Genomic DNA, 57,671 nt, shown 5'->3' with positions numbered 1-57,671 from the left:
CAGCCACGGTGTCAGCATCATGGAGAACAGCGAACCGATGTTGATCGACATGTAGAACATGGTGAATGCGCCGTCGATACGCGGGTCGTCTTTCTCGTAGCAGGTGGAGAGCAGGGAAGACGGGTTGGCTTTAAACAGGCCGCTACCCACCGCAATGGTGGCCATACCGACATACACCATGGTGGTGTCATGACCGGAGAAGGCGACAAAAGCATAACCCAGCGCCAGAACCATCACCCCGAGGACGATGACACGTTTGGTGCCCAGCACTTTATCACCCAGCCAGCCGCCAATGGCGACCAAACCGTAAACCAGCGCACTAAACGAGGTGAACAGGGTGATGGAATCTGCTTCCGACATCCCCAGCTGTTTCACCAGGTAAACCGCCATAATGGCTTGCAGGCCGTAGTAACCAAAACGTTCCCACAGTTCGATCGAGAAGATCAGGTAGAACGCTTTCGGTTGCTTGAACGCGTTGAGGCTGACTGCCTCATCAGTGTGTTTGTTTGCAGTTGACACGAGTACCTCAGTTTATACATAGCCTGTTTTTTGACAGGAATTAAGTCTGCGTCAGGCTGGGTAAATCCTGCGCAACATTGTTATTAGATAGGAAAAACGGCGCCTAATTTGGCTGAATCAGGCCAGCAGGGCAAGTACTTTTTACACGCTGAAATACCTGTGAAGGGTAGGGTTAAAGCAATAATAAAAAGTTGTTAATCAGTGTTAAATCCCGAGTGATGACATTATATCAGGATAATCGGTTGGTTTGCAGATCGTTAAGATCATTTTCATGAGATAAACTGCGATTATTCTTAATTTCAGGAGATATGTCTGCTGTATGAAACATAAACAAAAAATAAACCTGTTAATGGCGTAATGTTAAGCACGATAGGTTGATAATTAAACAAAAAAACCTGCGCAAAGATTCCAGCGCGCTAATTAGTTGATCCTGCGCACAAAAATACGATTTATTTTCGCATGCAAAAAAAGAAAACGTTTGCGTAGCCCTTTTCAGGCAGATAAAAAACGCCATTCAAGCCGGTATCAGGCATAAGCGACAGCTTTAAGGGCCTCAAAGCAAATTCCGCTAATAGCAGCGGGGAAGGATGAGAAGGTGTTTTTTATTGATTGAACGTTCAATATAAAATAACTACACTTTTTCACATTCCATATACACAACCGATGAACACCATGCCAAAAACAGGAATGAAAGCCATTCGGCAGGCGCAGTTGATTCAGGCGACCCTGACGGTGATTGACCGTGTGGGGCTGGCTGAGGCCAGCATCGCGCTGATAGCCAAACAAGCCGGGGTGTCGACCGGCATCGTCAGCCATTACTTTGGCGATAAAAACGGTCTGCTGGACGCTTGTATGCGGCAAATCCTCGCCGATCTTTATCTGGCGGTGGAGCGGCAGAGACGGCTGGCGGATGACACGCCGGAAGCGCAGATCCGCGCCATTATTGATGGCAATTTCGACCCGTCGCAGGTCGAAGGGCCGGTGCTCACTACCTGGCTGGTGTTCTGGACCAGCAGCCTGCATCACGACAACCTGCAACGTTTGCAGCGTATTAATGACAAACGCCTGTGGTCGAACATCACCGCGCAATATGCCCGCGTTTTGCCGCGTGAGCAGGCCCGCGCGGCCGGCAGCAGTCTGGCAGCGTTAATTGACGGACTGTGGCTACGGATGACATTAGCACCGCAGCCAATGGCACAGGGATTGGCGCAGGCGCGCCAGCTCTGTTATCAGAATCTTGCCCTGTGGCTGGCCGCCGCCGGGCCAACCCCATCCTGAGGAGAACATATGGCTGAGATCACGCGCCGCGGCTTATATATCAATGGTCAGGAGTGTCCGGGCAACGGACCGCTGTTTACCAGCGTCAACCCGGCTAACGGCCAGGTGCTGGCGGAGATCACCGCCGCCAGTCAGGAAGATGTCGATCGTGCAGTTTCCTCTGCGTGTGCAGGACAGCGCATCTGGCGAAGCTATACCCCGGTGGAGCGCAGCCGCGTGTTGCTGAAAGCCGTGGCTTTATTGCGCGAACGTAATCAGGCGCTGGCGGAACTGGAAACGGCGGATACCGGTAAGCCAATCAGCGAAACTGCCGCGGTTGATATCGTCACCGGAGCGGATGTGCTGGAGTATTACGCCGGTCTGGCTCCGGCATTGCAGGGCGAGCAGATCCCACTGCGTGACACAGCCCTGGTGTACACCCGGCGCGAACCACTGGGCGTCTGTGCCGGGATTGGTGCATGGAACTACCCAATCCAAATCGCGTTGTGGAAAAGCGCCCCGGCCCTCGCAGCGGGCAATGCCATGGTGTTTAAACCCAGCGAAGTGACGCCGCTGAGCGCCCTGGCGCTGGCAAAAATCTACAGCGAAGCCGGATTGCCGGATGGGGTATTTAACGTGGTGCAGGGCGCGGGTGAGGTGGGGCAGGCGCTGAGTCAACATCCGCGCATCGACAAAGTCTCCTTCACCGGCGAAGTGAATACCGGTAAACGGGTGATGGCGGATGCCGCGCTCGCCAATCTGAAGGAAGTCACCATGGAACTGGGGGGCAAATCGCCGCTGATTGTGTTTGCCGATGCCGACCTGGAACGTGCCGTCGATGGCGCGCTAATGGCGAATTTCTACAGCAGCGGCCAGGTATGTACCAATGGCACCCGGGTGTTTGTCCATCACAGTATTCAGGCCCGGTTCGAGCAGCGTCTGCTGGAGAAAATGCGGGGCATCCGTATGGGCGATCCACTGGATGCCTCGGTGAACTTCGGCCCACTGGTCAGCGAACAGCACTGCCGCAAAGTCGAAAGCTACCTGAAACTCGGCAAGGAGCAGGGCGCACGTCTGCTGGCAGGTGGTCATCGCATCATCGACGGCCCGTTGGCGCGGGGTTGTTATATCGAACCAACGGTGTTCAGCGATTGTCATGATGAGATGCGCATTGTGCGTGAGGAGATCTTTGGCCCGGTGATGAGCATCCTCAGGTTCGACAGCGAAGAAGAGGTGATTCGCCGGGCTAACGATACCGAACTGGGGTTGGCCGCCGGGATTTTCACCCGCGACCTGAATCGCGCCCACCGTGTTACCCATCAACTCGAAGCGGGGATCTGCTGGGTCAACAGTTGGGGCGAATCACCCGCACCGATGCCGGTGGGAGGATATAAGCAATCCGGGCTGGGGCGTGAAAACGGCATCGTAACGCTGCAAAACTATACGCGCACCAAATCGGTGTTGATTGAGCTGGGCGACTACCCGAGCGCATTTTGAGTTTTCATCCCCGGCGGCGTGCCGCCGGGGCGAACAGGAGGTTGAATGCAGAAATTTGATTACATCATTATTGGTGCAGGCTCCGCAGGCAATGTGCTGGCCACCCGTTTAACTGAGGATGCTGACGTATCGGTACTGTTACTGGAAGCGGGCGGTCGCGATCACCGCTGGGACTTCCGTACCCAAATGCCAGCCGCTTTGGCTTATCCGTTGCAGGGTAAGCGTTATAACTGGGCGTATGAAACCGAGCCGGAACCGCAGATGAATCAGCGCCGTATGGAGTGCGGGCGTGGTAAGGGGCTGGGCGGTTCATCGTTGATCAACGGCATGTGTTATATCCGTGGCAACGCGCTGGATTACGATAACTGGGCGAAGAAAACCGGGCTGGAGAACTGGGCCTATCGCAACTGCCTGCCCTATTTTCGCAAGGCAGAAAAACGTGATGCCGGTGCCAACGATTATCATGGCGCAGAAGGCTATCTCAGCGTGACCACGGCGAAAACCGGCAACAACCCGCTGTATCGCGCTTTTGTTGATGCCGCCAGACAGGCCGGACACGCAGAAACCGATGACCTCAACGGTTATCGTCAGGAGGGGTTTGGGCCGATGGATCGTACTGTGACGCCACAGGGCCGCCGCTCCAGTACCGCACGCGGCTACCTCGATGTGGCGAAGGCGCGCCCTAATCTCAGTATCATCACCCATGCGCAGACCGACCGGATTATCTTTGACGGCAAAACAGCTACCGGTGTGCGCTGGCTGGTCAAAGGTGAGCCGCAGCAGGCGCAGGCACGACGTGAGGTATTGTTATGTGCCGGGGCCATCGGTTCGCCACAAATTCTGCAACGTTCCGGGGTTGGCCCCGAGGAGTGGCTGCGTGAACTGGAGATCGAGGTGGTGCACGCGTTGCCCGGCGTTGGCCGCAATTTGCAGGATCATCTGGAGATTTACATGCAATATCGCTGCAAGCAGCCGGTGAGTCTCTATCCGGCATTGCAGTGGTGGAACCAACCGGCGATTGGTGCCGAATGGCTGCTGAAAGGGACGGGGGTGGGGGCCAGCAACCAGTTTGAGGCGGGCGGGTTTATCCGTAGCGATGACCGGCCAGACTGGCCGGATCTGCAATACCATTTCCTGCCGGTGGCGATTAATTACAACGGCAGCAGCCCGGTGAAGGAGCACGGTTTTCAGGCGCATGTCGGTCCGATGCGGTCCCTGAGCCGTGGGCGGGTGAAACTGACATCGCAAGATCCTTATACTGCCCCCTCGATCTTTTTCAATTACATGTCACAGGAACGTGACTGGCAGGAGTTTCGCGCCGCCGTGCGCCTGACGCGCGAAATCATGCGGCAACCGGCGCTGGCCGACTATTGCGGAGCCGAAATTCAGCCCGGCCCGGCGGTGCAGAGTGACGAGCAAATTGACGCCTTTATCCGTTCGCACGCCGAGACGGCCTATCATCCCTGTGGCAGCTGTGCTATGGGCTATGGCGAGATGGATGTGGTGGACAGCGTCGGGCGAGTGCACGGTGTGCAGCAACTGCGCGTTGTGGATGCCTCGATTATGCCGCAAATTACCACCGGCAATCTGAATGCGCCGACAGTGATGATCGCCGAGAAGATTGCCGATGCGATTCGTGGCCGGGCACCGCTGAGCGCTTCTACAGCGGATTATTACGTACAGGGTTAACATCCCGTAGCGGCACGATTTATTACGCGGTTCTTACTGGCAATGTGCACGGAATCGCGCGAAAAATCGCGCCGCTACATGACAGCCAAACCTCTTTGCTGTAACCTCCTTTTTTCCCCGAAAGGACGTTCCCATGACGCAGTCAGTTCGTGTCGCCCTTGTAGGCGATTACCGTGCCAGTGCCGTCGCGCACCAGGCCATTCCTCCCGCAGTTCAGCTTGCCGCTCAACATCTCAGCCTCAACGTTACCGCCGACTGGATTGCTACCCCCGAAATCCATATCCCCGCTTTTGCCGACTATGATGCCATCTGGGTCGTGCCAGGCAGCCCCTATCAAAACGATGCCGGGGTGTTCGCCACCATTCAATGGGCGCGTGAACACGGCAAACCGTTTCTTGGTTCCTGCGGTGGTTTTCAATACGCGGTGATTGAGTATGCGCGCAACGTGCTGGGCTGGGACGATGCCGCCCATGCAGAAACGGATAAAGAGGGGCGCTGGGTAATTGCACCGCTTAGCTGTTCGCTGGTGGAACAGCGGGGCGAAGTGACCTTTAAACCCGGCTCACGTATCGCGATAGCGTATGACGCACTGCAAAGTGATGAGGGTTATCACTGCAACTTTGGGGTCAATCCTGATTTCAGCGAGGCACTGGAGACGCGCAACCTGCACATCACCTCGTGGGATCTGGCAGGGGATGTGCGTGGTATTGAACTGACCGATCATCCGTTCTTTATTGCGACGCTGTTCCAGTCGGAGCGTGCTGCGCTGCAAAACCGTTTATCACCGCTGGTGGTGGCGTGGTTGCAGGCCGCCACGCGATAAATCTTGCGTCCATCGTAGCGGCGCGATTTATCGCGCGCTGTTGCCGGTTATGAAAGTTGCAGCAGCGGTTTCTGGCTGCGGCCGGACTGGTGATAAAAGTGAATTGCCTCGCGCCACTGATCAAACGGGTACACGGCAACTTCGCCGCAGTCGCTGCTCCGCAACAGCGGCCAGAGTTCAGCAAACAGCTGCTGCCATGCCGCAGGCGTCAGCGCATCCAGATAATGACGGACATGAAACCAGTGAAGGGCGGGGCGCGCGGCGTTAACGCGCACTGGCTGACCGGTCAGCACGCCATAGGCGATAAACTGCGCAGCAGTGGGTAGCGCTTGCCAGATGAGCTGGCTCACCGCGCCACCAGTGGCATCAAACACCAAATCGGCCCCGGCGGCGCGCTGGCGGATGTCTGCATGTTGATCCTGCTGCAACGCACCGATAGCAAGACGCTCTAACCGTTCCGCATGGCGGGGCGCACGATAGATAGCGGTTACGCTCTGCGCCCCCCACCGCAACGCCCATTGCGCCAGCAGCAGCGCACAGTCCGAGCCGCCAGCGGTGAGCAGCAGGTGTTTATTGCCGGGTGACCAGTTTTTCAACATCAACAGTGCCGCCAGCGGATTGATATACGCGCGGGCCGCCAGCGTGCTGTCGATATCGTCCGGCACCGGAATGGCGAGAGCGGCATCACAATCGACATAGCGTTGCCAGGTTCCCGTGCCGCGCAAAGGCAGCACCCGTTTACCCAGTAAGTGGCTGAAATCAGCCGGAGCGGCAACCACCGTACCCACGCCTTCATAACCCGCGACCCGTGGCGGGGTGACGCGGTGACGATAGGCACCGCTAATCGGAATCAAATCAGAGGCATTGACCGGCGCAAACCGCATCTGCACGCGCAGTTGCGCAGGGGCCAGCGGTGTAAGCGGAGTGTATTCGAGGGTCAGAACGTCAGAAGGGTTGCCAAACTGCCGGAAAATTAATGCTGCATTCTCAGCAGTGGTCATGGCATCCCTCGTTATTCGGTTTTGGCGTCAAACTCGCACAGGTCTTCAATTAAGCAGGAGCCGCAGCGGGGTTTGCGCGCCACGCAGGTATAGCGACCGTGCAGAATCAGCCAGTGGTGGCAATCAACCTTAAAGGCTTTCGGTACCACCTTCAGCAGCTTCTCTTCCACTTCTTCGACATTTTTACCGGGGGCAAAACGGGTGCGATTGCTGACGCGAAAGATATGGGTATCGACGGCAATGGTCGGCCAGCCAAAAGCGGTGTTGAGCACCACATTAGCGGTTTTGCGGCCTACACCGGGCAGGGCTTCCAGCGCGGCACGATCTTCCGGCACCTCGCCGCCATGCTGCTCCAGCAGGATTCGGCAGGTTTTGATGACGTTTTCCGCTTTGCTGTTAAACAGGCCGATGGTTTTGATGTACTCCTTCACACCCTCAACACCGAGCGCCAGGATACTGGCCGGGGTGTTGGCCACCGGATAAAGCTTTGCCGTGGCTTTATTGACGCTGACATCGGTGGCCTGCGCCGAGAGCAGTACCGCAATCAATAATTCAAACGGCGAGCTGAAGTTCAGCTCGGTGGTAGGGTGGGGATTCTCATCGCGCAGACGCGTGAGAATTTGTACGCGTTTATCCTGATTCACACCGCTTTCCCTGTCTGGCCCTGCGGATCTGCGGCGGGCGTCTCGGCACGATTGGCCGCACGTTGTTTCATCTTCTGGTCAATAAGGTATTTTGCCGCCAGCAGCATACCAAGGCCAATAAACGCTCCTGGCGGCAGCATCGCCAGCAGCATCGGAGAATCAAAATGCACCACTTCAATACGCAGCACTTTCGCCCACGGGCCGAGCAACTGGTCTGCGCCGTTAAACAGGGTGCCGCTACCGATAATTTCACGAATCGAACCGAGGGTCACCATCGCGCAGGTCGCTCCCATGCCGATGGCAAAGCCATCCAGCGCGGAGAGCGGGATACTGCTTTTTGACGCGACGGCTTCTGCACGACCCACCACGATGCAGTTGGTCACAATCAGCGGGATAAAAATGCCGAGTGACTGATATAAACCGTGGGCATAGGCGTTGATCAGCATCTGCACGCAGCTCACCACTGAGGCGATGATCATCACATAAATCGGGATACGAATATCCGCTGGCACCCAACGGCGAGAGGCGGAAATTGCGCTGTTGGTGATGGTCAGTACCAGGGTGGTCGCCAGACCAAGGCCGAGGGCGTTGGTGGCGGTGGAGGTAACCGCCAGCAGCGGGCAGAGTCCGAGCAACTGCACCAGCGCGGAGTTGTTTTTCCACAGGCCGCCGATCAGTAAGTTTTTCGCTTCACTCATTTTGCCTCTCCACATTCGGGCAGCGATGACAGTTTCGCTGGCAGGGTTTCAATCAGTAACGCGGCGCGTTTGGTGGCATTGACCACCGCGCGTGGGGTGATGGTCGCACCGGTAAACTGGTCAAATTCACCCCCATCTTTCTTCACTGCAAAATTTTTGTCATCGGCACCGTGCACCACTTTGCCGTTGAAACTGTTGATCCAGTCAGAGACGCGCAGCTCGATTTTATCACCAAGACCGGGGGTTTCATGATGTTCGATGACGCGCACGCCCAGCACTTTACCGTGGAAATCCGCGCCCACCAGCATTTCAATCGCTCCAGAATAGCCGTCTGGTGCGGTAGTCTCAAGCGCCACCGCCACCGGTGTATCGCCTTTGCGCGCCAGATAAAGATGGTGCGGTTTACCGTTGCCGAGGGCCGGATCGGTGACCAGATAACATTCCTGTTGAATGTGGTTATCGTATAAATCGGTCGGCACCACCTGATCCAGCAGGTTTTTCTGCTGCAGCGCGGTCTGATGATCAACCGTTGGCTTGGTCACAAAGTTAACGATTGCCGTCACGCCGGTGGTGATCACCGCGAAAATTGCCAGCGTCAGCGCATTTTTACGAATAGTCTCGAACATCGGTTAATCCTTGCGATGGCCGTACACGCGCGGCTGGGTGTAGTAATCAATCAACGGCACACAAATGTTAGCCAGCAGTACGGCAAAGGCCACGCCATCCGGGTAGCCGCCATAACTGCGAATCAACCACACCAGCAGACCAATCAACGCGCCATAAATCAGGCGACCGCGATTGGTGGTGGAAGCGGTCACCGGATCGGTGGCGATAAAAAATGCGCCCAGCATGGTCGCGCCAGAAAACAGGTGGATCAGCGGCGAGTTGAGCGACTCCGGTGAAAACAGCCAGCCGAGGGTGGCACAGAATGCCAGCGACAACAGAAAGCTCACCGGGATATGCCAGCGGATGGCGTTTTTCGCCAGCAACAGCATGCCGCCCAGCAGATAACCGACGTTCACCCACTGCCAGCCAAGACCGGCCAGCACGCCATGATAAATCGGCGCGGCCAGCAGTTGTTCGGCGCTGTGACCGGCGCGCAGCCCGGTTTTAAACGTATCAAGCGGGGTCGCCTGGCTCACGCCATCCACGCCAAGTTGCAGCTGCTGCATGGTTTCGCCCGCCAGCGTGTGATGGGTAAAGATCATGCTGAGGGAATCAAGCAGGCCGGGTTTGATCGACTGCAACGCGTCCGGCGGCATCCAACTGGTCATCTGCACCGGGAAGGAGATCAGCAGCACCACATAACCGACCATCGCAGGGTTAAACGGGTTCTGTCCCAGACCACCATACAGTTGTTTGGCGATCACAATGGCAAACACCGTGCCAATCACCACCAGCCACCAGGGGGCCAGCGGCGGCAGGCTGATGCCCAGCAGCAGTGCAGTCAGCAGGGCGGAGTTATCGGCCAGCGTGGGGACCACCGGGGTTTTGCGCAGACGCAGGATCACGCCTTCCGTTGCCCATGCGGTGGCAATCGCGAGTATCACCTGAATCAGAAAGCCAATACCAAAAAAATACCATTGCGCTGCCATGCCCGGCAGCGCCGCCAGTACCACCAGCAGCATAATATTGCCGGTGCTGCGGCGGTTATGGGTATAAGGGGAACTTGCGATACGAAAAGCCATTTAATCCTCAGACGTCGAAGGCTGCTGCTGCGCGGCTTTGCGCGCTTTGGCACGGGCGACCGCGGCGGCAATCGCTGCTTTACGCGGGTCGGCGGAGTCAGGAGACGCAGCGGCCTCCGGTTCATTTATATCGGCAGCGGCCGGTTGCGCGGCAGCCGCTTTCTTCGCTTTAGCGCGGGCAATGGCGGCTTCGACAGCGGCTTTGCGCGGATCAACCGTTTCAGCCGGTGCGCTTTCTACCGGTTCGGCGGCAGCCGCTTTCTTCGCTTTAGCGCGGGCAATGGCGGCTTCGACTGCCGCTTTGCGCGGATCAACCGTTTCAGCCGGTGTGCTTTCTACCGGTTCGGCGGCAGCCGCTTTCTTCGCTTTAGCGCGGGCAATGGCGGCTTCGACAGCGGCTTTGCGCGGATCAACCGTTTCAGCCGGTGCGCTTTCTACCGGTTCGGCGGCAGCCGCTTTCTTCGCTTTAGCGCGGGCAATGGCGGCTTCGACTGCCGCTTTGCGCGGATCAACCGTTTCAGCCGGTGCGCTTTCGACCGGTTCGACCGTTGCCGCTTTCTTCGCTTTGGCACGGGCAATGGCGGCTTCGACCGCCGCTTTGCGCGGGTCACCGGCCTGACGGCTCAGTGCCTGGGTTTCAGCCTGGGTTTCTGCCTGACGTGCCAGCGCCTGAGCATGGCGGGCTTCACTTTCAGCCGCTTCCTGTTCCGGGGTTTTGGCCTGACGCGCTTTCACCCGCGCTACCGCGGCATCCAGTTCACCCTGGTCGCTACGGGCCACGCGCTGTTTCGCCTGTTCATGACGTGCTTCGCGCGCCAGTTTTTCTCGCTCCAGCCGCGCCTGACGTGCCTCAAAGCGTGCTTTGGCTTCGGCAGTGCGTTTTGCTTCCAGGTCGATAGCACGCAGTTCGGCTTTCTCCTGGCGATAGTATTGCACCAGCGGGATGTTGCTCGGGCAGACATAAGCGCAGGCACCGCATTCGATGCAGTCATCAATATGATGGGCGCGCGCTTTATCGTGGTCGGCGCCCTGGCTGTACCAGTAGAGTTGTTGCGGCAACAGATTGGCCGGACAGGCATCAGCACAGGCACTGCAACGGATACAGGATTGCTCTTCCGGGTTGCTGCCCATCTCGCTGGCGGAGGGTGCCAGAATACAGTTGGTAATTTTTACCACCGGCACGTCCAGCGAAGGCAGGGTGAAGCCCATCAGTGGGCCGCCCATAATCACCATCTGGCGCGATGCTGGGGTAAAACCGGCATGGTGCAGCAGATGACTCACCGGGGTACCGAGACGGCCCCAGACGTTACGCGGTTGACTAATGGCTTCGCCGGTCAGTGTCACCACGCGCTCGGTGATTGGTTCGCCATCGACAATGGCACGCTTCACCGCCCAGGCAGTGCCGACGTTTTGCATCAGCACGCCGATATCGGTAGAACGCCCGCCATGTGGCACTTCCAGACCGGTCAGAATTTTGGTCAGCTGCTTGGCCCCACCGGAGGGGTATTTCGTGGGGATCACCCGCAGTTGCAGATCGCGTTCGCCAGCCAGCGCCTGTTTCAGCGCGGCAATCGCTTCCGGTTTGTTATCTTCGACGCCGATCAACACGCGCTCCGCCTGTAACACCCAGGCAAGAATACGGCAGCCTTCCAGCACTTCTGCGGCGCAATCCTGCATCAGGCGGTCATCGGCGGTGATATAAGGTTCACATTCGGCGGCATTGATAATCAGGGTTTTGACGCCGCGCAGGCCACCGCGCAATTTGGTGGCTGTGGGGAAGCCCGCGCCACCCAGCCCGGCGATCCCGGCATCATGGATGCGTTTAACCACGTCTTCACGCGTCAGGGCACGGTAATCAGGTTGCGGATCGAGCGCCGTCCAGCGGTCCTCACCGTCGGCGACAAGGAAAATGCACAGCTCAGACAACCCGGACGGGTGGGCGGTCATATGCGGCGCAATCGCTTCAATGGTGCCCGATGTGGGGGCGTGCACCGGCAGCATTCGGCCATTACCGAATGTCAGCGGCTGGCCGCGCAGCACATGTTCACCAGGCGCGACACAAATCTCGCCTTCATGACCAATATGTTGCTTTAGCGGGATGATAAAACGTTCCGGCAGCGGGAGTTGGCTGAGCGGTGTACCGTTCGACTGTGTTTTCATTTCCGGCGGATGAATGCCGCCCTGAAAATCCCACAGTTTCTCTTTGCGGAACAGGGTGTTGAGCAAATTAAGCATGGCTTTCTACCGGGATCACCCGTACAGGAATAGTTTCAAGATCCCACTTCCAGTTGGCCGTGGTGGTGGCAACCGGACGCATCTCGATGCAATCGGTCGGACAAGGCGCAACGCACAGATCGCAACCGGTGCAGACATCGCTCAGCACGGTGTGCATGGCGCGGGTGGCGCCGACAATCGCGTCGACCGGGCAGGCCTGGATACATTTGGTACAACCGATGCAGTTGGCTTCGTCGATCCACGCCACGGTGCGTACCGGTGCCAACACCTCTGCACCGCCATCCAGCGGTTGCGGCTCGACGTTCAGCAACGCCGCCAGTTTCAGCATGGTCTGCTCGCCACCGGGGGCGCATTTGTTGATCGCCTCACCGTTGTTCCCGACGGCATCGGCATAGGGACGGCAACCCGGATAGCCGCACTGACCGCATTGGCTTTGCGGCAGAATGGCATCAATCTGTTCAACAATCGGATCTTCTTCAACTTCAAAACGGCGCGCAGCGTAGCCGAGCAGGCCACCAAAAACCAGGCTCAGGGCGCTTAATACGGCAATAGCAATCCAAATCGCGGTCATCAGAATTTCACCAGACCACTAAAGCCCATAAACGCCAGCGCCATCAGGCCAGCGGTGATCAGGGCGATTGAATTGCCTTTAAATGGGGTCGGGACATTAGCCAGCACCAGGCGTTCGCGGATCCCGGCAAACAGCACCATCACCAGTGAGAAACCGAGCGAGGCACTAAAGCCATACAATGCAGCTTGCAGGAAGGTATGGTTAAGGTTGACGCTCAGCAGCGGCACGCCCAGCACCGCACAGTTGGTGGTGATCAGCGGCAGAAAGATGCCGAGCAGGCGATAGAGCGACGGGCTGGTTTTACGCACCACCATTTCGGTGAACTGCACCACGACGGCAATCACCAGGATATAGGCCATAGTACGCAGATAGACTAAGTCCAGCGGCACCAGGATCAAATGGTTGACCAGCCAGGCACAAATAGACGCCAGCGTAATCACGAAGGTGGTGGCAAGTCCCATGCCAATGGCCGTTTCCAGTTTTTTTGACACACCCATGAACGGGCAAAGTCCGAGGAACTTTACCAGAACGAAGTTGTTCACCAGCACGGTGCCAATAAAGAGCAGTAAATAATCGGTCATTATGAAACCTGGGAAGCCGAAAGGCGTCTATTATCCGGAATTGAGAGCTGTATCTCAACCCGAGCCGTGTTTGCAGCCCGGTTGAGAGCACTCAGAATTAAATTCCTGACGATTCTTGCGCCATTACGGCTGGATAAACGTCTGTTTTACGCGTTGGGAGCGTTTGAAATAGGGAACAAAAACCGCCGCTGCCAGCAATGACAGCAGTAACGTCTGGATTGCTTTGCTGTCAGAAACCGGGGTAAAAGCAAAGGTTTTCATCGCCAGCAACACCGTCATTAGCAGCCAGAGAATGTAATGGCGTGGCAGACGGCGTGATCGTTTACAGAAAATCCAGCATACCCAAATGCTATATACCCAGACCAGGCCCGCGGTCAGCAATGAAATCGACCATTGCGTCAGCAGCAGCCCGCCGTGCGAAAACAACGTGGTGCGCAGTTCAGGATTAAACAGCGGGCTGAGATACATGGCGACCACCAGGGCGCTGGTGAGCATGGTCATAATCAGCCAGGCGAGCGGCAGCAGCAGCCAGCCAGCAATGCGCGGGGGATTTACCTGTTCGGTCATCGAATAAGTCCAGTTACCAGGATAAGGTGTGGCAGAGCGTATCATGTCCAAACGGGGCACGCCCGACCTGGACAACGCAATATTATCGAGAAGCAGGAGGCCGGGGTGAGTTAAACCACGTAACGCCAGACTGATTTCGGCACACAACCGAGATCGAATAAACGACCACCAGAAGCGAGTTCAGCACGACGATGATCGGCAGCGCGATACATATTGATGATCTCATTATCATCTGTCAGTGAATAATTGAGATGGTCGTAGAGTTTTTCCAGACTCTCAAGATTATTCACTTTACGGAATTTCAGCAGGTAATCGAGCGCAGTCATGATTGCCATTAATAAATAAAGAACAGGGAAGCGCCAAGTATAGGGAGCACGCAGCGAGAGTCCATATGTCAACCGTAAAAAAATTCAAAAATCAGACAAAGTGAGCTAATTCGCTCATCAAAAGACACTTTTTCACCCTTTATTCCTTTTATTGTGCATCAGCATGATGAAACTAAGCCAAATCTCTGCCGGTTATTCAGGCAGTGGTGAGAAAAATTCACACCTCAGCTCATCAAATGAGCCAGCGTTATTTTCCCGGTTTTATAGCGCTATTTTCCCTCACGCGGCGATCAAAGTTCCCGGTTTATTCCCAACTGGCCTGAAATTTTTTGTACAGGCTATGAAACCTTACATTGCAATGTGTGCGTCCAGTCACAAATCGATCAATTCCTTTCATGAAAGCCTCATAACCATTCTTTACGCGGTGCCTGTAATCGTTTCCAGCGTTATGCGACATAAGCGATTCTCTTTATTACATTTATTTAACGGCAGAGGCGAAAAATATCAGGTGTTTTGTCCATAACTGTCATGGGCATTTTGTCAGCAAACTTATCGTAACCCCTTTAATTCATTCTGTTTTGTGAGGCATGTCGCTCTCAGGAAGCGGCTTTTGCGCCAGGCTTAAACCGCGTTTGTACCCCCTACAGCACACTCCCTTCAGAGGAATGAAATTATGTGGAAACGTTTACTCTTGTCCGTCATGGTGAGCGCGGCGATCAGCGCACCGGTCCTGGCGGCTGATATGACAGTTGGATTCTCGCAGGTTGGCTCGGAATCCGGCTGGCGTTCTGCGGAAACTAACGTGGCAAAAACCGAAGCGCAGAAGCGGGGCATCACGCTGAAAATTGCGGATGGTCAGCAGAAACAGGAGAACCAGATCAAGGCAGTGCGTTCATTCATCGCCCAGGGCGTGGATGCCATCTTTATCGCCCCGGTGGTGCAGACTGGCTGGGAGCCGGTGCTGGAAGAAGCTAAAGACGCCAAGATCCCGGTGTTCCTGCTCGACCGCGCGATCGTCGTGAATGACAAGTCACTGTATGAGTCGGTGGTGACAGCGGATAACGTGCTGGAAGGCAAGTTGATTGGTGACTGGTTGGTGAAAACCCTCGCGGGCAAGCAGTGTAACGTCGTGGAATTGCAGGGCACCGTGGGTGCCAGCGTGGCGATTGACCGTAAGAAAGGGTTTGCCGAAGCCATTGCCGGACACCCCAACATCAAAATTATCCGTTCTCAGTCCGGCGACTTTACCCGCAGTAAGGGTAAAGAGGTGATGGAGAGCTTTATCAAAGCGGAGAACAATGGCAAGAACATCTGCATGGTGTTCGCGCATAACGACGACATGGTGATTGGTGCGATTCAGGCCATTAAAGAAGCGGGCCTGAAACCGGGCAAAGATATCCTGACTGGCTCGATTGACGGTGTACCGGATATCTACAAAGCGATGCTGGCAGGCGAAGCCAATGCCAACGTCGAGCTGACACCGAATATGGCCGGTCCGGCGTTTGATGCGTTGGAAAAACTGAAAAAAGATGGCACGCAGCCGCCAAAAATCATCCGCACCCAGTCGAAACTCTTCCTGCCAGCGGATGCACAGACGGAACTCGATAAGAAAAAGAACATGGGTTACTGATCCCCGCACCGCCCTCCGGGGCGGTTTTTCATGACGTAAGGCGAGGCAGGTCCGTATGACTACACCACAAGAAGAGGCACTGCTGACCATCAGCGGCGTCAGCAAAGGTTTCCCCGGCGTGAAAGCGTTGGATAACGTGTCGTTCAGTATCCGCAAAGGCGAAATCATGGCGCTGCTGGGAGAGAACGGGGCTGGTAAATCGACGCTGATAAAAGTGCTGACCGGCGTGTACAGCCGTGATGCCGGGGTGATCACCCTGAATGGCAAAGCGATTACACCGCATAACACCGGCGATGCCCAATTAATGGGTATCGGCACCGTTTACCAGGAAGTAAACCTGCTGCCCAATATGTCGGTGGCGGATAATTTATATATCGGTCGCGAGCCGCGACGTTTTGGCATCATCGATCGCAAACGTATGGTGCGCGATGCCGATGCGCTGATGCGCAAATACGGTTTTGCCCTCGATGTGACGCGTCAGCTCGGCCATTATTCGGTGGCAATGCAGCAGATTATCGCCATCTGTCGCGCGGTGGATCTGTCGGCACAGGTGTTGATCCTCGATGAACCCACCGCCAGCCTCGACGCCAGTGAGGTCGAGATGTTGTTTACCCTGATGGCGCAGTTAAAAGCCAAAGGGATGAGCCTGATTTTTGTCACTCACTTCCTCGATCAGGTGTATCGCATCACCGACCGCATCACGGTGCTGCGTAATGGTCAGTTTATCGCCACCCGCGACACCGCATCGCTGCCGCGTATCGAGCTAATCAAGCTGATGCTGGGGCGTGAGCTGCTGGAGACGGCGTTACAACGTCAGGGCAGCACCCTGCGCAGCAATCAGCCGGTGGTGGCGTTTGAAGATTACGGTAAGAAGGGCACCATCGAGCCGTTCAGTTTGCAGGTGCGTCCGGGTGAAGTGGTGGGGCTGGCCGGGTTGTTGGGCTCGGGACGCACCGAAACCGCCGAAGTGTTGTTTGGCATCCGCCGAGCCGATCGCGGCACCGCTACCATTAAGGGTAAGGTGCAACAGATTCGTACCCCGGCTAAAGCCTCGAAGCTGGGGATGGGATTTTGCCCGGAGGACCGCAAAACCGACGGCATTATTGGTAAGGCGTCGGTGCGGGAAAACATTATCCTCGCGTTGCAGGCGCAGCGTGGCTGGCTGCGTCCGATCAAAAAACGCGAGCAACAGGCGATTGCCGAACGTTTTATTAAAAGTCTTGGCATTCGTACACCGCATGCCGATCAACCGGTTGAGTTATTGTCGGGCGGCAATCAGCAGAAAGTACTGCTGTCGCGTTGGCTGGTGACCAAACCGCAATTTCTCATTCTTGACGAACCCACGCGGGGTATCGATGTCGGTGCTCACGCGGAGATTATTCGTCTGATTGAATCCCTGTGCGCCGACGGACTGGCGCTGCTGGTTATCTCCTCTGAACTCGAAGAACTGGTGGGGTACGCCGATCGCGTGTTGATTATGCGCGATTTGAAGCAGGTGGCGGAGATCCCCCTTGAGCAGCTGTCGGTAGCGTCGATTGTCAACGCTATCGCCCACGGAGGAGAACAACATGCTTGAATCCGATATGACGTCTGAAAAAACCAATCGGCGTAAGCTGAAACTGCCGCCCGGTATGCCGCAAATTGCCGCGCTGGTGCTGGTGCTGCTGGTGGACAGCCTGGTGGCGAATAACTTTTTTGCCGTGCATTTACAGGATGGCCGCCTGTTTGGTAGCCCGATCGATATTCTCAACCGTGCCGCACCGGTAGCGCTGCTGGCGGTGGGGATGACGCTGGTGATTGCCACCGGGGGAATTGATTTGTCAGTAGGGGCGGTGATGGCGATTGCCGGGGCTACGGCGGCAACGCTCACCGTCGCCGGGCACAGTCTGCCGTTTATCATTCTCGCGACACTGGGCACCGGGCTGGCATGTGGTTTGTGGAATGGCGTGCTGGTGGCGTTGCTGCGAATTCAACCGTTCGTCGCCACCTTGATTTTGATGGTAGCCGGACGCGGTGTGGCGCAGCTCATCACCCAGGGGCAAATCGTGACTTTTGATAACGATAACCTGTCGTGGTTTGGTAGCGGCTCGTTGTGGCTGTTGCCGGTGCCGGTGTGGATTACGTTAGTGGTGGCGCTGGCGGTGTGGCTGGTAACACGCAAGACGGCGCTGGGGCTGTTTATTGAAGCGGTGGGGATTAACCTGCGTGCGGCGCGCAATGCAGGCGTTACCGGCTGGCTGGTCGTGATGTCAACCTACGCCATCAGTGGCGTATGTGCCGCAGTAGCCGGGTTAATTGTTGCCGCCGATATCCGTGGAGCGGATGCCAATAATGCCGGATTGTGGCTGGAGCTGGATGCGATTCTGGCGGTGGTAATTGGCGGTGCATCACTGATGGGCGGGCGTTTTAATCTGGTGCTGTCGCTGATTGGTGCGCTGATTATTCAGTCGATGAATACCGGGATTCTGCTGTCTGGTTTCCCACCCGAACTGAACCAGGTGGTGAAAGCGATAGTGGTGATGTGCGTGTTGCTGATTCAGTCACCGCGCTTTCTTGCCATGCTGAAACGGAGGCGTCCATCATGATTAAACGTCATCTGCCTTTGATGATTACTTTGCTGGTGTTTGTGGCCGGATATCTGTTCTGCCTCAGCCAGTTCCCCGGCTTTGCCTCCACCAGGGTAATTTGTAATATCCTCACCGATAACGCATTTCTTGGCATTATCGCCGTGGGAATGACGTTTGTGATCCTGTCGGGAGGGATTGATTTATCGGTCGGGGCGGTGATTGCTTTTACCGGCGTGTTCCTTGCCCGCTTAATTGGAGATTACCATGTGGACCCGTTGCTGGCCTTTGCGCTGATTCTGGCGTTAGGGGCAGCCTTTGGCGCCATGATGGGCTGGTTGATTGATGGGTTAAAAATCCCGGCGTTTATTATTACCCTCGCCGGGATGTTTTTCCTGCGTGGCTGTAGCTACCTGGTATCGGAAAACTCGATCCCGATTGACCATCCGTTGTATGCCACGCTGTCGAGTATGGCGTGGAAAATTCCCGGCGGTGGGCGGTTAAGCTTGCTGGCGGTGATTATGCTGGTGGTGGTGGTCGGTGGCATTTTGCTGGCGCACCGCACGCGTTTTGGTAATCAGGTGTATGCCATTGGCGGCAACCTCACGTCGGCGCAGTTGATGGGGATCTCCACGCGCGCCACCACCATTAAGATTTATATGTTGTCGACCACGCTGGCAACGCTGGCAGGGATTGTGTTTTCCATCTATACCTCAGCGGGTTATGCGTTGGCCGGACTGGGTGTGGAGCTGGATGCCATTGCCTCGGTGGTGATTGGCGGCACGCTGCTCTCCGGTGGCGTAGGAACGGTGCTCGGTACGCTGTTTGGCGTATTAATTCAGGGGCTGATTCAGACGTGGATTAATTTCGACGGCACCCTGAGCTCCTGGTGGACCAAAATCGCCATCGGCATTTTGTTGTTCGCGTTTATCGCGCTGCAACGTTTGCTGACGGTGATGTGGGATCGCCAGCAGAATGCGCCGGTTAAACGGCTAACGTCCTGATGGCGTTGGTGTAGCGGCGCGATTTATCGCGCGCTTTTGACCTTCGTGGTTAAAAAAACGCGATAAATCGCGCCGCTACCGATGTGTTCATTATGATTTATTCCTGAATCCATTCTGAATTCCTTATATCCCTCTGACATTTATCATCCTTATCTTTCAGTGAGATAGCGCCCATGTTAACGTCCGGCCACGTTGTTCATCCTGGCAGGGACGAGCTTAATGAGTGCAACCCCCACACCACACGATGCGCTATTCAAACGGTTTCTTAGCCATCAGGCTATCGCCAGACAGTTCCTGGAAATTCACTTGCCCAATGCTGTTCTATCACGGTAAAACCAGCCCCTATCCTTATGCGATGGACTGGCTATCCTCATTTCGCGACCGGGAGCTGGCGACGCAAATATTTTGCCAACCCTTTCCGCTGGTGGATGTCACGGTGCTCCCGGATGAGCAGATCATGACAATTGAACAACAGTGGCGGCTGGAGTCACGTCTGGAAGGACGGCAGGAAGGACGGCAGGAAGGACGGCAGGAAGGACTTCAGGAAGGTCGGCTGGAGATGGCACGACGCATGCTTTCGGAAAAATTAGACCTTAAAACCATTATCAAGGTAACCGGTTTAAGCGAAGGTGAGTTACGGGAGCTTTGCTCCTGAATTGATATTGCTACCGCGAAAGTCTTTTCAGTACCGCAAATAAAAGGGTCGCGATTAATCGCGACCCGATAGCCACCTGATAACGATTAACGCATTAAACGGTAGTACGCTTCATTCCAGCGCAGTGCATCTTTGAACGCCGGTAAGCGCGTTTCTTCATCAATGACCAACACCTCGATACCGTTCAGTTCGCCGTACAGATAAAGGTCATCCAGGTCCAGTGCCTGACTGAATACCGTATGGTGCGCGCCACCTGCCAGAATCCAGGCTTCTGACGCGGTCGCCAGTGACGGTTGTGCACGCCACAAGGCACGCGCGACCGGCAGTTTTGGCAACGGTTTTGGTTGCTCAATGGCATCCACGACGTTCACCAGCAGACGGAAGCGGTCACCCAAATCGATCACGCTGGCATTCACCGCGCGTCCAGCCGGAGTAGAGAAAATCAGGCGTGCCGGATCGGCTTTGCCGCCAATACCGAGGAATTGCACATCAATCAACGGTTTCTCTTCTTTGGCGATCGACGGACACACTTCCAGCATATGCGAGCCCAGCACCAGGTCATTGCCGGGTGAGAAGTGGTAGGTGTAATCCTCCATAAATGAGGTCCCGCCGGCACGATTACCCGCCTGCACCTTCAGGATGTGCAGTAACGCCGCCGTTTTCCAGTCACCTTCACCGGCAAACCCGTAGCCCTGGCCCATCAGACGTTGTACCGCCAGGCCAGGAAGCTGCTTCATACCGTGCAGCGTCTGGAAATTGGTGGTAAAGGCTTTGCAACCTTCGGCATCAAGGAAGCGTTTCAGCCCCAGTTCGATACGTGCTGCATCCAGAACGTTCTGACGTTTTTCACCGTTCACTGCCGCAACTTCGCTGAAGCGATAGTGACTTTCGTATTCATCGATCAACGCATTGACATCGCCATCACTGACGCTGTTCACCACCTCGACCAAATCGCCCACGCCCCAGCCATTCACCGCATAGCCAAACTGAATTTGCGCGGCCACTTTGTCACCCTCGGTGACGGCCACTTCACGCATATTGTCGCCGAAGCGGGCAACTTTAAGCTGCTGGCTGGCCTGACGCGCCTGAGCGGCACGGATCCAGCGACCAATGCGTTGCTGGCTCTCTTTATCCTGCCAGTGTCCGGTGACGACGCTGTGCTGGAGGCCCATACGCGCGCCGATAAAACCAAACTCGCGACCGCCGTGTGCGGTCTGGTTCAGGTTCATAAAATCCATATCCATGCTGTCCCACGGGATCTCGGCATTAAACTGGGTATGGAATTGCAGCAACGGCTTATTCAGGATGCTCAGGCCACCAATCCACATTTTGGCGGGTGAGAAGGTGTGCAGCCAGGTAATGATGCCGATACATTCATTGGCGTGATTCGCCTCGCGGCACAGCGCCAGCGCTTCATCCGGCGACTTCACCAACGGCTTCAACACCAGTTGCAGGGGCAGGGTGCCCGCCTGGTTAAGGCCGTCCATCACCTGACGAGCGTGTTGTTCCACCTGGCGTAACGTTTCCGCCCCGTAGAGGTGTTGCGTACCAATGACAAACCACACCTGTTGTGTGTTGTGCTGTTCCATAAAACCACTCCTTCACTTAGCGGAAACGGTGCGTGCGGCATACTGCGGTTCAGCGGCCTGGCACCAATGTTGATAGCGTTGATAAAGTTGCTGATAGCGCGCTACGCGCTGGCTGTCCGGTTGCAACGTGACGTCAATCGGGCTGGCCATCACCTGCTGAGCAGCCGGAACATCGGCATAGACTTGCGCAGCAACGGCGGCAAAAATGGCGGCCCCGAGGGCGCAACATTCATCGGAGGCGACAATATCCAGCGGTCGGTTCATCACATCGCAACAGGCTTGCATAATGGCTGGTGATTTGCGCGCGATGCCGCCGAGGGTCAGCACGTTCTCCACCGGGATTTGCTGTTGCTCGAAGCACTCCATAATGGCGCGTGCGCCGAAGGCGGTGGCGGCGATCAGCCCGCCGAACAACGCCGGGGCATCGGTGCCAAGATTGAGGTCGGTGATCACCCCTTTCAGACGCTGGTTCGCATCTGGCGTACGGCGTCCGTTAAACCAGTCCAGCACGACCGGCAGATGGTCGAGCTGCGGATCGGCAGCCCAGGCTTCCGTCAATTGACGGATCAGATCTTTTTGCAGGCTTTCCAGTTGGGGACGCAACTCAGGATGTTGTTGCGCTGCCTGTTGTAGCGGCCAGCCGAGCAGGCGGCTGAACCAGGCATAGATATCGCCGAAAGCGGATTGTCCAGCTTCACAGCCGATGGCACCCGGCACCACGCTGCCATCCACCTGGCCGCAGATGCCTTTAATCGCGCGATCACCCACTTTTTCACTGTCGGCAATCAGAATGTCGCAGGTCGAGGTGCCAATCACCTTCACCAGGGTATAAGGTTGCGCACCGGCGCCGACCGCCCCCATATGACAGTCAAAAGCACCGCCGGACAGCACCACCTGCCGGGACAGACCAAGACGTTGCGACCATTCGGCGCTTAACGTGCCGACCGGGATATCTGCCGTCCAGGTGTCGGTAAATAAGGGATAGTCGAGCTGTTCGGTTAACAGGGGATCAAGCGCATTGAGGAAATCAGCGGGCGGCAGGCCTTGCCAGTCCGGGTGCCAGAGGGATTTATGTCCGGCGGCGCAGCGACCACGACGCAGTTGCTGCGGCGCGGTGGTGCCACTCAGCAACGCCGGAACCCAGTCACACAGTTCTACCCAGGAGACAGCGGCATCACGCACCGCAGCATCTTCACGCGAAACATGCAAAATTTTGGCCCAGAACCACTCCGACGAATAAATGCCGCCGATATAACGGGTGTAATCGGTAAAACGACCGCTGTGGCACAGCTGATTGATCTCTTCGGCTTCTTCTATAGCGGTGTGATCTTTCCACAACACAAACATCGCATTGGGGTTGTCGGCAAACTCTGGACGTAACGCCAGTACCTTGCCCTCACGATCGATCGGTGCCGGGGTCGAACCGGTGCTGTCCACGCCAATGCCGACGACGGCTGCGCGCTGTTCAGGGCTGAGAGCCTGCACCACCGTGACCAGCGCCTGTTCCAGCGCATCAATATAATCCTGAGGATGATGGCGAAAGCGGTTGGCATGCGCATCGCAAAACAATCCTTTGGCCCAGCGCGGGTAGTTGACCACCGCTTTTTCCAGTTCTTTGCCACTGTGGCAGTCCACGGCCAGGGCTCGGACAGAATCGCTGCCAAAATCCAGCCCGATGGTGATAGCGCCAGCGCCCATTGAAATTCTCCTGTGTCAGTTATCTGTGGTTATCCTGGAATGGGTGGGCTGGAGCGGTTAGTCATCCCCGGCTGAGAATATGCACTTTTCTGCCATCAGCAGCCATTTCGTGATCCACTGCAAAAGTTAATGACCGGTTAATTTTGCTGAATATATGGATGATTTTGTCGTCGTTCCGGGATGTGATACCGCTCTACATTTTCTGCTGCTTTTCCCGCTACAACTAGCCCAGCGTTTGCACAGCATTTGTACAAACCTTGCTCTAACGCGCTGATTTTTCGCTGTACCCGCAAGAGAAATCAGAGTGGTAGCGCTTACACCGATTCGTTTATTGCACGCTAAAAACATCATTGTGCCGGAGAGCATCATGCATAAATTCACTAAAGCGCTGGTGGCAGTTGGTCTTGCCGCGGTTATGTCACATTCCGCTATCGCCGAGACGATGAAGCTCGGTTTTCTTGTTAAACAACCGGAGGAACCCTGGTTCCAGACAGAGTGGCGCTTCGCCGATAAAGCCGGCAAAGATCTCGGCTTTGAGGTGATCAAAATTGCGGTACCGGATGGCGAAAAAACCCTGAATGCCATCGATAGCCTGGCCGCCAGTGGCGCGAAAGGTTTCGTCATCTGTACCCCGGATCCGAAACTGGGTTCGGCCATCATGGCGAAAGCCCGCAGTTACGACCTGAAGGTGATTGCGGTTGACGATCAGTTCGTCAACGCCAAAGGCAAACCGATGGACACCGTGCCACTGGTGATGATGGCCGCGACCAAAATTGGCGAGCGTCAGGGCCAGGAACTGTACAAAGAGATGCAGAAACGCGGCTGGGATGTGAAAGAAACCGGCGTAATGGCGATCACCGCTAACGAGTTGGATACCGCCCGCCGCCGTACCTCTGGCTCGATGGACGCGCTGAAAGCAGCAGGTTTCCCGGCTGCGCAGATCTACCAGGTGCCGACCAAATCCAATGATATCCCGGGCGCATTTGACGCCGGTAACTCCCTGCTGGTGCAGCACCCGAAAGTGAAACACTGGCTGATCATCGGCATGAATGACAACACCGTGTTAGGCGGCGTGCGCGCCACTGAAGGTCAGGGCTTTAAAGCACCCGACGTGATCGGTATTGGTATCAACGGGGTGGATGCTGTCAGTGAACTGTCGAAAGGGGAGCCAACCGGCTTCTATGGTTCGCTGCTGCCCAGCCCGGACGTACACGGCTATAAAAGCAGCCAGATGCTGTATGACTGGGTAACCAAAGGGAAAGAACCGGCGAAGTTTACTGAAGTGACCGACGTGGTGCTGATCACCCGCGATAACTTCAAAACTGAGCTGGCGAAAAAAGGGCTGATGTAAGTCGCCAAACCACAAGTGCGCTTATCCCCAGGCGCTTGATGGCCTGAGTTACCTGGGATAAGCGCGCTGCTTATGCAGTTGCGCACGAAGTATGAAGGCATAGAGGAGTCTCCATGAACACTGATCCTGCTTTTCTGTCGTTTCATGGCATCAGCAAAACTTTCCCTGGCGTTAAAGCGTTACAGGACATCTCGTTCAGCTGCCATGCCGGTGAAGTGCATGCGCTGATGGGCGAAAATGGCGCGGGTAAATCCACGCTGTTGAAAATTCTTAGCGGCAGCTACCAGCCGACGGCCGGCGAAATCCACATCAAAGGCCAGCCGGTGCGGTTTAATCACACCACCGAAGCACTGGACGCGGGCGTGGCGATTATCTACCAGGAACTGCATCTGGTACCGGAAATGAGCGTGGCAGAGAATATTTACCTCGGTCAGATCCCGCATCGTCATGGTCTGGTGAACCGTAAGCTGCTGCGTTATGAAGCGGGCTTACAACTGCAAAATCTCGGCATGGATATCGATCCGGACATGCCGTTGAAGTACCTGTCGCTCGGACAGTGGCAGATGGTGGAAATTGCCAAAGCGCTGGCGCGCAATGCGCGCATTATCGCGTTTGATGAACCTACCAGCTCGCTGTCGGCACGCGAGATTGAGCATCTGTTCCGCGTCATCCGTCAGTTGCGTGAGCAGGGCCGGGTGGTGCTGTACGTATCGCATCGCATGGAGGAGATTTTTGCCCTGAGTGATGCCATCACGGTGTTTAAAGATGGTCGCTACGTACGTACTTTCACCGATATGAACAACACCCACCATGAAGACCTGGTTCAGGCGATGGTGGGCCGCAATCTGGGGGATATCTATGGTTACGCACCGCGTGATTTGGGCCCCGTGCGTTTGCAGTTGGACCAGGTGGAGGCGCAAGGTGTGCGTATGCCCATTTCGCTAGAGGTCCGGGCCGGTGAAATCGTCGGGTTGTTCGGTCTGGTCGGGGCCGGACGCAGTGAACTGATGAAGGGATTGTTTGGGGCAACCCGTCTGCGCGGCGGCAGCGTGTCGCTGGACGGTAAAAAACTCAATATCCGTCAACCGATTGATGCGATCCGTGCCGGAATTATGCTTTGCCCGGAAGACCGCAAAGCCGAAGGTATCATCCCGGTGCACTCGGTGCGTGACAACATCAACATCAGCGCGCGCCGCCATAATCTCACCGCCGGTTGTCTGATCAAACCCGGTTGGGAGGCGAAGAACGCTGACAGCCATATCCGCTCGCTCAATATCAAAACCCCGCATGCGCAACAGCTGATTATGAACCTGTCCGGCGGCAACCAGCAAAAGGCGATTCTGGGCCGCTGGCTGTCGGAGGAGATGAACGTGATCCTGCTGGATGAGCCAACGCGCGGTATTGATGTCGGGGCCAAGCACGAGATTTATAACCTGATTTATCAACTGGCAAACAAAGGTATTGCCGTGTTGTTTGCTTCCAGCGATTTGCCTGAAGTGATGGGCCTTGCCGACCGTATCGTGGTGATGCGCGAAGGTGAAATTGCCGGTGAACTGCCACACGACCGTGCCACGGAGCAGCTGACGCTGGGCCTGGCGATGCCGAAAACGACTCAAGCGGCCGCCGTGGCCTGATGTAAAGGAGAGCAATTATGGCTTCATCAACCACTTCTAATACGCCACCCGCGCAGCGCAGCGGCCTGCAACTGGGGCGTATCTGGGATAACTTCGGCATGCTGGTGGTGTTCGCGCTACTGTTTATTGCCTGTACTATTTTTGTCCCCAACTTCGGCTCTTTTATCAATATGAAAGGGCTGGGGCTGGCAATGTCGATGTCCGGAATGGTGGCGTGCGGCATGCTGTTCTGCCTCGCCTCCGGGGATTTTGACCTGTCGGTGGCTTCGGTTATCGCCTGTGCTGGCGTAGTGACCGCGGTGGTGATTAACCTGACCGAAAGTTTATGGATTGGTGTGGCGGCAGGGTTGTTGCTGGGCATGGCAACCGGGTTTGTTAACGGTTTCGTGATTGCGCGGCTAAAAATCAATGCGTTGATCACCACGCTGGCGACGATGCAGATTGTGCGCGGTCTGGCCTATATCTTCTCAGACGGTAAAGCGGTTGGGATTGAAGATGAGCGTTTCTTTACCCTCGGCTACGCCAACTGGTTCGGTTTACCGGCACCGATCTGGCTGACTATCGCTACCATGATCATCTTCGGTTTCCTGCTGAATAAAACCACCTTTGGCCGCAACACGCTGGCGATTGGCGGTAACGAGGAAGCCGCCCGTCTTGCCGGTGTGCCGGTGGTGCGTACCCGCATCATCATCTTTATCCTCTCCGGGCTGGTGTCAGCGGCGGCGGGGATCATTCTGGCTTCACGTATGACCAGCGGCCAGCCGATGACCTCGCTGGGATACGAGTTGATTGTCATCTCTGCCTGCGTGTTGGGTGGGGTGTCGCTGAAAGGTGGCATTGGCAAGATTTCCTACGTGGTTGCCGGGGTACTGATCCTTGGTACGGTTGAGAATGCGATGAATCTCTTGAATATTTCGCCCTTCTCACAGTATGTGGTGCGCGGTCTGATATTGTTAGCAGCGGTGATTTTTGACCGCTACAAACAGAAAAATAAAGCCGCCTGAGTGCAGCCATTCAGTAGCGGCGCGATTTATCGCGCGCCCTGGCAACCGCACGATAAATCGTGCCGCTACGGTAATCAATCACGCGAAAAGTGAGGGCATTATGTACCACCGTGAACCCCCTGTGGCACAACAAAACCCATTATTGCCGGGTTACCCCTTTAATGCCTGGCTGGTGGCCGGACTGACACCGATTACCGCCGATGGCCCGCTCGATTTTTTTATCGACCGGCCACTCGGTATGAAAGGCTATATCCTCAACCTGACCATCAAGGGTGAAGGTCGGGTATTTGATGGTGAGCAGTCATTCGACTGTCTGCCGGGTGATATGCTGCTGTTTCAACCGAAAACCCCGCATTACTATGGCCGTGCGCCGGACAGCCCATGCTGGTTCCATCGCTGGGTCTATTTCCGCCCGCGTGCCTACTGGACCGACTGGCTGCAATGGCAGGATGAAACCCAGGGGGTAGGACGGTTGCGTCTGCCGGAGGCGCAGCGTGCGGAGTTTGATCGCCTGTTCGCCAGTATCGAACAAACCCATAACTCCGGACGACGTTTCGCCGAGGAGCTGGCAATGAACCTGCTGGAACGTCTGCTGCTGCGTGCTGTGGAGGAAGATCCACGCAGCCATCAGCAAATCCGCGATCCGCGCGTGATTGAGGCCTGCCAGTACGTGACCAACCATCTCGCCAGTGAAGTGAAGATTGAGGAAGTGGCGCGTCATGTCTGTCTGTCACCCTCCCGTCTTGCCCATTTGTTCCGCGAGCAGATGGGGATCAATCTGCTGCGCTGGCGCGAGGATCAGCGCGTGATCCGTGCGAAATTGTTGTTGCAGACCACCCAGGAACCGATCGCCTCGGTGGGGCGTGAAGTCGGCTATGATGACCAACTCTATTTCTCGCGTGTGTTCCGCAAACGCGTCGGAGTCAGTCCGAGTGATTTTCGTCGTCGCAGCCAGGATGCACACGATGCGCTGGTGGCACAGGAGAGCTGGCAACCGGCACGGAGTGCGATATCCTGAGTTTTCGGCTGATTCCCGCTTGTCCGTACGCGCTGATTCGTCTTAAATCAGTCAGGTAACGAACAAGAGGAATGAGAATGAGCGATAAACTTCGTGTCGGCCTGATAGGCTACGGATTTGCCAGCAAAACCTTCCATGCACCGTTGATCGCCGGGACCCCGGATGTTGAACTGGCGGCGATCTCCAGCAGCGATGCAGCCAAAGTGCACGCTGACTGGCCATCGGTGCAGGTGGTGAGCGATCCCCAGACGCTGCTGGACGATCCGACATTGCATCTGATTGTAATTCCTACCCCAAACGATACCCACTTCCCTCTGGCGAAAGCGGCGCTGAACGCCGGTAAGCATGTGGTGGTCGATAAACCTTTTACGGTCACCCTGTCGCAGGCGCGCGAACTGGATGCGCTGGCGAAGGCCAAAGGGTTGCTGCTGTCGGTGTTCCATAATCGTCGCTGGGACAGTGACTTCCTGACGCTGAAATCGCTGCTGGCGGATGGCACGCTGGGCGAGATCCGTTATCTCGAATCGCACTTTGATCGCTTCCGCCCGGAAGTCCGTCAGCGCTGGCGCGAGATGAAAGGGCCGGGTAGCGGCATCTGGTTCGATCTCGGACCGCATGTACTTGACCAGGCGTTGCAGCTGTTTGGTACGCCAGTGGCAATCAATGTGGATATGGCGGAGTTGCGCACTGGCGCGCAAACCACCGACTATTTCCACGCCACGCTGACCTATCCACAACGCCGCGTGGTGCTGCATGCCAGCATGCTGGTGGCGGCGGAGTCAGCGCGTTTTATTGTGCACGGCACCCGTGGCAGCTACGTCAAATATGGCCTCGACCCGCAGGAAGATCGCCTGAAGGCGGGTGAACGCCCGCCCAAAGAGGAGTGGGGCTACGATATGCGTGATGGCGTGCTAACGCTGGCTGAAGGCGATGTGATGGTGGAAAAAGCACTGCTGACGCTGCCAGGTAACTATCCGGCCTATTATGCGGCAGTGCGTGACGCCATTGCCGGTACCGGTGCGAATCCGGTGACGGCAGAGGAAGCTATCCAGGTGATGGAGTTAATCGAGCTGGGTCTGCAATCGGCGGAAAAACGCCAGACATTGTCATTGAAGTAATTTTCGTAATGATCGTAACGGCGCGATTTATCGCGCCGTTACGGCATGTCAACGTTATCCTGCCACGCGCGCGCGCAACGCGGCTTTTTCGGCGTCACTCAGAAACGCAATGGTCACGCCATTTTCCTGCGCCTGACGTATCTCAGCCGCAGTCAGTCCTGCCTGTGGTGCCGCTACCTGATATTCATGCGTCAACTCAATGCCCTGTACGGCCGGGTCGTCGGTGTTGATGGTGGCGAGAATACCGTGGTTGAGGAACGCCTTCAGTGGATGGCTGGCAAATGAGGCGACGGTACTGGTCTGAATATTTGACGTCAGGCAGGATTCGATACCAATTTTCTGCTCGGCAAGGAAATCCATCAACGCACGATCTTCAATCGCTTTTACACCGTGGCCGATACGCTCAGCTCCCAACTCGCGAATGGCCTGCCAGATGCTTTCCGGGCCAGCGGCTTCACCGGCATGCACCGTAATACGGAAGCCGGCATCGCGAGCGCGATTGAAGTGGCTGAGGAATTCGCTACCCGGGAAACCGAGTTCGTCACCGGCCAGATCGACGGCAGTAATGCCATCGCGATGTGCCAGCAAACCCTCCAGTTCGCGCAGACAGGCTTCCTCACCAAAGGTGCGGCTCATAATGCCGATTAAACGAACATCGACACCGTACTGCTGGACACCCGCTCGCACGCCATCAATGACCGCTTCCACCACACCGGCAATCGGCAACTGGTGGGTCATCGCCATATAACCCGGCGAGAAGCGTAGTTCCGCGTAATGGATACCGGCACGCGCCGCATCCTCGACGTTTTCCAGCGCAATGCGACGGCAGGCATCGAGATCGCCCAACACCTTAACGCCCCAGTCAAGTTTTTGCAGAAAGCTCACCAGGTCTGGTTCGTTGGCGGTGACCTGCACATGCGGGCGCAGCATCTCAAGGGTGGTAGCGGGCAGGGCAAGATTAAACTGGCGACCTAAATCGAGGATGGTTTGGGCACGGATGTTGCCATCGAGGTGGCGGTGGATGTCGGTCAGAGGGATTTTTGCATCAATCATGTCGCACTCGCTGAGTTATCGTAAAGTGCAGAGCATTATAAAAATATCTTGCGCAACAACGCCAGCGATTTGCGCAAATGGCGCAGTGGATGCTGCATAAAGCAGCATCCACTCTGGTTCAACCGGATTGCAGGGCGGCGATTAAGCGATTGAGTCCCTCATCCAGTTTGGCACGCGGGCACCCGGCATTGAGACGCAGCCAACCCCGACTGGCCTCACCATAAGTGGAACCTGGCATCATGGCGACTTTTTGCTGGTGAATCAGGCGTTGCTGCAATTGCTGCTCGTCCATCCCCAGCGGATTGAGATCGATCCATGCCAGATAGGTGGCGGCGGCAGGATGCCAGTTGAGCAACGGAAAAGTGCTGTTCAGGCGTTGCGCCACATGCTGCATATTGGCGTGCAGATAATCGCGCAGCGCATCCAGCCAGGCTGCCCCTTCACGATAGGCGGCAATGGTGGCAGTGAGCGCCATTACCGCCGGGGAGGACAGACCATCCTGCTGTTTCAGCGCCCGGAACCATGCCTGGCGATCTGTGGCATCGCCAATGATTCCCCAGGCTCCGGTCAATGCCGGAATATTGAAACTTTTGGAGGCCGAGGTAAACAGCGCCCAACCCGATTGTGCTACTTCGCTCCAGGGTAAATGGCGTGCGTCGCTCAACACCATATCCATATGGATTTCATCGCTGATCACTTTTACGTCATAGCGGGCACATAACGTCGCCATCTGTTTTAACTCGTCTGGCCGCCACACTTTGCCGGTCGGATTGTGCGGGCTGCACAGCAGCATCACTTTGCAACGCGGGCGGGCCAGTCGTTGCTCCAGTTGTTGCATATCGCAATGCCACTGCTGGCCGTCCGGGCGCAACGGCAGGGCAACTACCCGCCGCTGGTTGCTTTCGATGGTGTGGTAAAACGCATCATAAGCCGGGGTGTGGATCAGCACTTCATCGCCGGGCTGTGTCCAGTGGCGCAGCAGTTGCGCCACCATATAGATCACCGAAGGACCATAAACGATGGATTCCTCAGCGACTGGGCAATTGAAGCGCGTCTGCATCCAGTGCTGAATGGCACTGAGAAAGGCGTCATGTTGCCAGCGGCTGTAGCCAAAGACACCGTGGTGTAGCCGCTGTTGCAGGGCGGCAATCACGCTGGGTGCCGTGGCAAAATCCATATCGGAGATAGTGAAGGGGAGCAGGTCAGGGACGCCAAAGCGGTCCGCAACAAAGTCCCACTGGGTACACCAGCTACCGTGGCGGTCGATCACCTGATCAAAGTTGAAACTCTGCATCGCTACACCGTCGCACTCATTAAATGGGCCATTTCATCTTTTACCGACTGCACCTGCGGGCCAATCACCACTTGCAGACTGGTCTGGTTGAGATGCACCACGCCAATTGCGCCGTTCGCTTTCAGCGCAGCATCATCGACTTTGCTCATATCCGCCACCGATAAACGCAGACGTGTCAGGCAATTATCGAGTGAGGTGATATTGTCTACTCCGCCCAGCGCGGCCAGAATCGCCGGGGTGTTGTAGCCTGATTTGCCGACACCAGCACGGCTGACCTGCTGCTCCACCTGGCTATTGTCGACCTCACGTCCCGGTGTTTTGATGTTGAAACGGGTGATGGCAAAGCGAAAGATGCAGTAGTAACCCGCAAACCACAGCGCGGCGATGACCGGTACCCAATACCACTTGGTTGACAGGCCGTGCAGGACGCCGAACACCAGAAAATCAATCACGTTGCCGTCGGTATTACCAATGGTCACGCCGAGAATGGCCATCACGGTAAAGCCCAGACCGGTCAACAGGGCGTGAATCAGATAGAGCACGGGTGCGACGAACAGGAACAGGAATTCGATCGGTTCTGTGGTGCCGCCAACTACGCAGGCCACCACGCCGGAAATCAGCAGGCCTTTAATTTTGTGACGATTTTCCGGGCGGGCGCAGTGATACATCGCCAACGCCGCACCAGGCAGACCGCCAAGGAAGGCCGGCATTTTACCTTGTGACAGGAAACGCGTGGCACTCTCGGCGAAACCTTGAGTGGACGGGCAGGCCAGTTGCGCCTGGAAGATGGTCAGCGCGCCGCTGACGGAATGCCCGCACACGTCAAGACTACCGCCTGCATCGGTAAAGCGAATAATCGCCACCAGGATATGTTGCAGACCAAACGGCAGCAGCAGGCGTTCACCGGTGCCAAACAACATTGGGCCGAAGTCGCCTGCGCTATTGATCATCCAGCCCAGACCGGTAATGGCGCGTGCGAACCACGGCCAAATCATCGGCACCACCAGACCCAACACACCCATCGCCAGCGTGGTGACAATGGGGACAAAACGGGTGCCGCCGAAGAAGGCCAACGCATCCGGCAGGCGGATGTTGTGAAAGCGTTCATGCAACCAGAACACGATGACACCGACAATCACCGCGCCAAGAATACCGGTATCGATCGAGGGGATACCGAGGATGGTTTGTATATTGTTCGCTTTCAGAACTGCAGCATCGGTGGTAGGCAGAATACCATTGATATTCAGCCAGAAATTGATGCTGAGATTGAGCACCGCATAGCCAACAAAACCGGCAAAGGCGGCAACCCCTTTATTTTCCCGCGCCATACCGAGCGGGATGGCAATGGCAAACATCACCGGAAGATAGCTGAAGGCAAATGAGCCGATTTTCGCCATCCAGATAAACAGGTACTGCAATAGCGGTTGGTCGAGCAGCGGAATCAGCTTCAGGACATCATGGCTGCTCAGTGAACTGCCGATGCCGAGCATAATGCCGCAGAACGACAGCAGCGCCACCGGCAACATAAACGTCTTACCCAAACTTTGAAAAAACTCCCACAGCGACATTTTAGATCGACTATTGGACATATCCCTCTCCTGGCAAACAAATCATCATCTACGTGAAATGCGCGCATGATAAAACGTTTTACCAAGAGATATTCCTGACAAAATCGAAAATTGTGACTGACGTTACGCTTTCTTTTTGTGTTAAACGGTGTAACGTTTTATCTCATTGTTTTCCCTTCTCTTCAGCCATGACGGATACCATGACGCAGCAGAAAATCACGATTCATGAAGTCGCTGAGGCCGCCGGTGTCTCCGTAACTACCGTATCCCTGGTGCTCTCCGGCAAGGGCCGTATTTCCAGCGCCACCAGTGCCAGGGTCAATCAGGCCATCGAACAACTCGGCTATATACGCAATCGCTCAGCTGCCGCGTTACGCGGTGCGGAAAGTGGCGTTATCGGTCTGATTGTGCGCGACCTCAGCCAACCCTTTTATGCCGCAATGACCGCCGGTTTGAGTGAGGTGCTGGAACAGCAGGGCAAAATGCTGGTGCTGACGCAAAGCGGTCACAACGAGCAACAGTTGGAACGTTGTTTTGCCGCTTTAGTGGCGCAGGGGGTCGATGGCGTAGTGCTGGGCGGTGCTCCCGCACAGGCTGAGAAGCTGGTATCGCAGGCGCAGGAGCAGGGAATTGCCTTGGTTTGTGCTGCGCGCGCCAGCAGTCTGGAACAGGTGGATTCACTCCATCCCGATAACAGCCAGGCGGCGCGTATCGCCACCGAATACCTGATTCGCAACGGACACCAACGCATTGCGTGGATTGGGGGTTCCGCTGCATCGCTGACGCGTGCCGAGCGTATCGGCGGTTATTGCGCCACGTTGTTGCAGTATGGCTTGCCCTTCCGGCCGGATTGGATCATTGAATGTGGCGACCGCCAGCCGGAGGTCGCAGCCGTGACGGCGCAGCTACTGCGCCAGCATCCCGGTATCACGGCGATTCTGGCACACAACGCCACGGTGACGCTGGGCTGCTATTTTGGTGCGCTACATAGCGGGCGCACGCTGACGGAGGGGGCGGTGGGCAGCTACTACAGCCAGCAACTGGCGTTGGTTGGTTTTAATGATGATCCACAGCGCGAGTTGTACGATCCGGCGCTGACCTTTGTCAGCAGTGGTGCGCGGGAAGTGGGACGCCGCGCCGGCCAGCGTCTGTTGCAGCGTCTGGCACAGCCGTCAGCCGAGGTGCAGACGTTGATTGTTCCGCCACAGCTACTTCCCGGACAGAAATAATCCGTAGCGGCGCGATTTATCGCGTGGGTTTTGGCCAGGGTATTAAGGCCAAAGGCGCGCGATAAATCGCGCCGCTACAAGGTGTTAAACAGTTACTCCGGCATACCTTCGCTGGTTTGGCTACCCAGCATATAACGCGACAGGAACTGCTCCAGCGACAGCTTGTCACCGTTCATGGTCACCTGACCGTTGGCGTATTGCAGGCTGGTGGTGATGTTGTCATCCTGCTGCTGCGTCAGACGGAACATCTGTCCCATCGCCGCCAGACCTTTTACCTGCTGATCGGCCATCTTTTGCGCATCATCGCTTTGATAACCTTCCGCCAGACCGACATGACGCATCACTTCGGTCGCCATCGGCATATTGATCACCAGCTTGCCATCAAGGGTTTTCAGCACGCGATCGACTGCGGCTCCCAGGGTTTGCGCTTCACCGGTCACACTCGCCGGATCGTTGAAACCGACATTCAGGTTAAAGGTACTTTCGCCTTTGTCGTTTTTCCAACTGAGCGGCGCAATGCTGAGCGTTGGTGAACCTTTCAACAGGGTCGGCAGGTTGTTCATCAGAATGGTATGCACACCCTCCTGATAGCGGATGGGATCATCCATCAGGCCCGGCTGGTTCAGCAGGTTTTGAATTTGCGTGTTGTAGGTATCGGAGAAGGCTTTGACTGCCTGGGCATCAAACTGCGCCAGTTTCATCGTGACTTTCGCCTCACCAAACGGCTGTTTTTGCAGGCTGATATTACCGACCTGGTAATCAATCTGGCCGCCAATTTTGCCGTCTTTGTTATCGAATGATGAGGTGCCGTTCATTTTTTCCAGCGTCAGACCTTCCTGGCCGTTGACGCTGGCGGTCAGCTTGTCCAGGGTGATCTGTTGATCGCCGACGCGCACCCCTTCCGGACTGAGATGGGTATCACCGCTCACCTTCAGACCGTTGAGCGTAAACAGCACCGGCTGGTTGACTTCGTTCTTGCTGGCAAACGCAATGCTGGAGAAATCCCCCTGCACACCCACGTTGTTGCCTTGCTGATCGGCGCTGACGTTCAGGGTGCCGCCGTTGGTCGCCAGGCGCACACCGTTGTTCACATCCTGATAGTCGGCTGGCAGCAGGGTCAAGGCGGTATCGGTCGCGCCGCTGTAACCAATGCGGGTATCGGCGTTGACCAGCGATTTGCCGTTGGTCAACTCAAACAATTTCTTCACCGCTTCGGTGTTTTCCAGCTCGCTATGTACCGAGGCCATGCTGGGGATCAGCACGCCGTGCTTCAGCTGAGAAAAAGGGAAGGGGCCGTGATCGATGACGGTGTCCAGCACAATGCTCTGACCCGGCTTCAGTAGCGGGTTGTCTTCGGTTTGCGAGCTGGCTTGCAGCACCAGTTTGGCCTTGCTGCTAAACAGGCCGCGCTGGTAATCCTGATAGCTGAGCGTCAGGCGGCTGTTGGGCGCATACGCATTGATTTGCGTATTGGCGTTTTGCACCATCTGATCAATATGGCTTTCCAGTTGCTTGCCGGTGAACCAGGCGGCGCCGGTCCAGATTACCCCGAGGGCTACAATCACACCTACGGCAACCTTGGTCTTTTTCATCGCTGAGTCGTCCTTATCCTTGCGTCCGCAGGCACCTGGTGTGTGCGGCGGGTGAAGAAAAACGCCCGCAGGCGTTTTAAATTAATAGTTTGAAAATGATAGCAGTTAACCGGACGGTCGTCAGCCGCTTATGGGAGGGTATTGAAGACGCGTGCCAGGCGACCATGACCTGCGGCCGTCACCGGTGACTCGCTGGCGGCAATAAAGCAGGATTCACCCGGTTGCAGCACCAACTGCTGACCTGATTTCTCAATCACCGCCTGACCTTCAATGCAGAACAACAACGCGGCGCTTTGTTGTGCCAACGCTTGTGGTTGGTCATGCAGGGTGTGAATGGCGAAGGCAAAATCGTCCACCGGAATCGGGAAGTTCAGCGTGTCGCCCTGTTGCTGTGGTTGTGTCAGCAAAGTCGCGGCGGGTTTGGCGTGGAATTTCAGGTTTGCCAGCAGTTCCGGGATATCAATAAACTTCGGCGTCAGACCGGCGCGCAGCACGTTATCCGAGTTGGCCATCACCTCCAGCGCCACCCCCTTCAGATAGGCATGCGGGGTTTCCGCAAACAAAAACATCGCTTCACCCGGTTGCAGGGTAATGACGTTCAACAGCAACGGCGAGAACAGGCCGTTGTCGTCGGGATAATCTGTCGCAATGCTTTTAATTGTCTGCCAGGGTTCGCCTTCGTGGGCGTTCAACGCCGCTTTTAACACGCCGAGCGCCCGTGATTTCGCCTCATCGGTCAGCGACAGCAGGGTGGTAAACAGGGTGACCAGATTGGCTTCATCGGCATGCTCAAGGAAGTGGGCGATCTGCGGATGTGCGCCCGCAACCGGCTCGAACAGCGAAACAATTTCATGCAGCTCACGAAAGCCATTCATCGCCTGAAAAGGGGTCAGCGCGTAGACCAGCTCCGGCTTGTGGTTAGCATCCTTGTAGTTGCGCTCGGCAGCGATCAGAGGGATCCCGGCCGCATTCTCGCGCGCAAAGCCTACTTCGGCGGCGCTTTTGCTTGGGTGGACCTGGATCGATAGCGCCTGATCGGCACACAGCACTTTAAACAGAAACGGCAGCTCACCAAAACGTTGCGCGACAGCGTCACCCAGCATGGCGGTTTTATCACTCTCAATCACATCACGCAGTGACCGCGTCTCTCCATTGATCTCGACGGTGGAAGGGCTTTTGGGATGTGCCCCCATCCAGAGTTCAGCCATCGGTAATCCTTGCGGGTTAGCGATGCCATACAGTTCGGTCAGCGCGGTTGTGCTGCCCCATGCGTAATTTTGCAGCGAATTGTTCAATTTTTGCATCATTCATCCCCGATAACGATAAGGCTATAAGCATTTTAAGGCATAAACAGCCATTGAAAATACATCAATAAGTGCAATAAATGCGAATGACTCTCATAATGTAAAATTCTGAAAAGTGACAATCTTGCCCGCTCAGTCGATCGCGCATGACGTGACGATGAGCCTAAACCTCAATATCTGAGTTAAGGAGACGTAGTCATGGCAGCCCATCGCATTGAAAAAGACTCAATGGGACCGATTGAAGTACCGGCAGATAAGTTGTGGGGCGCGCAAACGCAGCGTTCACTGGAACATTTCCGTATCTCGACAGAAAAAATGCCGGTTGCGTTGGTGCATGCGTTGGCGCTGACTAAACGTGCGGCGGCCCAGGTGAACCGCGATCTTGGTCTGTTACCGGCCGAACGCGCTGATGCGATTATGAAAGCGGCTGACGAAGTGCTGGCCGATAAGCACAGCGATGAGTTCCCGCTGGCCATCTGGCAGACCGGTTCCGGCACGCAGACCAACATGAACATGAATGAAGTGCTGGCAAACCGTGCCAGCGAGATTCTGGGTGGTGAGCGCGGCATGGCGCGTCTGGTCCATCCGAATGATGACGTGAATAAAAGCCAAAGCTCCAACGATGTGTTCCCTACCGCGATGCACGTTGCGGCGGTGATCGCCGTGCGCGAACAATTGATTCCGCAATTGCAGGTGCTGAAGAAGACGCTGAACGACAAAGCTGAAGCGTTTAAAGACATCGTCAAAATTGGCCGTACCCATTTGCAGGATGCGACACCGCTCACCCTGGGCCAGGAGATCTCCGGCTGGGTGGCGATGCTCGAACATAACCTCAAACATATCGAACACAGCATCCCGCATCTGGCCGAACTGGCGTTGGGCGGCACAGCGGTAGGCACCGGTCTGAACACCCACCCGGAGTATGCGGTACGGGTAGCTAAAGCGCTGGCGGAATTGACCAACCAGCCGTTTGTAACGGCACCGAATAAATTCGAAGCGCTGGCAACGGTTGATGCGCTGGTGCATGCGCACGGCGCGCTGAAAGGTCTGGCGGCGTCACTGATGAAAATCGCCAACGATGTGCGCTGGCTGGCATCCGGTCCACGTTGCGGCATTGGCGAACTCTCCATCCCGGAAAATGAGCCGGGTAGTTCGATCATGCCGGGCAAAGTGAACCCGACGCAGTGCGAAGCGCTGACGATGCTGAGCTGCCAGGTGCTGGGTAATGATGTGGCGGTCAACGTGGGGGGCGCATCCGGTAACTTCGAGCTGAACGTGTTCCGTCCGATGGTGATCCATAACTTCCTGCAATCGATTCGTCTGTTGGCTGATGGCATGGACAGTTTCAACCACCATTGTGCCGTCGGCATCGAACCGAACCGCGACCGTATCGAACAACTGCTGAACGAGTCGCTGATGTTGGTCACTGCGCTCAATACCCATATCGGCTATGACAAAGCGGCGGAAATCGCCAAAAAAGCCCATAAAGAAGGGCTTACCCTGAAAGGTTCGGCACTGAAGCTGGGCTATCTGACCGAAGAACAATTCGATGCCTGGGTCCGCCCGGAAGAGATGGTTGGCAGCATGAAGGCGTAAGCAAAATCCGTAGCGGCGCGATTTATCGCGCGATAAGTCTTGCCGCTGCGGCCATCATCAGGCCAGTCGATCGCACCACAGATGCAGGCGCGGAATAATCAGATGCAAGGGCTCAGCCTGTGGCTTATAACGATGCGCCACATTGTCTGCATCATAATCCAGCAGTTCACCCAGCACAGGCACCTGGCTGCGGTCGCGGCATAGCACCAGCAGTGGAGAAGGGCAGGCCAGTTGGGTTTGCTTCTTTTCATCGGTGCGCCAGACACGGGCCACCGGTTGAACTTTGACCGGACGCTTGATTTTCAGGCGGGCCGTGATCGGTAAATCGCGCACCGTTTCCAGTTCCTGCTGCACTTTCTCGGCCCACTGCTCACGGGTCCACGGGGCCTGAGCACGATTGGCTTTCAGGCTGCGCTCCAGCAACTCGATGATCTCATCGCGTTTAACGTTTTTAATGATGTTCTTATTCGCCCAACCGAAACGCAGGCTATCCGGGGAATCCAGCAGGGTGACATTGCGGTAGGCATTCAGGGTGATCAACCCGCGTAAATGTTGGTGAACAAACTCAAAGCGCGCTTCGCTGGGCAGGCCGGACTCCACGGTGATCAACTGCTCCAGCCGCTGTTTCAGCGTATTAATTTCCGCTACCTGCCGGGTAATGATGTCGCTGGCGTGCTCATCCGCCTCAATGCAGATTGCGCCGGGCAGTCGTACCGCGGCTTTGGTGCTGAGTTTTTCTGACTGGTGCTGCATAAACAGCCGACAATAATGGGTGAGGGCCATCTCACGGGCGGCGCTCCCCAGATGCTGGGTGACTTTGATGCGTGATATCTCGTCGTGTTCATGGCCTTTTTCGATATCCGGCAAACCAAAAACCCGCGCGATCAATAAAGGTTGCTGCTCCACTTGTTGACGCAACGCGCCCAGATGCTGCTCCAGCGCGTTTACGCAGGCATGCAGATCGGCGATCAAATCGTAACGAGCCATAGGACGTCTCCATAGTTACAACATACCAAATGTGGCAGGGGATCGGCGCGATAGCAAGCACGGTTTATAATTACAACATACTTTTGGCTTGCTGTTTTTTGCCGCAGGTTTGCCAGCCTCGTTGTAAGGATTGCGATAACCAGCGGGCATAAGCATTTTTCGTGATCGATGAACGTGTTATAACAAATGCTTCGCCTGCTATCGGAATATTCATGTGGAGCATTACGCAAAGCCCGGCGTTCCCGCCATTATCACTCTCGGGCTGGTTCAGATCCTCTCCTGGGGTGGTTCATTCTACCTGATGGCGGTAATGGCCAATCCCATCGTCGCAGAAACTGGCTGGTCGCAGCAGTGGGTTTACGGTGCGTTGTCGCTCGGCATTCTGGTTTCAGGATTACTGGCCCCGCTGAGCGGCAGGCTTATCGCGCGCGCGAGTGGGCGCGCATTGCTGGCCGGAAGCGGCGCAGTAATGGCGATTGGGCTGGTGGTGATGGGGTTGAGCCACAGTTTGCTGTTATTCCTGTCTGCCTGGGTCATTATCGGTATTGGCATGGCGATGGGTTTGTACGATGCCTTGTTTGCCACGCTCGGAACCCTGTATGGCGGGCAAGCGCGCGGGGCGATCACCGGCATCACGCTGATTTCCGGTTTTTGCACCACGCTGGTGTGGCCGGGTACGGCGTTGCTCATTCACTGGCTGGAGTGGCGTGGCGCCTGTTTTGCCATTGCGCTGCTGTTATGCGTGGCGGTGCTCCCCGCGTATTTCTATGCTTTGCCGCCGCCGACGGCAAAGAAGAAAGAGACAACGCCCGTCAGGGCTGCCACGACTAGCGATTTGGCTCCCGGTCTGTTCTGGTTGCTATGCAGCATCTTCACGCTGGCTTCGGTGATTATGACCGCCATTTCGGTGCAGTTGATCACGCTGTTGCAGGCCAGCGGCCATTCCCTGACGGCAGCACTGGCGATCAGCGCCATTCTTGGTCCCTGTCAGGTAGGTTCGCGTATCGTCGATATCGCGTTTAAACGGGGTCATCCTATCTGGACCACGTTTTTTTCGGTGGGTCTGGTTGCCGTGGGTTTGCTGTTGCTGGCCTGTTTTCCGCAGTTTGCGTTGCTGAGTATGGTGCTGTACGGTGCCGGAAATGGTTTGCGTGCCATTGTCCGGGGAACTTTACCGCTGGTGATGGTCAAACCAGAAGCCTATGCGGTAGTGGTGGGGCGGATGGCACGTCCGGCGCTGATTGGTCAGGCATTGACACCACTACTGGGCGGTTATGTTTTTCAACAGTTGGGGGCGAACGCCACGCTGTGGATGCTTTGCCTGTTGGCATTGATTAACGTGCTGTTGGTGATGGTGCTGAAGCAAAAATTGCCGCAGCCCAACCCGCAGTCAGAAAGGGGAGTGATAAACTAAGCAGCCTGTGCGCTTGTGTCTGAGGAAATGATGAATACGTGCCTTGATCACAGTCGCTCGCTTCTAAAAAGCAACAGTGTTTGTTATATTTATTGCTCAATGATTACTCACTGCCGCGGCATGAAAACAACAAGATAGACCGCAACTCAGGATTAAAGAAATGCTTGATTACCGCTTCCCGACAGCTTTGCAGATGGTTTTGAGCGTAGCGATGGCGGAGCAATTGGGTAAACGCTCGACCAGTGCCATTCTGGCTTATGGCCTGGAGGCGAACCCCAGTTTCATTCGGAAACTTATGGTTCCGCTGACACGCGATGGCATTATTGTCTCGACGCTTGGCCGTACCGGTTCGATTCATCTGGGCCGTCCTGCCAGCGAGATCACCCTGCGCGATATCTATACCTCGGTGATTGAAGACAAAAAACTTTGGGCCTCGCGCCCGGATGTCGCGCCGCGTTGTCTGGTGAGCGCCAACCTGTGCTGGTACTTCAAATCGATTGCTGATGAAGCCGAACAAGCCTCCCTGAAGGTGCTGGAAAAACGCACCGTGGCGGATGCGCTGGCTGAACTGAAAAAACGTGACACCAGCAATTGCGAACCCCTGCCAGACTTCGAAATCGAAGACTTCTGCAAGAAATCCCGCTGACATTCCCTGGAGCGCGTTGCTGCGCTCCCGCCCCCATTCGGTAGCGGCGCGATTTATCGCGCGAGTTTCAGGCATAAAAAATCCGGGCACTTGGCCCGGATTTTTACATCAACACAAACTACAAATCACACCGTCTGCACTTCACCTTCCGGCTGTTTCCGTGTCACCAGTTTACGCAGCGTCACATAAAACACCGGCGTCAGGAACAGGCCGAACAAAGTCACGCCCAGCATGCCGGAGAACACGGTAATCCCGGTAACGCCACGCACTTCGGCACCGGCACCTTCTCCGAGAATCAACGGGATGGTCCCGGCGATAAAGGCGATGGAGGTCATGACGATGGGGCGCAGACGCAGACGACAAGCTTCCAGCGCGGCCTCAACAATCCCTTTACCCTGCATCTCCAGCTCGCGGGCAAACTCGACAATAAGAATCGCGTTTTTACACGCCAGCCCCATCAGAACCACCAGCCCCACTTGCACAAACACGTTGTTATCACCGCCGGTCAGCCACACGCCAACCAACGCCGACAGCATGGTGACCGGCACAATCAGGATCACCGCCAGCGGTAACGTCCAGCTTTCGTACAATGCCGCCAGTACCAGGAAGGCCAGCAGTACCGACACCGGGAACACAATAAACGCAGCATTACCCTGGGTGGATTGCTGATAACTGAGATCGGTCCACTCAATGTTCATTCCATTCGGCAACACCTGATTGGCGAGCGCTTCCACTTTGGTCATGGCCTGCGCCGATGACAGCACGCGAGGGTCAGCGTCACCAATCAAATCCGCCGCCGGGTAGCCGTTATAACGGATCACCGGATCAGGGCCGTAGGTGGTGGTGATATTCACCATGCTGCCGATTGGCACCATCTCGCCGCGATCGTTACGGGTGCGCAGGTTAGCAATATCCTGCACGCTGTCGCGGAAATCGCCATCTGCTTGCGCCATCACACGCCAGGTACGACCAAACTTATTGAAGTCATTGACATAGGAGGAGCCGAGATACACCTGAAGGGTGCTGAACAAATCGGTCAGCGACACGCCCTGTGCTTTGGCTTTATCACGATCAACCTGCACATCCAACTGCGGAACGTTGGCTTGATAGGAGGAGATCGGGAACATCATGCCAGGCGTCTGCATCACCGCACCGGAGAGGGTGTTGATCGCCGTTTGCAGCTCGCCATAACCCAGGCCAGCACGATCCTGCACGTAAAGGGAATAACCTGAACCCTGGCCGAGGCCCAAAATCGGCGGTGGCATGATGGAGAAACCAAAGCCCGCCTGAATTTTACTGATTTTGGCATTCAGCTCAGCGTTGATTTCCGCCGCACTGCGTTTACGCTGGTCAAACGGCTTGAGGCCAAAGAACACCGTCCCGGTATTGGGGGTATTGGTAAACTGCAAGGCGTTCAGGCCGGGGAAGGCGACCGCATAATCCACGCCTTCGGTATTCATACCGATCTCGCTCATCTTACGGATCACTTCATCGGTGCGCGCCAGTGACGAGCCTTCCGGCATCTTCACGCCACCAATCAGGTACAGCTTATCCTGGGTTGGGATAAAGCCACCCGGTACGCTGTGGAACATCCAGCCCGCGCCTGCCAGCAGCAGCACATAGACGCCAAACACCGCACCGCGCCGCCGCAGGGTTTTACTGACCATCGATTGATAACCGTCAGCGCTGCGCTGGAAAAAGCGGTTGAATGGGCGGAACAACCAGCCCAGCAACCGGTCAATCAGGCGCGACGGCATATCTTTCGGCGCATGATGATCCTTCAGCAGTTTCGCCGCCAGAGCCGGAGAAAGCGTCAGCGAGTTAATCGCCGAAATCACCGTCGAAATGGCGATGGTAACCGCGAACTGTTTATAGAACTGACCGGTAACGCCGGACAGGAACGCCATCGGCACAAACACCGCACACAACACCAGCGCGATAGCGATAATCGGACCGGAGACTTCACGCATCGCCTGATGCGCTGCCGCGGTGGGCGATAACCCTTGCTCGATATTACGTTCGACGTTCTCTACCACCACAATGGCGTCATCCACCACGATACCGATGGCGAGCACCAGACCAAACAGGCTCAGGGTGTTAAGTGAGAAGCCGAGCAAATACAAGATGCTGAAGGTCCCCACCACTGAAACCGGCACCGCCAGCAACGGAATGATCGACGCACGCCAGGTTTGCAGGAACAGAATCACCACCAGCACCACCAGCACAATCGCTTCCATCAGCGTCTGTACCACGGCCTTGATCGAATCCCGCACGAACACCGTCGGGTCATAGGGCGCGGCCCACTGCACATCGTCCGGGAAGCGGGTCGCCAGTTCAGCCATTTTGGCGCGCACCGCGTTGGAGAGATCGATGGCGTTAGCCCCCGGTGCCTGGAAGATACCGATACCGACCGCATCTTTATTATTAAGCTGTGAACGCAGCGCATAGCTGCCAGAACCCATCTCAATACGGGCGACATCACGCAGACGCACCAACGAACCATCATCGGCGGTTTTCAGGATGATATTGCCGAACTGCTGCTCGCTCTCCAGTCGTCCCTGGGTGTTGATCGACAGCAGGAAATCGCTCTCTTTCTTCAACGGTTCTGCGCCGAGCTGCCCGGCAGAAACCTGCACGTTTTGCTCCTGCATCGCCGTCACCACATCCGAGGCGGTCAGGCCACGCGCTGCCACTTTATTGGGATCAAGCCAGACGCGCATCGCATACTCACCGGCCCCGAAGATCTGAATCTGTCCTACGCCCGGCAGGCGGGCCAGTTCGTCTTTGACCTTCAGGGTGGCGTAGTTACGCAGATAGAGCGAATCGTACTTACCCTGCGGCGAAAACAGATGTACCACCAGCGTCAGGGTCGGCGACTGCTTCTGTGTGGTCAGGCCCAGTTGGCGCACGGCCTCTGGCAGGCGCGCTTCCGCCTGTGCCACACGGTTCTGCACCTGAACCTGCGCCTGGTCAGGGTCAGTACCCGGACGGAAGGTGACGGTGGTCACCAGCACGCCATCGGAACCGGCCACTGATTTCATATACATCATGTTTTCCACCCCGTTGATCGCCTCTTCCAGTGGCGTCGCCACCGAGTCGGCAATCACTTTGGGGTTGGCGCCGGGGTATTCTGCGCGCACCTGCACGCTGGGGGGCACCACATCGGGATATTCACTGATCGGCAGCAACGGAATGGCGATCAGCCCGGTAACAAATATCAAAATCGACAGCACAGCCGCGAAAATTGGCCGGTCGATAAAAAAGCGGGAGAAATCCATAACAGGCAGTCTCGATAATTATTGGGCGGCGCGCATCGCGACCGTTTGCGCAGTGACCGGCATGCCGGGCATAAACACTTTCTGCAAACCGTTAACGATCACCTTGTCTCCGGGTTTCAGTCCGTTCTGCACCACGCGCAGGCCATTCGCCAACTCGCCTGGCTGGATGTCACGGCGCTGGGCCTTACCGCTGGCATCGACCACGTAGACATACTTACGGTCCTGATCGGTCAGCACCGCTTTATCGTCAATCAGCAACGCGGTGAAATCGGCGCTACCGGGCAGACGTACGCGGGCAAACAGACCTGGCGTGAACTGACGCTGCTGGTTATCCAGCGTGGCCCGCATGCGGATGGTGCCGGTGCTGGCGGTCAACTGGTTATCGAGAAAATCGACTTTGCCCGGATGCGGATAGCCTTGCTCGCCGGTCAGGCCGATTTCCACTGGCAGCGCACCCCGGTTTTGTCCCTCACGGGCCATCGCCTGATAACGCAGATAGGTGGCTTCATCGACGTCGAAATAGACGTAGACACGATCCTGCGACACCAGCGTGGTGAGGACGCTGGCGCTGTCACCGGCGGTCACCAGGTTACCGATAGTGATCATGGCGCGGCTGGCGCGACCATCAATCGGCGCGGTAACGCGGGTGAAATCGAGATTAAGTTGCGCCATATCTACCGCCGCCTGGGCCGACAGCACGGTAGCCTGTGCCTGGCTGGCCGCTGAACGACGCTGTTCTGCCTCTTCACGCGATACCGCCAGCGTGCCAATCAGCTTTTCGGTACGAGCCGACTCACTGCGTGCCAGCGCCGCCTGACTGCGGGCCTGCGCCAGTTCGGCCTGCGCCTGCTCCAGCGCCGCGCGATAGGTACGATCATCAATGGTGAATAGCACCTGGCCTTTTTTTACTTCATCGCCTTCGCGATAATTCACCTGATCGATATAGCCGGATACGCGCGGTCGCAGCTGCACGCTTTGCACCGCTTCGATACGACCATTAAAACTGTCCCACTGGCTGACTTTCTGCTGTACCACCTGCGCCACACTCACTTCAGGCGGTGGCGGTGGGGCGTTTTTCGCCACACCGCTATCACAGCCGGCCAGCAGGCTTCCCAGCAGCACCATTCCTGACAGGCTTACGCCCAGACGAACCCCATATGTCTGCAGATGCATTGTAGTTATTCCGCGTTAGTCAAAAAATTGAAAGGTCATGTACAAAAAATTTTGCAACTTTGACGGTTGCATTAAAACGGGATGAGTGTAGGCTTGTGCAAACTGCTTCTGCAAGAATATCTGATACACTTTAAGTGCGGTTTTGATCGCAACGGATCATGCAGGGTAATACCCCTACGCGAAGTGCGGCATTTAATGCAATAATAAAACTTGCACTAAATGGCATAGTCAGTCACCCTTAAAGTGTAACTGCAACAGATACTGATACTGATACTGATCGCCACGGCGACGGGAGAAAATGGGATGATGAGCGACGCATTTATTCACGATCTGATCGACTGGATTGATAACAACATTGAAGCACGCCTGGATCTGGACACCGTAGCAGGGCGCGCCGGTTACTCGAAATGGCACCTGCAACGCATGTTCAAAGAGCACACCGGTTATCCGCTGGGTGAGTACATTCGTGCCAAGAAACTGAAAAAATCGGCAGACCGGCTGACCACCACAAACGAGCCGATTCTGAACGTGGCGATTTCGCTGGGCTTTGACTCGCAGCAGTCATTCAACCGCAGCTTCAAACGTCAGTATGGTGTGGCACCGGGTGCATGGCGTCGTCATGCCGGGCACCAGCCGAGCGTTATGCAGTAAACTCCGCCAGGGCCAGCATCGCTGGCCCGCGTTTTTCCCGCCTGAAAAGCTGCTATTATCGGCCTCCTGAAACTCAGGAAGTCACTATGTCAAAGAAACTCTGGATTGGATTAATTATCGCGCTGGTCGCCTCATGGGCCGGGCTAAAACCGCATTTCTCCGCTGCACCCAAAACCAATATTGCGCAATTGACCGATGCCGAAACCGTCGCGCGCTGGCTGCAACAACATCATAAATTACCGGATCTCTACCTCACCAAAGGTGAAGCACGGCGTCAGGGCTGGAACCCCGGCAAAGGCAACCTGTGCGACGTGTTGCCCGGCAGGGCGATTGGCGGCGACCGTTTTGCTAACCGTGAACAGCGGCTGCCACAACAGGCGGGACGCCAATGGTATGAAGCCGACGTCAATTACGATTGCGGCCACCGCGATGCCGATCGTCTGCTTTACTCTTCAGATGGCCTGATTTTTCTCACCACCGATCACTATCGCAGCTTTAAGCCGGTGCCCTGATGATGCTGAACCTGACCTTTGATTTCCGGCAACTGCCCGACCGCGAGGCGTTTTATGCTGCGCTGGTGCGGCAGAGCCATTGCCCGTTCGCCTTTGGTAACAATCTTGACGCGTTGTGGGATTGGCTGACAGGCGGTATGGCGCTGCCAGCAACCCTGCATTTGCGCCATGTTGATGAGAGCAACGTGGAATTCGCGCCCGTGCTGGCGCTGCTGGAAGAGGCGGTGGCGCAGCTCGAGGGTGAACTGCGCCTGGTGCGTGATTAAGCGTGCAACGCCAGTAGCATCATCGCCAGTGTCTGGCGGGCGGCGGCAGGTAAATCGCCGCCGCCGGTATAGCCGTTGTTCTCCACAATCACGCTGTTCAGCCCCACCAGCCAGTCGTAGATATAGTAGGCCGTGTGGTTAGCCGGGGCGGCAGAGAGACGCGTCAGACGTTGGCCGGACGAGAAATTGACGCTCGGGGCGGGTGGACGGGCGAAGATCGTCTGGCCACGATTGACGCGGCTGGCCGGACGTTCGCTCTCCGGGCGCTGCAAAAAGCCCAGCCAGGCAACAAAATCCCCCAACACCGTCATCGCGCGGGACACCTGACGATCGGTGCGCGCCTCATGCGCGCTGGCCTGCGCCTCCGGCTCGTTCAGCGCCGTCTGCAAGGTGTTCAGCATGTTGTGACGGAAGCTGGCGGTAATTAACTCCTCCACCAACAACTCCAGCGTCGGTTTATCGACGTTGAGCAGCGCCAGCAGACTCCGGCTCTCCGGCAACTGACGCAGATGATCCAGCCACAGGGCGAAGACCAGGTGCGGAAATTGCTGATCGCGCTGACCGCCGTGATTGCGCGGTTCTGCCGCTGCCACCGGTTCATCTTTAAACAGATCAAATTCAAAACCGATGCCGAAATAGCTTTGCTCTGCGGCTGCGCTGGCGACTTTATGCTGCGTGCCGCTGTTGCTCTGGCTCAGCCACAATTGACGCACTGCCTCACGAGACGGCTGTAAACGCTCCAGCAATTCGCCGTGCAGGCCGGTGCGATGTTGCAGGCATTTCAGCAAGGTGTCGGCAATGCTTTGCTTACGCGCCGCTTGCTCTGGCGTAGCGCTGGCTTCGGTCCAGGGTTGCAGACGATCCACCAGGGTTTGTTGCAGCGCACTCAGTTGCGACGCCAGACGATCACGGCGCGCATCCGGCTGCATTTCATCCTGCAACCAACTGCCCATCCGATCCACTCCGGCGCGATCCAGCGCCAGCATCGACCCCCAGCTCTGACCCGGCTGACCAATCTGGCGTTGTACCGCTTCATCGACGTTGATCTGCTGATGACGTGCATCATAAGGGGTGATGGCCCAGATCAGCCGCGGCTTCTCTCCGCTGGCCGGTACCGGTTGATGCAGATGCCACTCGCGCAGCGCCTGGCTGGCGAGATCGGCGTCCTGACGCTGGCTGGCGGCGGTACAGATCAACAGCAGGTCGATATCCTGACGCGCAGCGTACCAACCCGGCAGCAAGGCGCGTTTCTGTTCCAGTAAGGTGGCGCGCAGCGCATCTCGCGTTTGCAGACGGTGGCGCTCCTCCTGCTGGCCGCGATCGGCTGGGGTACCCGGCGCGGGCAGCTCCAGCATATCGGCCTCATCATATAACGCCTGGCGTGGCGTCGAGCTAAGCGGAATGGTGATTTCCAGTGTCAGCAACGCCAGCAGACCCAGGGGCACCTGCTGCGCTTTACCCACCCGGTTCGCGACCACCGGGCACACCTCAATCATCTCCTGCAAGTCGGCATCGCTGCCAATCAACTTCTCGGCGGGCAGTGACGTGTCATCCACCAACAGGCTGAGTGGGGCCATGACCCGTGGGGCATGACGTAACTGATGGCGCAAATGCATCAGGCTGCGCAGGCTTTCGCTTAAGGAGTTTTGGCCCGGCCACAGCAAGGCGAACAACTGTACGCGGTCGTCGACATTCAGCCACGGGGCGAGGCCAATGGCCTGCGGCCAGAAGTGACGATCCAGCACCTCGGCGTGATGGTGATGGCGGCGACTCCACGCCCATAAAGTAACCAACGCATCGCTTTCCAGACCCGGCTGGATGTCACTTTGGCGATGCCGCTGTAGACGTTGCAGCGCGCTGTCGAGAGCCGTGGTATCCGGCTGTAATTCCGGGGTGGCGCAGGCCAACATCAGACGGATCAGCTCAACTTCGCTCAGCAATGTCATCTCCAGCGGCCAGGCGTTGGAGGCCGTTTCACGCTGGTGACTAAAACGTGTGGCGATGGCGAAATCGAGGTTGCCGGGATTGATATGCTGGAAATAGTTAAAGGTTTTGTCGCCAGGGGTGGTCATCAACTGTCCCTGGGCATCACCCACCATCTCGCTTAATAACCAGGCTTTGCCCGCCTGCGACTGACCAAACAACGCCAGCGTCACGGGGCGCGCGAGCTGGCGCGCCAGCGCGTGGCTCTCCACTCTGGCGCGGCGCAGTTGCAGGCTCAGGGTGTCGCCTTCCATGCTCAGACGCGTGGAGTGAGCCTGCTGGTTTTCAACCCAACTCAGAGCACCATCAAGGGTTTCCTGGAGCAGACTGAGACGTTTGGCCAGCGTGGCCTGTGGTTGTTTTTTTGCGGTTCTCATTTTTTGCAGACGCTCCCGCTGTCGATCCAGTATTGCGCATTCGCATTGCCCGTGGCGGAAAGCGTATTCAGTTTCAGGCTCAGTTGTTCCAGAGGCACGCGGCTGCCGTCGTCGAGACGCGCATCGCTCAGCACCAGACGTTCCGGTCCGGCGTTATCCGGGCCAGGTTGCACCGCCAGCTTGATGCGCAGCACGCTTTCCCCGGCGACTTTACGCGCCAGTTGTGGATCGATAATGCTCAGGCTGTAAAGGGGCGATGCGGGCCAGCGATCGTTCTCCAGTTGGCGGAAGCCAAGGCAGACGTTGCCGCGAATGCGGAAGCTGCTTTTGCGGTCCAGCGCAAAGCTGTGGCTGTCGAGATCGATCTCGCTGTAGCACAGGTTGTCATCGCTCAGCGCCTGCGTTTCATCCAGCACGCCGAGGTAGCGAATGGTGGAGTAAGGTTCAAAATCACCGGCGCGGAACCAGAAGCTGCTGAGACGCAGATCGAGCGCCAGCAGACACAGCATGGCACCGACGGCTGCGGTGGATTTCGGGTTATCAATGCGTCCCTGTTTGTTGAACGGATACCAGTCGCTGGTGTGATACCCCTCCAGCGAAAGAATGCGGCTGCCCGGTAACGGTTGCAGATGACGCACCAGCGCCTGAATGCCAGGGAAGCGTGACGGGCGACCGGTCAGCAGCAGCACGTCGCATTGATAGAGCGACACTACTTCGCACATGGCGCGCAACGCCGGGATGATCGCCATACGGTGTTGCAGGAACTCGCCATGCAATTGCGCAAGGCTGACTACCAGCGGCACCTCCAGCAGATCGAAACGGCTGTCGCCGCCGAGGGTGCGCTGGATTTCACCGTTGATAAATGCCAGCACGGCATTGCTGGGCTTTTGTGGTACCAGTTCGCCAAACAGCGCGTTGATCTCGCTGTGGCTGTCGAGCGGGTCCCAGTTTTCATAACGTTCCAGCACCGCCTGCGCCAGCGGGATAAACAGCTGCAACGTCACCTGCTGGCGCAGAGTGGCTTGTCCGTCCATGCGGCTGTCATGGCCGAACAGTTTATTCATCAGCGGTTCCGGCAAGGTCAGACCGGCTTTCTGCAAGCTTTGCTGCAACGCAGGCAGGACCCATAGCTGAATCACATCCAGCAGAATGTCGTCCCCGGCCACCTTGAAGCCTTCGCGGAACAACAGGCGTGGGGTGATTTTGACGTTATTACCCTGGCCGTCGTCGAGGCGATATTGGGTAATCGCGAGGTCGGTGGTGCCGCCGCCAATATCGATGGAGGCGATACGCAGGCTCTTACCCGGCAGTTCATCAGCGTCACGCGGGCGATCCGGGCGCGCCATGCTGGTGAAGAAATCTTCTGCGCGACCAGCAAAGTTGACCTGCGTTTCGTTGAACAACCACACCATCTGGCCGCAGGTGGCTTCGTCCCACTCCATCTGCACATCCGGCACCGGGCGCAGGCTCTTCGCCAGAGTTGCGGCGGTAAACGCGTCTTCGGCCGGATGCCAGCCTTCCGCTTTCCACACCAGCGCGATGGCTTCCTGCATACGACGACGGAAAATTTCCCGTTCCGGTTTTGGCATTGCCGAGGGCAGCGTAAGGATCACATGACGCAGTTGACGTGGGGCCTGGCTTTGCGGCATGCGCTGACGTTGAGCGACGCTGTTCATCTGCATCATCGCCTGTGCCAGCAGTTCGCACAGCATAAAGGTCATCAGCGAACTGCGGCTGTAGCTGGCGGAGAATACCGGCAGGCGTTCATCCTCAGCCAGCGCGTGCAGCGGCTGGCCTTCATCATTCAGCAGCAGGGTAAAGGGCAAGGCGGTCGCCTGGGTTTCATCACCGCTGCCGTTGGCATTGAAACGCCAGCCGGGCTGATAACGGGCTTCATCCCACAGATAACGACGCGGGCTGGAAAGGCCGGTGCTGCCTTCGGTACCAGCACGCAACAGCGCCAGACGGCTGGCCTCGCGGCCCACACGCGTCAGCGACGGCCACATAAAGGCATTTTCGCGACCACTCTCCAGCGAGAAATTGGCCTTGCCGAAGCGGGGTTCGGCAAATTCCAGGCGGCTGTCGAACAATTCGTTATACACCTGATGCGGTTCAGACAGGTCACGCAGTTGCAGCTCGTAAGTCTGGCGCAGGCCGTTGCTCTCCTCGGCGTGATCTTCCACCAGGATGCCGCAGGTGTGTGAGTTGCCAACATCGAGAATGATATCGACATTCACCGCCGGAGATTGCAGCGACGCGGCCTGAATGGCGATCTCCGCCAGATCAAGCTGTTCGCCCAGCAACTCCAGCACATTAAGGTAATGCGCCTGATACTCAAACTCGCGCAGCGCCTGCACCAACTCTTGCTCGCGGCGTGATTCCAGTGCGGTAACCTGCTGACTGAAGGTTTCACGCAGCCAGCCATCAACCCAGGTCAGGTCAAGAAATTCACCCAGTTCATAATTATGCCAGGCGAGGGCAAAGCTGACGCCGTTTTGCGCATCGGCCTGGCTCAGGCCAAGCTGCTCGCCACCGTCGTTCTCCGCCACCAGGCGGGTATCGAAGGCGAGGGTGATACGGTGGGTATTGCCCGCCGCATCGGGTTGGGACAGGGGAGCCAGACGCAGACGCGCCCAGTTTTCCGGTCCACCAATAAAGCGACGACCACTGGTGCAACGCAACACCGGTAGCGGTAACCATTGATTCGCCAGCAACGTCAGGGAGTCGGCCAGCGCGATATCCGATTCCGGGCGCACCACTTCCGGTGCGCCGCCATCTTCGGGGTAGAGCAGAAACTTGCCGCTGTTGCCGTCAATGTTAAGGCGCAGCAGCGGGCCGTTTGCCGTCTGGCGTACAAACTGACGGCGCGCCTGTAATGAAGGCAGACGCAGGCCGAAGTCGAGAAATTGCACACCGCTATCTTCAATCAGCGTGATTCTTTGTTTGTCATCGATGAGGGGCGCTAACATGGTTACTTACTCTCACGCTTAATCGTCAACGGGAAAACCTGATCCGCGCCATATTGCGCGTCACAGCTGGCGATACCATCGCCTTGTTTACACACCAGTTCCGGCATGCGGTAGCGTGATTTATCGCTACAGCTGGCGGTGTAGCGGCTGCGAACCACCATGGTGCCGGCGCTGGTCATGGCGGCGGTGACATCGGCCTTGCAGCGAATGCCATCGCCCTGGGTAATCAGCGCTGTGCCTTTGCCGTTTTTAATCTGATAACGCAGACTCGGCGGTTTACCGGTTGGCAGGTTGGTCTGACGCAGGGTGACGCGCCAGCGACCATCCAGGAAACGTACCGAACCGACGCGCACGTCTTCGGCGGTGATCACCAGATCATCGGCTTTGGCTGGCGCGGTAGGCACCGGCGCAGCAACCTCAACCACCGCAGGCGCGACGGGCGCTGCGGGCGGCGGCGCGGTCACGGTGGCGCTGGCCTGCGGCAGGGTGGTAGCCAGTTTTTCCGCCTGCGCAAACACCGGCGGTGGCGCGATCGGCTGGCTGACAACCGGAGCGGGCGCAGCGGCCACCACGGGAGCCGCGGCTTGCGGGGTGCTGTGCAACCACCAGGCGGTTCCTGCGGCGGCAGCCAGCGCCACCGGGAGCAGCAGCAACCACGGGCGCAGGGATTTGCTGGCGGCAGGGGGCTGGACGGCGGCGATTACCGGTTCGGGTTCGCTCTCTTCCGGCTCAGGCTCAATGATCGGCTCCTCCGGTTCGACTTCCGGTTCGGCCAGCACAATCGGTGTTTCCACCACCGGCGGCGGTTCCGGCAACAGCGACGGCAGTTGCTCGTCAAGGCTGTCACGCAGACAGGCCAGTGCGTCATCACGCGAGCGGGCCTGCGGATCGACAAAGCCCCAGAAGGTAATCACCGGTTTGCCATCCACCAGATAGACGTATTGCTGATCGGGGAATTGCAGGGTTTTACTCAGCAGCGCACCAAACAACCGCATCGCCGGGTTTTCTGCCTCACGCGCGCGCAGGCTCAGCGCCTGCAAATCCTGTTGATTGAGGGTGAGTTGTTCCAGCGCCTGACGACGTTCGTGATCGCTGGCCGCCAGCCATGAACGGACTTTGCCGCTAAAGGGGGCGTACCAGTCGAGGCGATCACCGCGTTCATTGGGTTGTGGAATGGCGAGACAGTTCGCCAGCGTGGATTGGCGGCGTAGCCGCAAGGTTTCGCGAATTTGCAGAGCAGAAGCCCAGACGGGCTGGCCGTTCTCACCCAGTGCCAGAACCGCGTCAAGATTGCCGCTGCGCAGAAAAGTTTTTGCCACTCGTTGGCCCTTATCGGTGAATGTCTGAGGCAGAAAAAATCGATTTTGGTGATCTTAAGCCAAATAAGGGCAAATCAAACGGCGGAAATAAGGGGGAAAACAGGGCGGTTTTCCCCGGCTGGAGGATGAGTTGTAGAAAATTTAACCGCGTGCGCGCGGCATCAGCACCAGATGCGTCAGCATCCCGCCGACCAGTCCCCAGAAGGCAGCGCCGATACCCAGCAGCGACACGCCGCTGGCGGTAATCAGAAACGCCACCACCGCGCTATCACGCAGTTGCGGTTCCGCCAGCGCGCGATGCAGGCTGCCGGACAGCGTTGCCAGCAGCGCCAGACCGGCCAGCGTGGCAATCAACACCTGCGGCAGCGCGCTGAACAGCACCGCAATCAGCGCGCCGGTGAGCCCGGTGAGCAGATAGAAGAAACCGGCCAGCGCTGAGGCCATCCAGCGTTGTTTGGGATCGGGATCGACCTCTTCACCCATACAGATGGCGGCGGTGATGGCGGCAATACAAACGGAAAAGCCACCAAAGGGCGACAGCACCAGTGCCAGCAGCCCGGTCCAACTGGTCAGTGCCGAAATCGGCGGCTGATAACCGTGCGCCTGCAAGGTGGCGATGCCGGGGGCATTTTGCGACGCCATCGTCACCAGAAAATAGGGCAGTCCGACGCCAATCAGGGCGGTCAGCGAGAAGTGGGGGGTAATCCACTGCGGCACGCTGAGGCTCAGTGACTGCGGCGGGAAATGAATGCTGTGTTGCCCAAGCGCCACCAGCACCCCGGTGACCAACGCGAGGATAATCGCATAACGCGGTAACCAGCGACGACTCAGCAACCACACCAGGCACATGCTGCCGCACAGCGCAAAATTACTTTGTAAACCGGTAAAGGTATTCAGGCCGAAGCGCAGCAGGATCCCCGCCAGCATCGCGGCGGCCAGCGACTGCGGAATGTGGTTCATCAGGCGCGCAAACAGGCCAGTGACGCCACTCAGCACAATCAAGGCGTTGGTAAAGACAAACACGCCAATCACTTCATTAAGGGTCAGGCCGTGCAGACTGGTCGCCAGCAGCGCTGCGCCGGGGGTCGACCAGGCGGCCAGAATAGGCATTCTGGTCCACAGCGATAACCCGAGCGAGGCAACGCCCATGCCAATACCCAGCATTGAGAGCCAGCCGCCAATTTGTGCCGGAGAGGCACCGGCAGCCTGCGCCGCCTGAAAAATAATCGCAGCTGAACTGCTGTAACCCACCAGCACGGCAATAAACCCTGAAATCAGTATGGGGAGTGAAAAGGTGCTGCGCGGGGCGGTGGTGATCATAGCGGGTGTTCCGGTTGTGCGTTATAGCGCACATTGTGGCATGGGACGCTATAGCGCACAAGTGATACACTGCGCGCGAGCTTGTCTGGAGATCCTATGGAAAATTTGCATCAACATCTGAGCCTGGCGCTGAAACAGTTGCGTCAGGCCAATGGCTGGAGTCTGACGCTGGCGGCGGAACGCACCGGCGTCAGCAAGGCGATGCTTGGCCAAATCGAACGCGGCGAGTCCAGCCCGACCGTGGCGACCCTGTGGAAAATTGCCACTGGCTTCAACGTGCCGTTTTCGTTCTTTATTCAGGGGAGCGAGCAGCCACCCGGCGCCGCTGCCACCTTTAGCCAGAGCAATGCCCAAATGCTGGCAAAATCGCTGCTGCCCTACGACGCGCAGCTGCGATTTGACCTGCTGGAAGTGACGCTGGCCCCCGGCGCGCAAAGTGATTCTTCACCGCACGAAACAGGGGTGATTGAGCAGGTGGTGGTGCTGGAGGGCGAGTTGTTACTGGGCGTTGAGGGCACCTGGCGTCGTCTGCAACCCGGACAAGCCAGCCAGTTTGCCGGTGATAAACCGCACAGCTACCGTAATCCTCTCAGCACGCCGCTGCGTTTTCATAGCCTGATCCACTATCCGCATCGGGCGTAAGGCTTACAAATTGATACGAAGGTAAACTACACAGTTTGCCTTCGTATTTATATACTCGCTTTTCATTGTAAGGGAGACGTCGCCATGAGCGATCTGAACAGCGCCGCCGCGTTGCTGCGTAGCGTCAACGGCAAACTGGGACGCCGTTTGCGCGAATCGGCCCCGCCGGGTGACCTCACCTGGTCGCAAGTTGCGGTACTCGGTTATCTGGTGCGCGATGGTGCCATGACGATAACCGAACTGGCGGCGGCAGAAGGGGTGCGAACCCAGTCGATGGGCGCAACCGTTGCCAGCCTGGTCACGGCCGGGATGGTGCTGGGCGAAGCTGACCCGCATGATGGTCGCAAAACGCGCTACCATCCTACGAAAGCCTGCCGCGCGCTGGTGGCGGCCAATCGCGCCCAGCGTGATGACTGGCTGGTACGCAGCATGGCGACGCTCAACCCGCAGGAACAGCAGACGCTGCTGGCGGCCATTCCCTTACTGCAACGACTTGCCGACCAATAATCCTGAGAGGACCCGAGATGGCTGTAACAACTTTAGATGCAAAAACCGCCCTGATTGTGATTGACCTGCAACATGGGATCGTGGCGCTGCCTGTGGTGCATGACCCGAAAGTGGTGATTGAGCGTTGTCAGCGTCTTACTGATGCCTTCCGTGCGCACGATCTGCCGGTGGTGCTGGTGAATGTGGCGGGTGGTGCGCCGGGCCGTAACGAGCAGGCGCGTCATAGCGGTGAACTGCCGGCTGACTGGGCGGTACTGGTGCCGGAAATGACGCCACAACCGGGCGACATTAGCGTGACCAAGAAAACCTGGGGTGCCTTCCACAACACCGGTCTGCATGAGCAGCTGCAACAACGCGGTGTCACTCAGGTGGTGGTGTGCGGTATCGCGACCAGCATCGGTGTGGAGTCTACCGCGCGTCAGGCATATGAGCTCGGTTACAACGTCACGCTGGCGACAGACGCCATGACCTGCCTGAATGCGGATACCCATCAGAACAGCGTGGAGCGTATTTTCCCGCGCCTGGGCGAAACCGGTTCAACCGAGGATGTGCTGGCGCTGTTGGGCTAGTAAACATCGCGCGATTTATCGCGCATATACGATTTACCGCACCCGCTTGTAGCGGCGCGAT

The 57,671-nt window shown here is 56.9% G+C and carries 49 protein-coding genes and 1 pseudogene (1 of these 50 running past the window's edge); 25 read left to right on the top strand and 25 right to left on the bottom strand.

All coding sequences use genetic code 11. The annotated features are described in order from the left end of the window. Positions 1-519, bottom strand: the beginning of a protein-coding gene (gene dtpA / locus L579_RS15825; RefSeq protein ID WP_021185202.1) for a dipeptide/tripeptide permease DtpA. The gene continues 987 nt to the left of window position 1, outside the view; 519 of the gene's 1,506 nt are visible here — the first part of the coding sequence; the start codon lies at positions 517-519; the stop codon falls past the left edge of the window. A gap of 672 nt (positions 520-1,191) precedes the next feature. Between dtpA and betI the strand changes: the two genes are divergently transcribed. From betI to L579_RS15805, 4 genes are all read left to right on the top strand, one after another. After that, complete coding sequence (betI, locus tag L579_RS15820; RefSeq protein WP_036626912.1) at positions 1,192-1,797, top strand: transcriptional regulator BetI; 606 nt, start codon at positions 1,192-1,194, stop codon at positions 1,795-1,797. 9 nt (positions 1,798-1,806) lie between these two features. Next, entirely contained in the window at positions 1,807-3,273 is a 1,467-nt protein-coding gene (betB, locus tag L579_RS15815) for a betaine-aldehyde dehydrogenase (protein ID WP_021185200.1), read from the top strand. Between the two features lie 45 nt (positions 3,274-3,318). After that, positions 3,319-4,962 (top strand): choline dehydrogenase, encoded by a 1,644-nt coding sequence (gene betA, locus L579_RS15810; protein WP_021185199.1) that lies wholly within the window; start codon positions 3,319-3,321, stop codon positions 4,960-4,962. Positions 4,963-5,095: 133 nt separating this feature from the next. Then, positions 5,096-5,785 carry a CTP synthase C-terminal region-related (seleno)protein gene (locus tag L579_RS15805; RefSeq protein WP_021185198.1) on the top strand — a complete coding sequence of 230 codons (690 nt, stop codon included), beginning with the start codon at positions 5,096-5,098 and terminating at the stop codon, positions 5,783-5,785. A 47-nt stretch (positions 5,786-5,832) separates the two neighbouring features. On the opposite strand, the gene L579_RS15800 is transcribed toward L579_RS15805, so the two are convergent. The 10 genes from L579_RS15800 to ydgT form a co-directional block, all read right to left on the bottom strand. Next, positions 5,833-6,786, bottom strand: a complete 954-nt coding sequence (locus L579_RS15800) for a zinc-dependent alcohol dehydrogenase family protein (RefSeq protein ID WP_021185197.1) — start codon at positions 6,784-6,786, stop codon at positions 5,833-5,835. 11 nt (positions 6,787-6,797) lie between these two features. Beyond that, positions 6,798-7,430, bottom strand: a complete 633-nt coding sequence (nth, locus tag L579_RS15795; protein WP_021185196.1) for an endonuclease III — start codon at positions 7,428-7,430, stop codon at positions 6,798-6,800. Then, positions 7,427-8,128 (bottom strand): electron transport complex subunit E, encoded by a 702-nt coding sequence (locus L579_RS15790; protein ID WP_021185195.1) that lies wholly within the window; start codon positions 8,126-8,128, stop codon positions 7,427-7,429. The genes nth and L579_RS15790 overlap by 4 nt, the downstream gene beginning before the upstream one ends. Then, the gene (gene rsxG / locus L579_RS15785; protein WP_021185194.1) at positions 8,125-8,754 is read right to left on the bottom strand and encodes an electron transport complex subunit RsxG; all 630 of its coding nucleotides are present in this window, start codon (positions 8,752-8,754) and stop codon (positions 8,125-8,127) included. The genes L579_RS15790 and rsxG overlap by 4 nt, the downstream gene beginning before the upstream one ends. A gap of 3 nt (positions 8,755-8,757) precedes the next feature. Continuing rightward, on the bottom strand, positions 8,758-9,816 hold the full coding sequence (gene rsxD / locus L579_RS15780) for an electron transport complex subunit RsxD (RefSeq protein ID WP_021185193.1): 1,059 nt from the start codon (positions 9,814-9,816) through the stop codon (positions 8,758-8,760). Further along, entirely contained in the window at positions 9,817-12,051 is a 2,235-nt protein-coding gene (gene rsxC, locus L579_RS15775) for an electron transport complex subunit RsxC (RefSeq protein WP_021185192.1), read from the bottom strand. It lies immediately after the preceding gene. After that, complete coding sequence (gene rsxB, locus L579_RS15770; RefSeq protein ID WP_021185191.1) at positions 12,044-12,622, bottom strand: electron transport complex subunit RsxB; 579 nt, start codon at positions 12,620-12,622, stop codon at positions 12,044-12,046. The genes rsxC and rsxB overlap by 8 nt, the downstream gene beginning before the upstream one ends. After that, the gene (rsxA, locus tag L579_RS15765) at positions 12,622-13,203 is read right to left on the bottom strand and encodes an electron transport complex subunit RsxA (RefSeq protein WP_021185190.1); all 582 of its coding nucleotides are present in this window, start codon (positions 13,201-13,203) and stop codon (positions 12,622-12,624) included. The genes rsxB and rsxA overlap by 1 nt, the downstream gene beginning before the upstream one ends. 123 nt (positions 13,204-13,326) lie before the next feature. Next, positions 13,327-13,770 carry a DUF2569 domain-containing protein gene (locus L579_RS15760; RefSeq protein WP_021185189.1) on the bottom strand — a complete coding sequence of 148 codons (444 nt, stop codon included), beginning with the start codon at positions 13,768-13,770 and terminating at the stop codon, positions 13,327-13,329. Between the two features lie 110 nt (positions 13,771-13,880). Beyond that, positions 13,881-14,096, bottom strand: a complete 216-nt coding sequence (gene ydgT, locus L579_RS15755; RefSeq protein WP_021185188.1) for a transcription modulator YdgT — start codon at positions 14,094-14,096, stop codon at positions 13,881-13,883. A 163-nt stretch (positions 14,097-14,259) separates the two neighbouring features. On the opposite strand from ydgT, the gene L579_RS23820 reads away from it, so the two are divergent. From L579_RS23820 to L579_RS15730, 6 genes and pseudogenes are all read left to right on the top strand, one after another. After that, on the top strand, positions 14,260-14,619 hold the full coding sequence (locus L579_RS23820) for a hypothetical protein (protein ID WP_152521893.1): 360 nt from the start codon (positions 14,260-14,262) through the stop codon (positions 14,617-14,619). 150 nt (positions 14,620-14,769) lie between these two features. Further along, a complete protein-coding gene (gene ytfQ, locus L579_RS15750; protein ID WP_021185186.1) occupies positions 14,770-15,726 on the top strand; it encodes a galactofuranose ABC transporter, galactofuranose-binding protein YtfQ in 957 nt (318 codons plus the stop codon). A 55-nt stretch (positions 15,727-15,781) separates the two neighbouring features. Next, a complete protein-coding gene (locus tag L579_RS15745) occupies positions 15,782-17,302 on the top strand; it encodes a sugar ABC transporter ATP-binding protein (RefSeq protein ID WP_021185185.1) in 1,521 nt (506 codons plus the stop codon). Beyond that, positions 17,295-18,311 carry a galactofuranose ABC transporter, ATP-binding protein YtfT gene (ytfT, locus tag L579_RS15740; RefSeq protein ID WP_021185184.1) on the top strand — a complete coding sequence of 339 codons (1,017 nt, stop codon included), beginning with the start codon at positions 17,295-17,297 and terminating at the stop codon, positions 18,309-18,311. The genes L579_RS15745 and ytfT overlap by 8 nt, the downstream gene beginning before the upstream one ends. Continuing rightward, on the top strand, positions 18,308-19,294 hold the full coding sequence (gene yjfF / locus L579_RS15735; RefSeq protein WP_021185183.1) for a galactofuranose ABC transporter, permease protein YjfF: 987 nt from the start codon (positions 18,308-18,310) through the stop codon (positions 19,292-19,294). Before ytfT ends, yjfF begins: the two co-directional genes overlap by 4 nt. A 219-nt stretch (positions 19,295-19,513) precedes the next feature. Next, positions 19,514-19,949, top strand: a pseudogene (locus L579_RS15730) (Rpn family recombination-promoting nuclease/putative transposase). Between the two features lie 86 nt (positions 19,950-20,035). On the opposite strand, the gene araA reads toward L579_RS15730, so the two are convergent. Beyond that, positions 20,036-21,538, bottom strand: a complete 1,503-nt coding sequence (gene araA / locus L579_RS15725) for an L-arabinose isomerase (protein ID WP_036626909.1) — start codon at positions 21,536-21,538, stop codon at positions 20,036-20,038. Positions 21,539-21,550: 12 nt separating this feature from the next. Next, a complete protein-coding gene (locus tag L579_RS15720; protein WP_036626906.1) occupies positions 21,551-23,236 on the bottom strand; it encodes a ribulokinase in 1,686 nt (561 codons plus the stop codon). A gap of 367 nt (positions 23,237-23,603) precedes the next feature. Here L579_RS15720 and L579_RS15715 point away from each other — a divergent pair, with 367 nt between their 5' ends. The 5 genes from L579_RS15715 (at position 23,604) to L579_RS15695 (ending at position 29,361) form a co-directional block, all read left to right on the top strand. After that, positions 23,604-24,587 (top strand): arabinose ABC transporter substrate-binding protein, encoded by a 984-nt coding sequence (locus tag L579_RS15715; protein WP_036626903.1) that lies wholly within the window; start codon positions 23,604-23,606, stop codon positions 24,585-24,587. A 113-nt stretch (positions 24,588-24,700) separates the two neighbouring features. Then, positions 24,701-26,221 carry an L-arabinose ABC transporter ATP-binding protein AraG gene (gene araG / locus L579_RS15710; RefSeq protein ID WP_021185180.1) on the top strand — a complete coding sequence of 507 codons (1,521 nt, stop codon included), beginning with the start codon at positions 24,701-24,703 and terminating at the stop codon, positions 26,219-26,221. A 17-nt stretch (positions 26,222-26,238) separates the two neighbouring features. Further along, positions 26,239-27,225 (top strand): L-arabinose ABC transporter permease AraH, encoded by a 987-nt coding sequence (gene araH / locus L579_RS15705; RefSeq protein WP_021185179.1) that lies wholly within the window; start codon positions 26,239-26,241, stop codon positions 27,223-27,225. A gap of 100 nt (positions 27,226-27,325) precedes the next feature. Beyond that, positions 27,326-28,243, top strand: coding sequence for an arabinose operon transcriptional regulator AraC (araC, locus tag L579_RS15700; protein ID WP_013508925.1), 918 nt, complete (start codon positions 27,326-27,328; stop codon positions 28,241-28,243). Positions 28,244-28,320: 77 nt separating this feature from the next. Beyond that, positions 28,321-29,361, top strand: coding sequence for an oxidoreductase (locus tag L579_RS15695; RefSeq protein WP_021185178.1), 1,041 nt, complete (start codon positions 28,321-28,323; stop codon positions 29,359-29,361). Between the two features lie 54 nt (positions 29,362-29,415). Here the strand turns inward: L579_RS15695 and add are convergent, their stop codons facing one another. From add to malX, 3 genes are all read right to left on the bottom strand, one after another. After that, positions 29,416-30,414, bottom strand: a complete 999-nt coding sequence (add, locus tag L579_RS15690; RefSeq protein ID WP_021185177.1) for an adenosine deaminase — start codon at positions 30,412-30,414, stop codon at positions 29,416-29,418. Positions 30,415-30,532: 118 nt separating this feature from the next. Further along, on the bottom strand, positions 30,533-31,708 hold the full coding sequence (locus tag L579_RS15685; protein WP_021185176.1) for a MalY/PatB family protein: 1,176 nt from the start codon (positions 31,706-31,708) through the stop codon (positions 30,533-30,535). Between the two features lie 2 nt (positions 31,709-31,710). Continuing rightward, positions 31,711-33,297: a maltose/glucose-specific PTS transporter subunit IIBC gene (malX, locus tag L579_RS15680; protein WP_021185175.1), complete on the bottom strand. Its 1,587-nt coding sequence runs from the start codon at positions 33,295-33,297 to the stop codon at positions 31,711-31,713. Positions 33,298-33,476: 179 nt separating this feature from the next. Between malX and malI the strand changes: the two genes are divergently transcribed. Next, on the top strand, positions 33,477-34,505 hold the full coding sequence (gene malI / locus L579_RS15675; protein ID WP_036626898.1) for a Mal regulon transcriptional regulator MalI: 1,029 nt from the start codon (positions 33,477-33,479) through the stop codon (positions 34,503-34,505). A gap of 92 nt (positions 34,506-34,597) precedes the next feature. Here malI and L579_RS15670 read toward each other — a convergent pair whose 3' ends face one another. After that, positions 34,598-36,097 (bottom strand): YdgA family protein, encoded by a 1,500-nt coding sequence (locus tag L579_RS15670; protein WP_021185173.1) that lies wholly within the window; start codon positions 36,095-36,097, stop codon positions 34,598-34,600. Positions 36,098-36,225: 128 nt separating this feature from the next. Continuing rightward, a complete protein-coding gene (gene manA, locus L579_RS15665; RefSeq protein ID WP_021185172.1) occupies positions 36,226-37,401 on the bottom strand; it encodes a mannose-6-phosphate isomerase in 1,176 nt (391 codons plus the stop codon). A gap of 198 nt (positions 37,402-37,599) precedes the next feature. Between manA and fumC the strand changes: the two genes are divergently transcribed. After that, complete coding sequence (gene fumC, locus L579_RS15660; protein WP_021185171.1) at positions 37,600-38,997, top strand: class II fumarate hydratase; 1,398 nt, start codon at positions 37,600-37,602, stop codon at positions 38,995-38,997. 57 nt (positions 38,998-39,054) lie between these two features. On the opposite strand, the gene tus is transcribed toward fumC, so the two are convergent. Beyond that, the gene (gene tus / locus L579_RS15655) at positions 39,055-39,984 is read right to left on the bottom strand and encodes a DNA replication terminus site-binding protein (RefSeq protein ID WP_021185170.1); all 930 of its coding nucleotides are present in this window, start codon (positions 39,982-39,984) and stop codon (positions 39,055-39,057) included. 214 nt (positions 39,985-40,198) lie between these two features. On the opposite strand from tus, the gene L579_RS15650 reads away from it, so the two are divergent. Continuing rightward, positions 40,199-41,398 (top strand): MFS transporter, encoded by a 1,200-nt coding sequence (locus L579_RS15650; protein ID WP_021185168.1) that lies wholly within the window; start codon positions 40,199-40,201, stop codon positions 41,396-41,398. Positions 41,399-41,558: 160 nt separating this feature from the next. After that, entirely contained in the window at positions 41,559-42,044 is a 486-nt protein-coding gene (locus L579_RS15645) for an RrF2 family transcriptional regulator (RefSeq protein ID WP_021185167.1), read from the top strand. Positions 42,045-42,169: 125 nt separating this feature from the next. Here the strand turns inward: L579_RS15645 and oqxB are convergent, their stop codons facing one another. Together oqxB and L579_RS15635 are read right to left on the bottom strand one after the other, a co-directional pair. Further along, positions 42,170-45,322 (bottom strand): multidrug efflux RND transporter permease subunit OqxB, encoded by a 3,153-nt coding sequence (gene oqxB / locus L579_RS15640; RefSeq protein WP_021185166.1) that lies wholly within the window; start codon positions 45,320-45,322, stop codon positions 42,170-42,172. Between the two features lie 18 nt (positions 45,323-45,340). Next, the gene (locus L579_RS15635; RefSeq protein ID WP_021185165.1) at positions 45,341-46,495 is read right to left on the bottom strand and encodes an efflux RND transporter periplasmic adaptor subunit; all 1,155 of its coding nucleotides are present in this window, start codon (positions 46,493-46,495) and stop codon (positions 45,341-45,343) included. A gap of 303 nt (positions 46,496-46,798) precedes the next feature. On the opposite strand from L579_RS15635, the gene L579_RS15630 reads away from it, so the two are divergent. The 3 genes from L579_RS15630 (at position 46,799) to L579_RS15620 (ending at position 47,924) form a co-directional block, all read left to right on the top strand. Further along, the gene (locus L579_RS15630) at positions 46,799-47,146 is read left to right on the top strand and encodes a helix-turn-helix domain-containing protein (RefSeq protein ID WP_013508941.1); all 348 of its coding nucleotides are present in this window, start codon (positions 46,799-46,801) and stop codon (positions 47,144-47,146) included. 86 nt (positions 47,147-47,232) lie between these two features. After that, positions 47,233-47,658, top strand: a complete 426-nt coding sequence (locus L579_RS15625; RefSeq protein ID WP_021185164.1) for a ribonuclease domain-containing protein — start codon at positions 47,233-47,235, stop codon at positions 47,656-47,658. A gap of 2 nt (positions 47,659-47,660) precedes the next feature. Beyond that, positions 47,661-47,924 carry a barstar family protein gene (locus tag L579_RS15620; protein ID WP_036626964.1) on the top strand — a complete coding sequence of 88 codons (264 nt, stop codon included), beginning with the start codon at positions 47,661-47,663 and terminating at the stop codon, positions 47,922-47,924. On the opposite strand, the gene L579_RS15615 is transcribed toward L579_RS15620, so the two are convergent. The 4 genes from L579_RS15615 to L579_RS15600 all read right to left on the bottom strand — a co-directional run bounded on the left by L579_RS15615 (position 47,921) and on the right by L579_RS15600 (position 55,892). Beyond that, positions 47,921-50,284, bottom strand: a complete 2,364-nt coding sequence (locus L579_RS15615) for a virulence factor SrfC family protein (RefSeq protein WP_021185162.1) — start codon at positions 50,282-50,284, stop codon at positions 47,921-47,923. The genes L579_RS15620 and L579_RS15615 overlap by 4 nt on opposite strands. After that, positions 50,281-53,253 carry a virulence factor SrfB gene (locus L579_RS15610; RefSeq protein ID WP_021185161.1) on the bottom strand — a complete coding sequence of 991 codons (2,973 nt, stop codon included), beginning with the start codon at positions 53,251-53,253 and terminating at the stop codon, positions 50,281-50,283. Before L579_RS15610 ends, L579_RS15615 begins: the two co-directional genes overlap by 4 nt. A 2-nt stretch (positions 53,254-53,255) precedes the next feature. Then, positions 53,256-54,572: an SrfA family protein gene (locus L579_RS15605; RefSeq protein WP_021185160.1), complete on the bottom strand. Its 1,317-nt coding sequence runs from the start codon at positions 54,570-54,572 to the stop codon at positions 53,256-53,258. 141 nt (positions 54,573-54,713) lie between these two features. Next, positions 54,714-55,892: a benzoate/H(+) symporter BenE family transporter gene (locus L579_RS15600; RefSeq protein ID WP_021185159.1), complete on the bottom strand. Its 1,179-nt coding sequence runs from the start codon at positions 55,890-55,892 to the stop codon at positions 54,714-54,716. A 96-nt stretch (positions 55,893-55,988) separates the two neighbouring features. On the opposite strand from L579_RS15600, the gene L579_RS15595 reads away from it, so the two are divergent. The 3 genes from L579_RS15595 to L579_RS15585 all read left to right on the top strand — a co-directional run bounded on the left by L579_RS15595 (position 55,989) and on the right by L579_RS15585 (position 57,610). Then, complete coding sequence (locus L579_RS15595) at positions 55,989-56,534, top strand: helix-turn-helix domain-containing protein (protein WP_021185158.1); 546 nt, start codon at positions 55,989-55,991, stop codon at positions 56,532-56,534. 84 nt (positions 56,535-56,618) lie between these two features. Then, positions 56,619-57,041: a MarR family winged helix-turn-helix transcriptional regulator gene (locus L579_RS15590; RefSeq protein WP_021185157.1), complete on the top strand. Its 423-nt coding sequence runs from the start codon at positions 56,619-56,621 to the stop codon at positions 57,039-57,041. Positions 57,042-57,058: 17 nt separating this feature from the next. After that, the gene (locus tag L579_RS15585; protein WP_021185156.1) at positions 57,059-57,610 is read left to right on the top strand and encodes an isochorismatase family protein; all 552 of its coding nucleotides are present in this window, start codon (positions 57,059-57,061) and stop codon (positions 57,608-57,610) included. The last annotated feature ends 61 nt before the right edge of the window (positions 57,611-57,671 follow it).

The organism is Pantoea sp. AS-PWVM4 (genome assembly GCF_000468095.1).
Lineage (GTDB): Bacteria > Pseudomonadota > Gammaproteobacteria > Enterobacterales > Enterobacteriaceae > Pantoea > Pantoea phytobeneficialis.
The sequence above is the reverse complement of the archived record's forward strand: the minus strand, read 5'-3'. Positions and strand labels throughout refer to the sequence as shown.

Coding starts and splice junctions, on each gene's coding strand:
- betI (WP_036626912.1), top strand. CDS start 1,192: ATGCCAAAAACAGGAATGAAAGCCATTCGGCAGGCGCAGTTGATTCAG.
- betB (WP_021185200.1), top strand. CDS start 1,807: ATGGCTGAGATCACGCGCCGCGGCTTATATATCAATGGTCAGGAGTGT.
- betA (WP_021185199.1), top strand. CDS start 3,319: ATGCAGAAATTTGATTACATCATTATTGGTGCAGGCTCCGCAGGCAAT.
- L579_RS15805 (WP_021185198.1), top strand. CDS start 5,096: ATGACGCAGTCAGTTCGTGTCGCCCTTGTAGGCGATTACCGTGCCAGT.
- L579_RS15800 (WP_021185197.1), bottom strand. CDS start 6,786: ATGACCACTGCTGAGAATGCAGCATTAATTTTCCGGCAGTTTGGCAAC.
- L579_RS15790 (WP_021185195.1), bottom strand. CDS start 8,128: ATGAGTGAAGCGAAAAACTTACTGATCGGCGGCCTGTGGAAAAACAAC.
- rsxG (WP_021185194.1), bottom strand. CDS start 8,754: ATGTTCGAGACTATTCGTAAAAATGCGCTGACGCTGGCAATTTTCGCG.
- rsxD (WP_021185193.1), bottom strand. CDS start 9,816: ATGGCTTTTCGTATCGCAAGTTCCCCTTATACCCATAACCGCCGCAGC.
- rsxC (WP_021185192.1), bottom strand. CDS start 12,051: ATGCTTAATTTGCTCAACACCCTGTTCCGCAAAGAGAAACTGTGGGAT.
- rsxB (WP_021185191.1), bottom strand. CDS start 12,622: ATGACCGCGATTTGGATTGCTATTGCCGTATTAAGCGCCCTGAGCCTG.
- rsxA (WP_021185190.1), bottom strand. CDS start 13,203: ATGACCGATTATTTACTGCTCTTTATTGGCACCGTGCTGGTGAACAAC.
- L579_RS15760 (WP_021185189.1), bottom strand. CDS start 13,770: ATGACCGAACAGGTAAATCCCCCGCGCATTGCTGGCTGGCTGCTGCTG.
- ydgT (WP_021185188.1), bottom strand. CDS start 14,096: ATGACTGCGCTCGATTACCTGCTGAAATTCCGTAAAGTGAATAATCTT.
- L579_RS23820 (WP_152521893.1), top strand. CDS start 14,260: ATGATGAAACTAAGCCAAATCTCTGCCGGTTATTCAGGCAGTGGTGAG.
- ytfQ (WP_021185186.1), top strand. CDS start 14,770: ATGTGGAAACGTTTACTCTTGTCCGTCATGGTGAGCGCGGCGATCAGC.
- L579_RS15745 (WP_021185185.1), top strand. CDS start 15,782: ATGACTACACCACAAGAAGAGGCACTGCTGACCATCAGCGGCGTCAGC.
- ytfT (WP_021185184.1), top strand. CDS start 17,295: ATGCTTGAATCCGATATGACGTCTGAAAAAACCAATCGGCGTAAGCTG.
- yjfF (WP_021185183.1), top strand. CDS start 18,308: ATGATTAAACGTCATCTGCCTTTGATGATTACTTTGCTGGTGTTTGTG.
- araA (WP_036626909.1), bottom strand. CDS start 21,538: ATGGAACAGCACAACACACAACAGGTGTGGTTTGTCATTGGTACGCAA.
- L579_RS15720 (WP_036626906.1), bottom strand. CDS start 23,236: ATGGGCGCTGGCGCTATCACCATCGGGCTGGATTTTGGCAGCGATTCT.
- L579_RS15715 (WP_036626903.1), top strand. CDS start 23,604: ATGCATAAATTCACTAAAGCGCTGGTGGCAGTTGGTCTTGCCGCGGTT.
- araG (WP_021185180.1), top strand. CDS start 24,701: ATGAACACTGATCCTGCTTTTCTGTCGTTTCATGGCATCAGCAAAACT.
- araH (WP_021185179.1), top strand. CDS start 26,239: ATGGCTTCATCAACCACTTCTAATACGCCACCCGCGCAGCGCAGCGGC.
- araC (WP_013508925.1), top strand. CDS start 27,326: ATGTACCACCGTGAACCCCCTGTGGCACAACAAAACCCATTATTGCCG.
- L579_RS15695 (WP_021185178.1), top strand. CDS start 28,321: ATGAGCGATAAACTTCGTGTCGGCCTGATAGGCTACGGATTTGCCAGC.
- add (WP_021185177.1), bottom strand. CDS start 30,414: ATGATTGATGCAAAAATCCCTCTGACCGACATCCACCGCCACCTCGAT.
- L579_RS15685 (WP_021185176.1), bottom strand. CDS start 31,708: ATGCAGAGTTTCAACTTTGATCAGGTGATCGACCGCCACGGTAGCTGG.
- malX (WP_021185175.1), bottom strand. CDS start 33,297: ATGTCCAATAGTCGATCTAAAATGTCGCTGTGGGAGTTTTTTCAAAGT.
- malI (WP_036626898.1), top strand. CDS start 33,477: ATGACGCAGCAGAAAATCACGATTCATGAAGTCGCTGAGGCCGCCGGT.
- L579_RS15670 (WP_021185173.1), bottom strand. CDS start 36,097: ATGAAAAAGACCAAGGTTGCCGTAGGTGTGATTGTAGCCCTCGGGGTA.
- manA (WP_021185172.1), bottom strand. CDS start 37,401: ATGCAAAAATTGAACAATTCGCTGCAAAATTACGCATGGGGCAGCACA.
- fumC (WP_021185171.1), top strand. CDS start 37,600: ATGGCAGCCCATCGCATTGAAAAAGACTCAATGGGACCGATTGAAGTA.
- tus (WP_021185170.1), bottom strand. CDS start 39,984: ATGGCTCGTTACGATTTGATCGCCGATCTGCATGCCTGCGTAAACGCG.
- L579_RS15645 (WP_021185167.1), top strand. CDS start 41,559: ATGCTTGATTACCGCTTCCCGACAGCTTTGCAGATGGTTTTGAGCGTA.
- oqxB (WP_021185166.1), bottom strand. CDS start 45,322: ATGGATTTCTCCCGCTTTTTTATCGACCGGCCAATTTTCGCGGCTGTG.
- L579_RS15635 (WP_021185165.1), bottom strand. CDS start 46,495: ATGCATCTGCAGACATATGGGGTTCGTCTGGGCGTAAGCCTGTCAGGA.
- L579_RS15630 (WP_013508941.1), top strand. CDS start 46,799: ATGATGAGCGACGCATTTATTCACGATCTGATCGACTGGATTGATAAC.
- L579_RS15625 (WP_021185164.1), top strand. CDS start 47,233: ATGTCAAAGAAACTCTGGATTGGATTAATTATCGCGCTGGTCGCCTCA.
- L579_RS15620 (WP_036626964.1), top strand. CDS start 47,661: ATGCTGAACCTGACCTTTGATTTCCGGCAACTGCCCGACCGCGAGGCG.
- L579_RS15615 (WP_021185162.1), bottom strand. CDS start 50,284: ATGAGAACCGCAAAAAAACAACCACAGGCCACGCTGGCCAAACGTCTC.
- L579_RS15610 (WP_021185161.1), bottom strand. CDS start 53,253: ATGTTAGCGCCCCTCATCGATGACAAACAAAGAATCACGCTGATTGAA.
- L579_RS15600 (WP_021185159.1), bottom strand. CDS start 55,892: ATGATCACCACCGCCCCGCGCAGCACCTTTTCACTCCCCATACTGATT.
- L579_RS15595 (WP_021185158.1), top strand. CDS start 55,989: ATGGAAAATTTGCATCAACATCTGAGCCTGGCGCTGAAACAGTTGCGT.
- L579_RS15590 (WP_021185157.1), top strand. CDS start 56,619: ATGAGCGATCTGAACAGCGCCGCCGCGTTGCTGCGTAGCGTCAACGGC.
- L579_RS15585 (WP_021185156.1), top strand. CDS start 57,059: ATGGCTGTAACAACTTTAGATGCAAAAACCGCCCTGATTGTGATTGAC.